Raw genomic sequence first — 54,600 nt, 5'->3', positions numbered from 1 at the left:
ACATTGCGCGACGCCGTTGCTGCCGCGCCTCGATGCGCTGCTCGATCGCGTGTAACGCTGTCACGCACGCCGCGCGCACACGCGGCCCGCGCGCCCGACGCTCCGCCAACGCAACCGCCGCGACGCCATCACGTCGATGATGCCGATGACACGCACCTGCATCTCATGCATTGCATGCGCCACGTGCGCGCAAAAATTGCCGCCGCCGCACGCGCATCAGGTACGCACTACCGGCCTGCGCGCGTGCCCATCGATTCGTCTTACCAACCGTTACACAAGCCACAGCACGGTTGCACCTGCTACCCGACCGCTCTCCTAGAATCAGTCGGGCCGGAAAACACTTCGAACGCCGCCGCGGCAGAGCGGCAGTCGAATCCGGCCCGGGCGCGCCCGGTCTCTCGCACAGCGACGGATCACACGATCCGTTTTTCAACCAGAGCCCCGATCGAAAGGAGGTCCCATGAACCGCTTTCCCCCCATTTCGCGCCTTGCCTTGTCTGCCGCCGGCCTGCTTCTCGTCGCCGTGACGGCGACCGCGCAAACCGCGCAACCGGCACCCGCGGCATCCGCCGCGCAGGCCGCGACCGCGACGCGCATCCACGAAGCCGACCAGACCTTCATCACGGACGGCACGAAGACCGTGTCGACCCAGCACGACGCCGCGCGCATCGCCGATTCGCGCACGTCGGACAGCCAGGTCAAGGCGTTCGCGCAACGCGTGTCGACCGACGACGCGAAGATCATCCAGGCGATGCGCGCGGCGAGCCCGCGCGGCGTCGACGTACCGGCCAACGACCCGGACACGACCGTGCTGAACAGCATCAAGAGCCTGCGCGGCGCCGAGTTCGACAAGGCGTACATCGAACAGGTCGCGCTCGCCGGCCAGCAGAAGACGATCTCGGCATTCCAGGCCGAAATCGCATCGGGCCGCGACACCAAGCTGAAGGAAGTCGCACGCCAGGCGCTGCCGATCCTGCAGGCGCACTACGCGGACGCGCAGAAGCTCGCGCAGCGTCACCACCTCGCATCGGCGCAGTAACGCGATGCAGCGCCGCGCCTCGCGCGCGGCGCACCGTTCCCCCGTCGTCGCGCTGCCGCCTCCCCTGCCGGTGGCGCGACGCACGTCCAACATTCAACGTTCAACGTCCCGCGTCACACGTTACGTCGCCAGCTTCGCCTCGAGTCGCGCACGCACGTCCGGCCATTCGTCGTCGATGATGCTGAAGCGCACCGAGTTGCGCTTGCGGCCATCCGGCATGATCCGTTCGTGACGCACGATGCCCTCCTGTTTCGCACCGAGCCGCAGAATCGCCGCGCGCGATTTCTCGTTCAGCTCGTCCGTCGTGAACTGCACGCGCACGCATCGCAGCGTGTCGAACGCATAAGCCAGCAGCAACCACTTCGCTTCGGTATTCGCGCGCGTACGCTGCGCCGATTCGCTCAGCCACGTATGACCGATCTCCAGCTTGCGATTCCCGCGATCGATCTTCCAGAAGCGCGTGCTGCCGATGGCGCGGCCCGACGCGCGATCGACGATCACGAACGGCATCACGGTGCCGGCCGCGCGCCCCTGCAACGCCGTATCGATGTACGCGTCGACCGTCTGCGCGCCCGGCACGACCGTGACCTTCAGGTTCCACAACTCGCCGTCGGCGGCAGCGTCCAGCAGCGCCTGCCGGTCGGATGCGGCGAGCGGGCGCAGAACGACACGTTCGCCGGTGAGGGTCGGTTGTTCGAGGAAAGACGATGCGTCGGTCATGACGGGATTTCCGGAAAATGACGGTGATGGCGGTGAAACACCCATCATACGGCGGCGCCGCTAGCCGAGGTGTGCGGCGAGCCGGCGGCGGATCGCCTTCGCTTCGCCGCGCAGCGCATCGGCGAACGCGTCGACGAGCAGGCTCTTCGGCCGGTGCTCGGGCACGATCACGCTGACCCGGTACGGAAACGACCGCGTCAGCGGCCGCACGTGCAGGCCGCGGCCGACGAAATCGAGCGCCGTGAGCGGATTGACGATCGCAGCCCCGAGCCCCTGCCGCACGAACGCGCACACCGAGACGGCCGACGGCGTGTCGACCACCGAGCGCGGCGCGACGCCGAGTTGCGCGAATGCCTCGTCGATCATGATGCGGTACGGATCGTTCAGCGACAGACTCACGAACGGGCGGTCGACGAGATCCAGCAGGTCGATCGCGTCCTGCGCGAGCAGCGGATGGCCGTCGGGCAGCACGCACACTTCATCGACTTCGAGCAGCGGCGTGAGCACCGTGCCGGCCGGCGCGACATCGTGCTCGGTCAGCCCGAGGTCGTAGCGTTGGGCGGTCAACCACTCCTCGAGCACCGGCGACTCCTGCGTCGCGACCGACACGCTGACGCCCGCATGCGCATCGTGAAAGCGCCGGCACGCACCGGGGAGGATCGCGTGCGAGAACGCCGGCAGCGCGATCACCGACAGTTGCCCGTCGCGAAACTCGCGCAGGCGTGCAGCCGTCGCCGCGACGCGTTCGAGCCCCACATACGCGAGCCGCACGTCGTCGAACAGCGTGAGCGCGGCCATCGTCGGGCGCAGTCGGCCGTGCGCGCGTTCGAACAGCGCAAAGCCGACGACCTGCTCCATCCGCGCCAGTTCGCGGCTGATGGTCGGCTGCGACGTGTACAGCATCTCGGCCGCGCGCGTCGTGCTGCCGGTGACCATCAGCGCGCGGAACACCTCGATATGACGGTGCGTCAGCATGATCGTATATATCAGAAATGAATCGAATGAAGATAAACAGGCATTTTACTGGATAACCAATCGGGCGCATCATCGCGCTATCCGTTCATTCGATCCGATTCATCCACCATGTCCCTCGATTCCCGCCAGCTCGCGGCCCTCGCGCAGCAATACGGCACCCCGCTGTGGGTGTACGACGCCGACGTCATCCGCGACCGCATTGCCCAACTTCGCCAGTTCGACGTGATCCGTTATGCGCAGAAGGCGAACTCGAACGTCCATATCCTGAAGCTGATGCGCGACGAAGGCGCGTGCGTCGACGCCGTGTCGCTCGGCGAGATCGAGCGCAGCCTCGCGGCCGGGTTCAGTCCCGCAGGCGAACCGGAAGGCGTCGTGTTCACGGCCGACCTGATCGACCGCCCGACACTCGCGGCGGTGCTCAAGCATGGCGTGACCGTGAACGCCGGTTCGCTCGACATGCTCGCGCGCATCGGCGAGCACGCGCCCGGCCACCGCGTGTGGCTGCGCGTCAACCCCGGGTTCGGCCACGGCCACAGCAACAAGACCAACACCGGCGGCCCGCAGAGCAAGCATGGCATCTGGATCGACGACGTCCCGCGCGCGATCGAGATCGTGCGCCAGTACGGGCTGAAGCTGGTCGGCATCCATATGCACATCGGTTCGGGCGTCGACTACGGCCACCTGTCGCAGGTATGCGATGCGATGGTCGACCTCGTCACGTCGCTCGGCCACGACATCGACGCGATTTCGGCCGGCGGCGGCCTGTCGATCCCGTATCGCGACGGCGAGCTGCGCGTCGACGTCGGTCACTACTTCAGCCAGTGGGACGCCGCGCGCAAGCGGATCGAACGGCATCTCGGCCACCCGGTGCGCATCGAGATCGAACCGGGCCGCTTCCTCGTCGCCGAAGCCGGCACGCTCGTCACCGAGGTGCAGGCCGTCAACCGTCGGCCGAAGCACGATTTCGTGCTGATCGACGCCGGCTTCAACGACCTGATGCGCCCGTCGATGTACGGCAGCTATCACGCGGTGTCGGTGCACGCGCACGATGGCGGGCTGCCCGCCGACCGGCCGCTCGTCGACCTCGCGATCGCCGGGCCGCTGTGCGAATCGGGCGACGTGTTCACGCAGGATGCCGGCGGCGTGGTCACGCACCGCAAGCTCGCGCAGCCGCAGATCGGCGATCTGCTGTTCCTGCACGACGCGGGCGCGTACGGCGCGTCGATGTCGTCGAACTACAACAGCCGGCCGCTCGCGCCGGAGGTGCTGGTCGATCGCGGCACGCCGCGGTTGATCCGCCGCCGGCAGACGATCGGCGAACTGCTCGCGCTCGAAACGTTCGAGTAACGCCCGCCCGGCGTGACGAACGCCAACGGCCAGGCTTGCCGCTACCGGCAGTCTGGCCGTTTTGCCTTGGGCCGCGTCATCGGGTGCAGGATCGAGCGCACGTCGCGATCACGCGTATCGGCGGCAACCGGCTTGCCGCCAGCCTCGCACCGGAGGGCGTCGGCCTGATACGCGACACACCGCTGCCCCTGCGTCACCCTGCGCGCTGCACGGGCGCCATCTTCGAGAAATACTTCGCGCCCGCCACGCAGCCGACCACCACGACCGTCACGACGACCATCGACGGCGGCACCGTCTCATGCAGCAGCCCGGCCGCGAGCAGGAAGCCGAAGAACGGCTGCAGCAGCTGCAACTGGCCAACGCCCGCGATTCCGCCGAGCGCCAGCCCGCGATACCAGAACACGAAGCCGATCAACATGCTGAACAGCGACACGTACGCGAGCCCCCACAGCGCGGCGGCGTCGACGCCGTCGAACGACGCGGGCCAGGTCAGCCATGTGAGCGGCAGCATCAGCGGCAGCGACAGCACGAGCGCCCACGAGATCACCTGCCAGCCGCCGAGCTGGCGCGACAGGCGCGCGCCTTCCGCATAACCGAGCCCGCATGCAACGATCGCGGCCAGCATCAGCGCATCGCCGACCACGGACGCCTGCCCGCCGTTGCGCAGCGCGAACGCGGCCACCGCGCCGCTGCCGACGATCGAGAAGATCCAGAACGGCAACCGCGGCCGTTCGCCGCCGCGCCACACGCCGAACAGTGCAGTCGCGAGCGGCAGCAGCCCGACGAACACGATCGCATGCGCCGACGTCACGTGCTTCAGCGCCAGCGCCGTCAACAACGGGAAACCGACCACCACACCGAGCGCGACGATGGCCAGCGACACGGCCTCGGCGCGCGACGGCCGCTTCTGCTTCAGCACGACGAGCAGCAACAGGCCGAGCGCGCCGGCGATCGTCGCGCGGGCGAACGTGAGGAACAGCGGGTCGAGCCCTTGCACCGCGACCCGCGTCGCGGGCAGCGAGCCACTGAAGATGATCACGCCCAGCAAGCCGCTGAGCCATCCGTCGGTCGTCTTTTGCACGGTCAATCCTGAATGGAAAGTGGATGACCGATGATCCGCCGCCGGCGAAACCGGCGTAAGCTACAGCCCAATACAATCCAGACAAACTGTACTGGACAACCCGCCGTACAGTTCATCGTTCGCCATGCGCCATTCCGCCCCGATTCCCGCCCCACCCGCGCCGTCGCGCACGCGCGTGGAAACCGTCATGGATACGTTGCGCGCGCGGATCGCGAGCCGCGCGCTGATGCCCGGCGCGCGCGTGCCGTCGATCCGGATGATGGCCGACGCGCTCGGCGTGTCGAAATCGACGGTCGTCGACGCGTACGAGCGGCTCGCGAGCGAAGGCGTGCTCGTCGCCCGGCGCGGTTCGGGCTTCTACGTGTCGGGCCACGCACCGCCGCTCGCGCTCGCCGAATTGGGCCCGCGCCTCGATCGCGAGCTCGATCCGCTGTGGCTGTCGCGCCAGTCGCTCGAAGCGGCGCCGACGTCGGTGAAGCCCGGCTGCGGATGGTTGCCGTCGTCGTGGCTGCCCGACGAAAGCCTGCGTCGCGCGCTGCGCGCCGTGTCGCGCGACGAAGCCGATGCGCTGACCGATTACGCGACGCCGCTCGGCCTGCCCGCGCTGCGCCAGCAGCTCGCGTGGCGACTCGCGCAGCACGGTGTCCACGCGGAACCCGCACAGATCATGCTGACCGACGGCGGCACGCACGCGCTCGACCTCGTGTGCCGCCTGCTGCTGGAGCCCGGCGATACCGTCGTGCTCGACGACCCTTGCTACTTCAACTTCCAGGCGCTGCTGCGCGCGCACCGTGCACGGATCGTCAGCGTACCGTTCACGCCGAACGGTCCCGATCTCGTGCGCTTCGAGCAAGTACTCGCCGAGCACCGGCCGCGCCTGTACATCACCAACGCCGCGCTGCACAACCCGACCGGCGCGACGCTCGCGCCGCCCGTCGCGCACCGGCTGCTGACGCTCGCGGCCGAGCATGGGCTGCTGATCGTCGAGGACGACATCTTCGCGGATTTCGAGAGCACGCCTGCGCCGCGCCTCGCGGCGTTCGACGGGCTGTCGCGCGTCGTGTCGATCGGCAGCTTCTCGAAGACGCTGTCGGCCGCGATCCGCTGCGGCTATATCGCCGCGCGCCCGGAATGGATCGACGCGCTCGTCGACCTGAAGCTCGCGACGTCGTTCGGCAATGCGCAGATCGGCGCGAACGTCGTGCATCGGCTGCTGATCGACGGCACGTACCGGCGCCATCTCGACAGCCTGCGCGCGCGTCTCGCCGATGCGATGGGCGAAACGATCCGGCGTCTCGCGCGGGCGGGGCTCGCGATCTGGACGGAGCCGCGCGGCGGGTTGTTCGTGTGGGCGGAGTTGCCGAACGGGCTCGACGCCGCACGCGTCGCACGCCATGCGCTGGACCACGACGTCGTGCTCGCCCCCGGCAATGTGTTCAGCGCGTCGCGCAGCGCGACGTCGTACCTGCGCTTCAACGTGTCGCGCTGCAAGGGGCCGGCGGTGTTCGATGCGCTGGCGCGGGCGATGGAGGCGACGCGGGTGGGGGAGCGCGGCGGTGCGCCGGCAGATGCCGGCAGCCCGCTGCTGACCGGCAAGTGAAGCGAGCCGGCTGCACAGCGGCGGGATGCCCCGCCGCCTGCGTCACACCTCCCCCGCATGCGCCCTCGCCCTGACCTCGGCGAACGACGTATCGACGAGCAGGCGCCCCGTGTCGAACACCGTCTCGAGCGCCTCGCCCCATTCGCCTTCCAGCGCACGATCGTCCCACGCAACCGGCAGCGTCACCGTCCGATACTCGCCGGTGCGCCAATTGCGCAGCAGCGTCAACCGCCCCTGCTTCGAACGCTTGCCCTGATCGGTGACCGGATTCTTGCGGACGTCGTGCCACAAGTCGCCGCGCCGGATCGCCGAACACTTCATCGCGAAGCGCTGCGTATCGCGGTTCACCCGCTGCAACAACGCACCACCCATGCCGAACACCACGTTGCCGGCCGCATAGCCCGCCTCGTCGAGCGCGACGAGGATCGCTTCGATCGACTGCTCGTCGACCCCGTCCCCCTGGATCACGCGCACACGATTCAATACGCGCCGCCCCTTGCCGTTCACCGTCGAACCGAACGACGCATCGAGCGCCCGCACGGTCTGCAGCACGATCGTCACCGGGTCGCCGGAATCGGGGCGCACGACGAGCGTCGCGCCCGAATCGATCACCGCCTGCCGGAGTTCGCCGCCCCACAGATCGAGCGCGGCGAACAGATCGTAGGAGTCCGACACGACCGATACGATCGCGCCCGGCAACCCGAAGCGTTTGATCATGTTGCGGTATGCATCGGCCTCGCCTTCGCGCCCCCACGACGTGATCGTGCTGTGCTCGGCCGCCGGCACCGAGTACGCGGCCATCGGCTCGCGATAGAAGCGGTTCGCGGCCAGCACGCCGAGCACCGTGTCCGAGCCCATGAAGCTCACGAGGTGCGCGGCGCCGCCGATCGCGGCCGATTCCGCGCTCGACACGCCGCGTGCGCCGAAGTCGTGCAGCTTGAACGGCAATTGCGCGAGATCGTCGTCGGTCCGTTCGAGGAAACGGCGAATCGTTTGACGAAGATGCCAGCTCCGGGTCGCTACCGTCACCGGATACCAAATGCGCAACAGCATCGTCTCGAGATACGACGCGAGCCAGAACACCTGCGGATCGTCGCATTCGACCGTCACCAGTACGTTGTGCACTGGCACGATCGAGCCTTCCGGCACCGCTCGGATCTTCACCGGCAGGTAGCCATCGTAGTGCTCGACGATATGACGCCATCCTGCTTCGTTGAACGGCTCGCCGTGCACGGTGAAGAAATCGCGCGCGTCGTCGATCATCGCGTGCGTCACGGGCTTGCACAGATACTCCTTCAGCAGCATCTGCAGGCCGAAGAACAGCGTGCGGTCGTAGCGGCCGCCGCGCGATTCGACGTACGAGAACATCGCCGATGCGTCCGGCGGATACTGCAGGAAGTGGGAAGCCTTGTACGAATCCGTGTTGAGAATCGGATTGGCGAGAACCGCGGCAAAGCCGCCGGGATCGTTTTGCATGGCTAGAGCTCCTCTAGGCCGTTGAAGTGCCGCCGCGTCTGTCGCGGCGGACCGGATGCGGGGAATCAGCGCGTCACAGCTTCCCCAGGAAGTGATACGCGATGTCGAAGTGATCCTCGAACATCACGTTGCGCATCTGCGCGAATTCGTTGAGCGGGACCCAGCGCGCCTTGTCGGCGTCGTCGCTGCCCTTCACGCGCGGCAACTCGCCGGTCGGGAAGTTGAACAGGCACGCATGCGTGATCGTGCGGCCGCGCAGCGAACGCGTCGGGTGATCGAACACCTGGCGATCCTTGATCGAGCCGCGCAGCACGGGCTCCGGCAGCTTGAGGCCGGTTTCCTCGCGCAGCTCGCGGATGCACGCCGCATCGAGCCGCTCGTCCTGGTTCACGAAGCCGCCCGGCAGCGCCCACAGGCCGCGGCCCGGTTCGCTGCGGCGGCGCACGAGCAGGATATGCCCCGAATGCACGACCACCGCGTCGACCGTCACGAACGTGACCGGATACGGCGCGGCCGCCCACGCCTTGCGATACGCGGCGATGAATTCGGCTTCCGACTTCAGTTGCGCGAATTCCGGCTGCGTGCGAAAACGCTCGAGCCAGCCGAACACGGGTTCCGGCACGGCCCACTGCACGAAGCTGTTGGTGCGTTCGGCGAAATACTGGTCGCGGATCTCGGTGGCGGAAATGTCTTCCGTCGCGTCGACGTCGACGAGCTCCCATTGCGGGAACATCCGCAGGTAATACGACGTGGCGTCCTTCTCGTGGCCGATCAACCCGACCTTGCGTTGCGCGACGTCGCCGAGCGCGACGGCCACCGCATCCTGCACCCAGCGCACCCAGTCGCCGTCGTTGTAGGTCGAATCCTGCAGCGGGGCGATCGTCACGCGATCGCGCTCGGACGCGTCCAGCAACGAAGCCAGCATCTGGCGGCGCTCGTCGAACGAGAACGGGTCCTTGATGGTGCGGGGCTTGTCGGTCGACCCGATCAGCACGCACACGCGTTCGGCCCGACTCAGTGCCGACTTCAGCACGTTCAGGTGACCACGATGCGGAGGCTGGAAACGACCAATGAAAACGAGCGCGTCGAAGCGCCGGTTCTGTTGCGTACTCATGAGGCTCCCTCAAGAGATTGAAACGCTCCGGGTCTGTCCCGAAGGGTTGGGATAAATCCTAGGGGAATTCCCGAGATGCGTCAATCGCGCTCGTTCGAGCGCATGCTCGACTTGACGAAGTCTGACGAAACACAGGTTATTGGCGCGGTACACTCGATTTCATGCCAATCCGCGCGCCCACCCTCATGAGGATCTCAGTCAGCCGGACCGTCGGCGTCGACCGCAGGCGCCTGTTCACGTGGTCGCAGGACTACGGACGGCGGCTCGTGTGGGACAACTTCCTCAGCGACGCCTATCTGCTCGACGGCACGACCGCCGATGTCGGCGTCGACGCGTTCTGCCGCAGCCAGTCGGGCGCGACGATGGTGTCGCGCTACATTTCATACCGTCCGCCGCAGGTCGCCGCCGTCGAAATGGTCGAAGGCCCGAAGGTGCTCCAACGCTTCAGCGGCAGCTGGAACTTCGTCGAGCACACGCCCGGGTCGACCGAGGTGAAGTTCACGTACCACTTTCGCGCGCAGCCGTCGTGGCTGCGCTGGCTGCTCGAACCGCTGATCGGCGCGTTCTATCTCGTGCAGACGCGCCGGCGTCTCGATTCGTTCAAGCGCTGGGCCGAAGCCGAAGCGCTGCCGCGCTGACCGGTATGCGCCGGCGGCCGCGCCGCCCGCTATTTGCCGGATTCACCGAGCCGGGGAAACGACCGGCGGCCGCCATCCCGACGACCCGCCGTGGCCGATGCACGGCACGCGGCATCCTGGCTCATGCCAGCGCACTGCCGCGCGCCACCTGCTGCCGAACCTGCGCATGCGTGCCGAGCGCCGCCGCGATCGCATCGACTGCATCGGCCGCGCGCGCCGCGCCGCACATGAACGCATCGACGGCCGCGAAGCGATGCTCGGGCCACGTATGGATCGTGATGTGCGACTCCGCCAGCAGTACGACACCCGTCACGCCATGCTCGCCGCCGAAATGATGGAAGTGCGCGCCGATCACGCGCGCGCCGGCCCGTTGCGCCGCATCGGTGAGGATCGCTTCGAGCCGCGCGGCGTCGCGCAGCAGCGCCGCATCGATGCCCGCCAGGTCGGCCAGCACGTGCGAGCCGAGCGTCGCGCACGGCGGCGCGATCCCGTCGCGCGCAGTCATTTGTGCGACCCGTACGACGAGTAACCGCTGCGCGCCGACGAGCTGCCCCACCCGCCGCCGCCCGAACCGCTGCCGCCGATCGATGCGCAGCTGAACAGCGTGACGACGATCAGGCCGTAGACGCCGTAGAGGATGTACCGGATCACGCGTTGCCCCCGTCCGACGCAAACCGCTTCCACAGCCATTCCGGCAGCCACAGCACCAGCAGGCCGACCAGCACGTAGACGGAGCGGCCGGTGAACGAGAACAGCGAACCGAGGTTGAAGATCACGAGCAGCGCGCTGAACATGAACGGCAGCGGCGCGAAACTGTGCGGCCCCTTGCTGCCGAACAGACCCATCGATTCGGTCGCGCCCGTGGCGGCCGTCGTGGCCGCGGCCAGCGCCGGCGTGCCGAAGCGTTCGGCGAGCGCGCCGCCCGACAGCGGTCGCGCACGCGACCAGACGATCTCCGCGTCACTGCGCTCGCGCGTCAGCTTGTCCTTCTGCCAGCCGTAGTCGATGATCGACGTGCGATCGCCCGCCTGCACGCGCCAGTTGAATGCCCCGACCACGTAGACGACCTCCGATTCGTATTCCTCACGCAGCCGGTAGGTCTTGCCGCCTTCGGTCACGTTGCCGGATTCGCTGCCGATCGTCGGCCAGTGGTCGAGCACCTGCACGCGTTCCCAGCGCCCTTCGCTCTGCACGAGCCACAGGAAACCGCGTTTCGGGTTCAGCAGCAGGTATTCGTCCCACGTCTCGTCGTCGCCCGGCACGCGGCAGCGCATCATGCCGATCACCGTGTACTTCACGCCGTCGAACGTGCCGATCGCGCCGAGTTCGAGCGCGCCCTTCACCGATTCGAGCTTGCGCCGGGCCGCGAACACGGTCTGCTGCTCGGCCGTGCACTGCACGCCCGCGTGGCAACTGCCGCACACGACGTAGTCGGCCACGTTCGGCGCATACGACAGCGGCGCGCCGCAGCTCGGGCACGCGAACGGCACCAGCTCCGCGCCGCGCTTCTCGCGCGTATCGTTTTCGATGTCGCGCAGCCCCGTGAACGCGAGCGCGTCGAATTCCAGCGCCTCGCCCGCGTAGACGGCCGGGCTGCCGCCGTTCGACCCGGCGTCGGAATAGTCGCAGGTCGCGAATGCATTGCCCGTGCGCAGGTCGGCGACGCGCGCCTCCCAGCCGGCATCGACGCGAAACGGCAGTTCGCCGTCACCGCCCGTGCAGCGCGCGGTACGCACGTCCGACACCAGATACGCGCGGCCGCCGTGGTCGATCCGCATGCCCGGTTCGAGCGTGTCGAATGCGGGCCACGCGCCGCCCGACGCATCGTCGGGTTCGCGCACCGTGATCGCGTACTGCCCCGACGCATCCGACAGCCAGCCGAACGCGCCGTCGTCGAACACGACGTACCACTCGCTCCACGCGCCGGCGTCGTAGGTCATCTGGATGCGGCCGAGCACCGTGAACGCGCGCTTGTCGTAGCGCCCGGCCGTGCCGATCTGGATCGGCGATGCATCGTCGAGCACCGTCGCCAGTTCGCCGATGCGCTCGACCTCGGTGCCGCGCTTGAGCAACGTACTACGGCAAAACGCGCAGACGGCCATCACCGCCGCGGCCGAGCGAAACTCGACCGGCGCGCCGCACTGGGGGCACGAGGTACGGAACATGCGTGCCGCTTACCGGGTGAGCTTCGCGAGGATCTCGGCCTTCGCGCGCGAATATTCGTCTTCGGTCACGAGGCCCTTGTCGAACAGTGCCTTCAGCTGCTCGAGCCGCTGCACGTAATCAGTGCTCTCGGCCGCTGCGGCGGCCACCGGCGCGGCAACGGGCGTGGGCGGTGCGGCCTGCGCCGGTTGCGCGGCGCCCGCGATCTGGCCAGCCATCGCCTGCCCGATCGCCGCACCCGCGGCGAGCCCCGCGCCGACCCCGGCGATGCCGCCCGGGTTCTGCGCGGCGAGCGGAATCGCCTGCGCGGTCTGGTATTGCGTGGCGCGCGCGAGATCGCCGGCCATCCCGGCACCGATCCGCAGGTCGAGCGCCTTTTGCAGCTTGGCCGGCAGCGACACGCTCTCGACCGCGAACGCGTCGAGCGCCAGCCCGTAACGCGTGAACACCGGCACCAATGCCTCGGCGACGCGCTGCGACAGCAGCGACTGGTTCGCGGCCATGTCGACGAACGGCACGTCGGCCGAGCCGAACGTCGTGCTCATCGCGGTGACGACCAGATTGCGCAGTTGCTGCTCGAGATCGTCGACCGTGTATGCCGCGCGCGTGCCGCTCACCTCGCGGTGGAACGCAGCCGCATCGACGATCCGATACGAATAGATACCGAACGCGCGCAGTTGCACGAAGCCGAATTCGCGGTCGCGGATCGTCACCGGCTGCGCGGTGCCCCAGCGCCGGCCCAGCTGCAGCCGCGTGCTGAAGAAATAGACGTCGGACTTGAAAGGCGACTGAAAGAATTTGTCCCAGTTCTTCAGGTTCGTGAGTACCGGCAGCGTGCGCGTTTCCAGCGTGTAGAGCCCCGGCTGGAACACGTCGGCGACCTTGCCCTCGTTGACGAAGATCGCGACCTGGGTTTCGCGCACGGTCAGCTTGCCGCCGTACTGGATTTCCTGGTCTTCCATCGGATAGCGCCAGGCCAGCACGCCGTCGGTGTCTTCCGTCCATTGCAGGACGTCGATGAACTGCTTGCGGATGAATGAACCCAGACTCATGTCGGTCTCCTCGAAACGCGTGGTGCGTCAGGTCAGGCAGGCGGCATTGATGATGCCGACGACGAGCGACGCGGTGCCCATCAGGCCGCCCATCGCGACGTTGCGATCCTCGATCGCATGATTCATGCCGGGCATCACGCGCGTCAGCACCGCATAGGTGATCAGTTGCACGATCATCGCGCCGACGGCCCAGATCACGACTTCGCCGAGCGTCGAGTTGTGCGCGATGCTGGATGCGAGCGTCAGGCAGAAACCGATCAATGCGCCGCCGAACGACAGCGTCGCGGCCGCGTTGCCGTCGCGGATCAGCGCCAGTTCGTCGAACGGGGTGACCTTCAGGTACACTGCCGCGAACACGAGAAGCAGCACGAACGCCGACAGTAAATGAACCGCATAAAGATAGGCACTATTCATTCTTTTCCTCGGATTTTGTGCTCGGTTCGCCGCCCCGTCGCCGGCCGGCCCGCACAGGGCCGCCAGACGAAAATCCGCGCCAGTATATCCACATTGCCGAACACTGCACAACGGATGCGCGATGCTGCATAAGCGTGCACTCGTCCTGTCGATTCTCGTGCTCGCGTCGTGCGGGCTCGGCTACGAACTGATCAGTAGCGCGCTGTCGAGCTATCTGCTCGGCGACTCGATCCTGCAGTTCTCGTCGGTGATCGGCTGCTACCTGTTCGCGATGGGAATCGGCTCGTGGCTCGCGAAGTTCGTCGAGGACGACGACGTGCTCGACCGCTTCGTCGACATCGAGCTGCTCGTCGGCCTGCTCGGCGGCGTGTCGGCAGCGCTCCTGTTCGTGGTGTTCGCATGGCTCGCCGCGCCGTTTCGCGCGGCGCTTTACGCACTGGTGCTCGCGCTCGGCCTGCTGATCGGGATGGAGATTCCGCTCGTGATGCGCGCGTTCCAGCAGCGGCGCCAGGCGTTCCGCCATACCGTCAGCGAGGTGCTGACCTTCGACTATCTCGGCTCGCTCGCCGTGTCGCTGATCTTCCCGCTGGTGCTCGCGCCGCGCCTCGGCCTGCTGCGTACGAGCTTCCTGTTCGGTCTCCTGAACGCATTCGTCGCATTGTGGACGACCCACCTGTTCCGCGACGAGATCCGCAACGTGCGCGGCAAGCTGATGCGTGCGTCGCTCGTGATCGGGCTGCTGGTCGCCGGGTTCGCGCTGTCGGATCGCATCACGCACTGGGCCGAACACGGCGTGTACGGCGACGAGACGATCTACTCGGAAACGACGCCGTACCAGCGCATCGTGCTCACGCAGTGGCACGACGACATGCGGCTGTACCTGAACGGCAACCTGCAATTCTCGTCGCGCGACGAGCACCGCTATCACGAGGCGCTGATCCATCCGGCGATCGAGGCGCTGCCGTGGGCGAAGCGCGTGCTCGTGCTCGGCGGCGGCGACGGCCTCGCGGTGCGCGAACTGCTCAAACACCGCAACCTCGAGCAGATCACGCTCGTCGATCTCGATCCGGCAATGACGAAGCTGTTCTCGACGTCGGCACCGCTCGTCAAGCTGAACCAGGGCGCGCTGAAGGACCCACGCGTGCACGTGATCAACGACGACGCGGTGCGCTGGCTCGAATCGAATGCCGACGTGTACGACGCGATCGTCGTCGATTTCCCCGATCCGACCAACTTCGGGCTCGGCCGCCTGTACTCAGTGCCGGTGTTCCGGCTGCTGGCGCGCCACCTGTCGGAGAACGGTTACACGGTGATCCAGTCGACATCGCCGTATTTCGCGCCGCACGCGTACTGGACCATCATCGCGACGCTGCACGAAGCCGGGCTCAACACGTGGCCGTACCACTGCTACGTGCCGTCGTTCGGCGACTGGGGCTTCGTGATCGCCGGCAAGCGCCGCGACTTCACGGTGCCGACGCATTACTCGGTGCCGACGCGCTGGCTCGATGCGCAAACGGCCGCCGAGATGTTCCACTTCCCGGCCGACATGCCGGCGCTGTCGATGTCGCCGAACGAACTCAACGACCAGCCGCTCGTGCGCCGCTTCGACGACGACTGGAAGCACGTGCTGCGCTGATGGATCGCCGCACGTTCCTCGTCGCGTCGGCAGCCGCGTCGCTCGCCGCATGCGGCCGCACCGGCTGGATCGAGACGACGCCGCAGGTCGGCTACCCCGGCATGCGCGAAGGCCATGCGCTGCGCGACCATGCCGCGCTGCCCGCGCCGTCCGGCACGATCGAGACGGATGTCGCGATCCTCGGCGCCGGCGCGGCCGGGCTGTCGTGCGCATGGCAGCTCGCGCGCGCGGGCCATACGCGCTTCACGGTGCTCGCCGGCCCCGAATTCGGCGGCAACGCGGCCGGCGGACGCTTCGGCGACCTCGGCTATCCGAAGGGCGCGCACTATCTGCCGCTGCCGTCGCTCGAATCCGCCCATCTGCGCGACATGCTCGCCGATCTCGGCGTGATCGAATCCGCACCGTTCTCGGTACGCCCCGTGTACGACGAGCGTGCACTCGTCCACGCACCGGACGAACGCCTGTTCATCGGCGGGCAGTGGCAGGACGGCATCGTGCCGACCACCGGCCTCGACGCCGACGCGCTCGCGCAGCAGGCGCGCTTCTTCGCGTACACGGACGGGCTGCGCACCGCGCGCGGCGCCGACGGCCGCAAGGTGTTCTGCATCCCGATCGCGGAATCGTCGCGCGACCCGCGCTGGCGCGCACTCGATCGGCGCTCGTTCCGCCAGTGGCTGCTCGACGAAGGCTATACCGCGAAAGCGCTGCACTGGTATCTGAACTACTGCTGCCGCGACGATTACGGCGCCGGTTACGAGCATGTCTCCGCCTGGGCCGGCCTGCACTACTTCTCGTCGCGCGGCGGCCATGCGGGCGATGCGAGTGACGGCGCGGTGCTGACCTGGCCCGACGGGCTGCACACGATGGTGACGAAGCTGAGCGATTCGATCACCGCGCGCACCGGCTCGAACGCGTGGTCGCGCGATGGCTTCGCGGTGCGCGCGACCGAACGCGCGGGCGGCGTCGACGTACTGTGCGCACGCGTCGGCCATGACGGTACGCTGTCGACGTTCATGCTGAAGGCGCGACGGGTCGTATGTGCGATGCCGCTGTTCGTCGCGGCGCGCGTGTTTCCGCAGCTTGCCGCGTACGGTTTCGAACCCGCGCGCGACTTGCCGCCGCGCGCGCCGTGGCTCGTATCCAACTTCCTGCTCGACGGCATGCCGGCCGAGGAAGCGGGCGTGCCGCTCGCGTGGGACAACGTCGTCTACGACGGCGCGGGGCTCGGCTACGTCGTGTCGACGCATCAGTTGATCCGGATGTCGCCGCCGACGCGCTCGGTGTTTTCCGCCTATCAGGCATTGAGCACGCAAACGCCGGACGATACGCGCCGCTGGCTCGCGCAGGCGAAGCCCGACGCATTGCGCGAGCAGGCGGCGCTCGACCTGCAGGCCGTGTACGGACGCGAGCTGTGGAAGCATGCGACCGCGCTCGAGATCACCGTGCGCGGCCATGCGATGGCCACGCCCGACGTCGGCTTCCTGAGCCGGCCGGGGCTGCTCGCACTGCGCGATGCCGATGGCCCCGTCGTATTCGCGCATGCCGACCTGTCCGGGTTGTCGCTGTTCGAGGAAGCGTCGTACTGGGGCATGCTGGCGGCGCATCGCGTGCTCGCCTGACAGCCGTCGCGCGTCATTGCGGCGTCGCCGCCACCCGCTATAATCGCGCGACATTCCGACTGCATTGAGCAGGCCGACGGTGGCGCGCCGTTCGACGCGCCGTACGCCCTTCTCGACAACAACAATGACGAACCGAACCCTCCGACGCCTTCCGCTCGTGCGCGCCGCCGCGCGCGTGCTCGCGTGCGCCCCGCTGCTCTGCGCGCCGCTGGCGCTGCACGCGGCCGACATCGCCACCACGACCGTTACCGAGCCCGCGTCCGGACGCTACATCGTCGTCGATACCGGCCATACACCCGCGCATCCGGGCTCCACCGGTGCGAGCGGCCGCGTCGAATACCTGTACAACCTCGACCTGTCCGGCGCGGTCGCCGACAAACTCGCCGCGCACAGCGACCGCGTGCTGCGCACATCGGCGGACGGCCGTGAGATCAAGCTCGATCAGCGCTCGACGCAGGCGCCCGACGCGAACCTGTTCGTGTCGATCCATCACGACTCGATGCAGCAGCAGTTCATCGACGCGGGCCGGCAACGCGAATTCCGCGGCTTCTCGGTGTTCGTGTCGGAGCGCAATCCGCACTATGCGGAGAGCCTGCGTTGCGCGAAGGCGATCGCCGAGCGGCTGGTCGCGGCCGGCGAACGGCCGTCGCTGTATCACGCGCAGCCGATCCGCGGCGAGAATCGCCCGCTGATCGACCCGCAACTCGGCATCCACCGCTTCGACGATCTCGTCGTGCTGCGCACCGCGCCGATTCCGGCCGTGCTGGTCGAAGCCGGCGTGATCGTCAATCCGGATGAAGAAGCGCGGCTCGCGCGGCGCGAGACGATCCAGCGCCTGTCCGCCGCGATCGCAAGCGGCATCGACGCGTGTACGACGCCCCAATAAACGACGGCATTTCCCGTCGGATTCAACGGTTTTCACCCAGCCAGGAGCCTCACCATGAAGAAAAAGAATCTGCTCGCATCCTGCGCGTTGCTCGCGCTCGCCGTTCCGTTCGCCGCGCATGCGGCCGGTTGCGCAAAGCCGCGCAGCGCGTTCGACCAGGTGTATTGCACGAGCACGCAGTTCTCGCAGTCCGATCGCGATCTCAACGACGAATACGGCCGGCTGCGCAAGCAACTGAGCGGCGACCAGCAGGCGACGCTGAAGGCCGGCCAGCTCGCATGGCTGAAACAACGCGACGCGCAGTGCAGCGAGACGCGCGGCAGCAGCTACCTCGTCGATATCCAGTGCGCGAACGACATGACGCAGTCGCGGCTGTCGTTCCTGCGCGAACGCGAGCGCGAATGCTCGAGCACCGGCTGCGTGACGTCGAAGCTCGGCGAGTAAGTCGCCACGCGTGCCGTGCCGCGAAGCATGTCACGGCACGGCACGCTGCTCGAAAGGAACGATGATGCGGCATGAATTCTCCGAAGTCCTCAACGATCTGATCGACTACTTTCTCGTCGGCGATCTTCTGCTGCTGAAGCGCTACAAGGACGAACACGGGCTGCCGGACGACGTCGCATCGGCGTTCACGACCGGCGACAGCGGCGACCACGCGGTGCTGGAAGGCATCGTCATTCCGCTGGCCGGCATCGAGAATCATCCGTACACGGTCATCTTCACGCTGGACGACGACACGCCCGAATTACTGAAAGCAGGCAGTCGTCTGCAGCATCGGCGCGGCGGATACGTATTGCGCGTCGAGCATCGTGCGGTGATGCTCTACACGTGGCGCATTCTCGAACGTTTCACCGACGACACGGTGAATGCGCTGCTTGCGCGCTATCGCGAACCGGGCCGGCCCGTCATTGAAGTCGACAACGGCTGGTACGACGTCGAGATCCTCGGCGGAGAAATCGCCCGCGACGGCTGGTTCGAACCCGCGTTCGAGTTCGTGCTGAAGAAAACCGATGCACCGGGCGACGCATCGCACGTGGACATCCACTACCGTTTCGCCATCGAAGGTAGTCTGGGTCCGGCAGCGTGAATCCGGCGGGCAGCAGCGCGGCATACGGCAACCGGCCACACGGGAGGCACATGGCACCGAACACGACGACGATCGACATCCGTGCAGCCACTTCTGCCGATGCACCGGCCATCGCCAGCATCCACGTCGCGTCGTGGCAAGCCACTTACACGGGCATCATGCCGGCGCAGTTCCTCGCCGACCTGTCGGTCGAAAAACGCACGGCCGCGTGGCGCGAGACGCTCGACGCGGGACGACCGCACGTCGCGCTCGCCTTCGCGAACCACGCACCGACCGGCTGGATCGCGTACGGGCCGACGCGCGACGCCGACAAGGACGGTGCGTGGGGCGAAATCGAAGCGATCTATCTGCACCCGTCGCATTGCGGGCAAGGGATCGGCGCGCGGCTGGTCGACCATGCATGCCGAGCGCTGCACGACGCGGGTCATGCGTCGGTGTCGCTGTGGGTGCTCGCCAAAAACCGTCGAGCGAGGATGTTCTACGAACGCGAAGGTTTCGTCGCCGAAGCCGACATCAAGACCTTCGAGATCGACGGTACGCCGATCGAGGAAGTGCGGTACTGGCGCGCCCTACCGAAGCGGTCTCGATGACGGCAGCGCCTCCTCCGTCGCCAATCGTTGCTGCATCAGCTGCAGCAACGCGCGAATCTTCGCGTTGACCGAATTCCGGCTCGCGTAAGCGGCATGCAGCTGCAGCGGCGCCGGCGCCATCTCCAGCGGCACGCGCACCAGCCGCCCTTCGGCAAGCTCCACCGCGCACGCGCGTTCGACCAGAATCGCGAAGCCGATCCCGTTCACCGCCGCGAGGCCCGCCATCTCGCCGCTATTGACGCGATATCGGCTCGCCACCGGAATCTTGTGAATCCGTCCGTCGCGATCGGCGAATTGCCACGGCTGCCCTTTCAGCGTGCTCAACGTCGTGATGCACGGCAACTGCTTGAGCTGCTCCGTCAGGCCTGGCATCCCGACCCGCGCGACCAGTGACGGCGCGGCCACGACGACGCTCGGCAAACTCACGAGCGGCCTGACGACGAACGCGCTGTCGTCCAGCTTGCCGCGATTGACGATGATCGACAGGTCGATATCGTCGCGCAGCGTCGACACGCCAGCGAGGCTGGTGTCGCAGTCGATCTCGACACGCGGATGGTGGCTCGCGAATTCCGCGACGATCGGCCCCAGCATGCGCGGCCCGATTTCGCCCGGGACGCAAAGCTTCAGCACGCCGCGCAATTCCGTTTGCTGCGACGTCAGCTCGCATTCGGCCTGCGTCAGCGCGTCGAGCATCGGCCGCGCACGCTCGTGCAGCAGCCGCCCGGCCTCGGTCATCCGCAGGTGGCGCGTGCTGCGCTCGAGCAAACGCACGCCGAGCCGCGACTCCAGTTGCGCCACATAACGGCTCACGTTGGAACCCGGCAGCGCGAGCACGCGCGCGGCGCCGGCAAAGCTGCCTTCATCGACGACCGTCACGAACACACGCACCGCATTCAGATCCAGCTTGCTACGCATCATTATCCCGTTCGAGGTATCAAAGCCTGCCGATTTCCATGGCTTATCCCGCCAGAGACCATAATTTACGATGCTCATCCCGTCAATGCGACGCCCGGGCACGCACCCGCGGCCAGCGTTCGCACGACACAGGCAAGGAGCGTCATGAACATTGCAATCCTGGGCGCCGGCGTGGCCGGCATGAGCACCGCACTCGCGCTCGCCGGGCGCGGCCACGAGATCCGGCTGTACGAACGCAGGCCGGCGGAATCGACGATGGGCGCAGGCGTGGTGCTGTGGCCGAATGCCGGCTTCGTCCTCACCCAGCTCGGCGTGCTGCCGGACATCGTCGAGGCCGGCGGCCGCCTGCATGCGATGCGGCGCATCGACCGGCACGGCACCCTGCTCAAGGCCACCGAGATCGGCGCGCTCGACCACCGGATGGGCTTCCCGACGGTGTCGATCCTGCGGCGCGACCTGCAGGCCGTGCTGACCCGGCACCTCGCCGCGCGCGGCATCGAGGTCCACTTCGGCCACGGCGCAACGGCCATCGATACCGGCGCGGACGGTCGCGCCGTCGTTCGCTTCGACAACGGCACGACGATCGCCCCCGATCTCGTGATCGGCGCGGACGGCCGCATGAACTCCGTCGCGCGACGTCATGTGGTCGGCGACAATACACCCGTCTATCAGGGCTTCGTCAACTGGATCGGCATCGCGCAAAGCAATGCGCCGCTGGTCGACGAAGTGTCGATATTCGATTACTGGGGCACGCGCGAACGCTTCGGCATCGTCGCACTGGACCGGCATCGCGTGTACTGGGCGGCGGCATGGCCGGAAGCCGACGGGTGCGATGCGGCGGAAGACGATCCGCACGGGATGCTGGAACGGCGCTTCGCGCCGTGGCCGGCGCCCATCACGGACGTGATACGTGCGACGCCAGCGGACACGCTCACGAAGATCCGCGTGCACGATCTGGACCCGGTCGACGTATGGCACCGCGGCAACGTACTGCTGATCGGCGACGCCGCGCACGCGCCGCTCCCGACCTCCGGACAAGGCGCCTGTCAGGCGCTCGAAGATGCGTGGCATCTTGCCCGGTGCCTCGACGAATACGATTCAGCCAACGGCGGCGCTCTCGATGCAGCGCTTGCGGCGTTCACGCTGCGGCGCAGCGGGAAAACCGCCTCGATCACCGAGCGTGCGCGTGAATTCGCGCACCTGTTATTCAGCGACGACGTGAGCGACAGCGCCCGACAACGGATCGATCCGGTCGCCGAAATCGAAGCGCTGACGAACGCGTGGGGCGCGCACCTGCCGATGGAACAGGCGCGCGGACGATAAGCCGTGCGGACGGCGGCATCGGCTCACAGAAACCACCGATACTCCCGCGCGCCGATCTCGTTGCGAAAATCCAGCTCCTCCTGCCGCTTGTTCTCGCAATACACCATCACGAATTCGCTGCCGAGCCCGTCGCGCACGGCCGGATGATCCTGCATCGCGGCGACCGCCGACAGCATCTCCTTCGGAAAATCGATGCCGCTGCCGCGATCGTCGTTGAGCGGCGCGATCGGTTCGCTCTTGGCATCGAGCCCGTGCTCCATCCCCGACAGAATTGCCGCGAGCACCAGGTACGGGTTCGCATCGGCGCTCGCGAGCCGGTGCTCGATCCGCAGGTTGCGCGCATCCGACTCGGGAATGCGGATGCACGCGTCGCGATCCTCGAAACCCCAGCTCGCGCGGCTCGCCGCGTTCACCATCGACCCGTAGCGGCGGAACGCATTGTGATTCGGCGCGAACACGGGCATGCAATGCGGCAGCAGCGCGAGGCAGCCGGCCACCGCATGCCGCAGCGGCCGCTGATCGTCCGCCGCAAGCAGGTTGTTCCCGGCATCGTCGTACAGGCTCACGTGCACGTGCATCCCGCTGCCCGGCGCATGCAGGTACGGCTTGCCCATGAAGCTCGCGCGATAGCCGTGCTGCAGCGCGACGCCGCGCGTGCTGCGGCAGAACATCGCCGACCAGTCGGCCGCGCGCAGCCCGTCGTCGCAATGGCCGAAATTGATCTCGAACTGGCCGGGCCCGAGCTCGGCCGTGATCACGGTCGCGTCGATCCCCTGCGCGCATGCGACGTCGACCATCTCGTGCAGCACGTCGGAGAAACGCGACAGCCGCTCGATATGCATGTTCGGCTGATCGTCGCGATCGTCGGACAGGCGGTCGCGCGGATACTTCGGCATCCCCTCCTCGAGCTGCGCGGCGAACAGGTAGAACTCGAGCTCGAACGCGACGACCGGCCGGATGCCGCGCCGCGCGAGCCGCTTCAGCACCCGCGCGAGCACCTCGCGCGGCTCGAACTCGACCGGTGAATCGGTGCCATCGGTCGTGATCAGCATCTGGCCGAGCGGCTGCTTCTCCCAGGTCACCGGCTTCAGCGTGCCGGGAATCAGCCGGCGCACGGCGTCCGGGTCGCCGTCGTTGAAACAGTAGTCGCCGATCTTGTAGAGGCCGCCCTGCGTGCCGAGCAGGATGCAGTTCTGCGGCAGCTTCAGCAGCGAACCCGCCGCGACCTTTTCGAGCGCATCGATCGGATAGCGCTTGCCGTAGAAGTGCCCGGGCAGGTCGAGGCAGATCAGGTCGACATAACGGATCTCGGGGTGCGCCTGCCGGAATGCGCGGACTTCACTGACCAGCGCGGGAACGACGTCAGCCATGTCTCATCCTTTCCATGTCTTGTATGGCGGTGCCGCGGCGCGGCGAACCGGATTCATGCGACGCACGGGGCAACGCATGCCGCATGTCGATCAGTAGTGCAAACAGGCTACGTGACGAGGCGACCAGCACTTCAGCCCGCCCCGCCGACCACTCAACTCAGGTGAATACCCAAATCACGCGCGTCGGCGCATCAGTCAGGTTCGCGTAACGGAAGCGCTTGTGCGCGGGAAGCTGGAATGCATCGTTCGGACCGAGCGTGACCGGCGTGTCGTCGCCGTCGATCCAGATCGTCAGTTCTCCTTCGAGCACGAAGCCGCCCTGCTCGTCGCTGTCGTCGACCGGCCGCTCTCCGCTGCTGGCGCCCGGCTCGAGATGGCTTTCGAGGATCGAGAAGCGCGCACGCATGTTCGGCGACACGAGGATGTCGGTAATGCCGGCCGCGTAATACACGGTGCGCCGCTCGTCGGGCCGCGTGACCCACCGCACGCTGCGCGGCTTGCTCAGGCTGTAGAAATACGTGGTCGGCACGCCGAGCGCCTCGCCGATCGCAGTGAGATCCGCGACCGTCGGGCGCGACAGCCCGCGCTCGACCTGCGACAGAAAGCCGACCGAGCGGCCGATCCGTTCGGCGAGATCGTTCAGCGTGATCTTGCGATGCTTGCGCAGGTCGCGGATTAGGATCGCCAGACTTTCTATCTCTTCCTGTTCATTCATGATGTGATGGATTCCGATGCAATCAGACGGTATCGCGCAGACGGTACCAGGCCTTGCCGATCGCTTCGAGCGGCGCGGCCAGCCGGTCGCCGCCGGGAAAGCGCGGGTTGCGGATGCGCTGGTACTGCGCGAGCAGGCGTGCGTCGCCGAGCACGGCGTCGGCCACCGCACGCGCGCCGGCGAGCGTCGGCAGCACGCCGTGCCCCGAAAAGCCCTGCAGCCAGAAGCGCTGTCCGTGGCGGCCGATGTCCGGCGTGCGGCGCATGCTGATGTCGATGTGACCGCCCCACGCGTACTCGAGCGGCACGCCGGCCAGTTGCGGAAACACGCGTTCGAGGTGCGGGCGCGTCGCCGCCGCGATATCGGCCGGGATGCCGCCGAGATACGTGCAGCCGCCGCCGAACAGCAGCCGGTTGTCGGGGCTCAGGCGGAAGTAGTCCGGCACGAACTGGTTGTCGATCACGCAACTGTTGCGCGGCAGCAGCGCACGCGCGACGCCGGCCGCGAGCGGCGCGGTTGCAACCTGATATGTGCCGACCGGCAGCAGCCGGCGCGCGAGGTCGCGGTCGAGCCGGTCGACGTACGCATTGCAGGCGAGCACCAGCACGTCCGCGCGCACTTCGCCACGCGCCGTGCGGGCGACGTAGCCGCTGGCCGTCTCGCGCCAGTCGAGCACGCGGCTCTGTTCGAAGATGCGGCCGCCCGCGCGCTCGATCGTCCGTGCGAGGCCGAGCGCGAGCTTCAGCGGGTTCAGGTGGCCGGCCTCCGGATCGTGAAGCGCCGCGAGATAGCGCGTGCCGCCGATCCATTCGGGCATCTCGCCGCGCTCGATCATGCGCAGCCGATCATAGCCCCAGCGTTCGGCCGCCTCGTCGCGCGCGTGCGCCAGCATCGCGACGCGCCGCGGCCGCACCGCGGCCCACAGGCTGCCGGGCCGGTAGTCGATGTCGAAACCGTGCCGCGCCGGCAGTTCGCGCACTTCGGCCGCCGCCCAGCGCATGCTGTCCCACAGCAGGCGCGCGCCGTCGCGGCCGAGCGCATCCTCGAGCGGCTGCATGTCGCACGACCAGCCGAGCAGCGCCTGCCCACCGTTGCGGCCCGATGCGGCCCACGCGACGCGGCTCGCCTCGAGCATGACGACGCGCTTGCCGGCCAGCGCAAGCCGCAGCGCCGTATGCAGCCCGCTGAAGCCCGCGCCGACGACCAGCACGTCGGCGTCGACGCGCTCGTCCAGCGTCGGCCGAAGCGGGATCGGCGCCGGGTAGGTGCCGGCGTAGTAGCTGGCGACGTGACGGTCGGACTGCATGAACATGCGGACTCCCGTGAAAATTGCGCCGAGAAATTTCATGAAAAACTAGCATGACAATTTCACGCGGGCAAGCGGGAGGATCGACGCCCGTGTCGTCATTGAAATGAAAGGCACGCCGATTGCACATGCAGCCCCGGGTCGCCCCGCCGCCGTCCGTGTCTTTTACCGTGTGCGGTCGCGGCCGATAATGAATCCGTGCACGTTCTCCCTCGCGGCCGGCTTCCCGGCGCGCACTGCCAAAGCTGCGAGGGCCGCCCCACCGCGCATCGACACAAGGAGGCACCGCGGCATGACCACGCCATTCAGGCTGGGCGACCACGTCCGCTGGAATTCCGAAGCCGGCTACGTGACCGGCACGATCATCGCGATCCACACCGCCGACTTCGACTACAAGGGGCATCGCCATCGCGCGTCGCCCGACGATCCGCAGTACGAGATCAAGAGCGACCGGACCGACCACGTCGCCGCGCATCGCGGCCGCGTACTCGAACGCATCGCCGGCAAGGACGACGCATGACGCTCCCGTTCTATACGATCGGCCATTCGAACCGCACGCTCGACGAATTCGTCGACCTGCTCGATGCGGTCGAGATCACGTTGCTCGCGGACATCCGCAAGATGACGCGTTCGCGCACCAACCCCCAATTCAACGAAGCGACGTTGCCCGATGCGCTCGCCGCCGCCGACATCGCGTACGAACACATCGCCGAACTCGGCGGCCTGCGCGGCAAGTCGCACGGCGTACCCGACGACGTCAACGATTTCTGGACGAACCGCAGCTTTCACCGCTACGCGGATTACGCGCTGTCGCCGGCGTTTCACGCGGGACTCGACCAACTGATCGCCCAGGGGCACGAGCAGCGCTGCGCGATCATGTGTTCGGAAGCCGTGTGGTGGCGCTGCCACCGGCGCATCGTGTCCGACTACCTGATCGCGCGCGGCGAAACGGTGCTGCACATCATGGGCCGCAACCGCGTGGAGCCCGCGCGGCTGACCGCCGGCGCGGTGGTCCGGGACGACGGCACGATCGTCTATCCGGATGCCGACGACGACCACGACGACGACGCACCGGCAAAAGGCGCCCAACCGGACGCGTGACGTCACGCACACGCCTGCGCCCCGGCTTCCGGCGGCCGCGATCCTGCATTACCATCGTGCGACCGTCATGCCCGCGCTCGTCCGGCAAGCGGGCCCCGCCACCTCTTCCGTTGCGCACCGATGCTCGCTCTCATCATCATCGCCGGCCTCTGGGCCGGCCTGCAGAACGCCCTCGCGGGCGGCGGTTCGTTCGTCACGCTGCCCGCGCTGATCGTGTCGGGGATGTCCCCGCTCGCGGCCAACATCACGTCGACGGTCGCCCTGTTCCCCGGCCAGGTGACGACGGGCTGGGCGAGCCGCAACATGGTGAGCGGCGTGGGCAGGCTGCCGTTTCGCGCCCTGTTCGCGATCAGCGTGGCCGGCGGCGCACTTGGCGGCCTGCTGCTGCTGAAAACGCCGTCGTCGATCTTTTCGCATCTGGTGCCGTGGCTCGTGCTGTTCGCGACGATCGTGTTCGCGTGGGGCAGTTTCTTCCGCAAGCCGGGCGCCGGCGCGCAACATCTCGGCCCCGTCGCGGCCGGGGTCTCCCAGTTCCTGATCGCGATCTACGGCGGCTACTTCGGCGGCGGCATCGGGTTCCTGATGATGGCCGCGCTGACGATGGCCGGCCTGCCGCCGCGTCACGCGATGTCGACCAAGAACGCGCTCGCGGGCGTGATGAACGCGTCGGCGGTCGTGCTGTTCGTCACCTCGCCGCACCTGCACTGGCGTGAGGCGATCGCGCTCGGCGGCGGCGCAATCGTCGGCGGCCTGCTCGGCGCGTGGGCGCTGCATCGCGTGAACGAACGCGTGCTGCGCATCGCGATCGTCTGCATCGGCGCGCTGCTGACCATCGGGTTGTTCGTCAAACCGATCTGAACCCACGCTCATCCTGCCGCAACCGCGGCAATTGATGAGCAAACCGCAAGACGTCTTTCGCATATCTCGTTTGCCGTCGCGGCCACGTCCGACCACAATCCGGGTTGTCGCGATCATCGCCCTCTCGCGGGCACCGACCGGCACACCGTGACCGCCATCACGATTCACCGCCGGCGGCCCGCACATCGCGTCACACACGCTCCCTCGACATCGGCGCCCCCGCAGCGGCGGAACGCCTGCCGCCGTGCCGCCCGATACGTTCCCGGCCAACAATAACTAGAGGTAGGAGATGCAGGACAACACGTTGAGGCAGAGCCTCAAGCAACGGCACATCACGATGATCGCGCTCGGCGGCGTGATCGGCGCGGGCCTGTTCGTCGGCTCCGGCGCGATCATCGCAACGGCCGGCCCCGCGGCAATCCTGTCGTACCTGATCGGCGGCGTGATCGTCACGCTGGTCATGTTCATGCTCGGCGAAATGGCGTCCCGCAATCCCGACAGCGGCTCGTTCTCCACGTATGCGAGCAGCTACCTCGGCGAATGGGCCGGCTTCGCGGTCGGCTGGCTGTACTGGTTCAAGTCGATGATGACGATCACCGTCGAAGCGATCCTGCTCGGCGCGATCCTCCACGATTTCCTGCCGTGGCTGCCGATCTGGGGCGGCGCGCTGTTCATGCTGGTCACGCTGATCGCGAGCAACGCGTACTCGGTGCGCTCGTTCGGCGAAGCCGAATACTGGCTGTCGTTCGCGAAGGTCGCGACGATCATCGTGTTCATGGCGCTCGGCGCGTCGATCCTGCTCGGCTTCCAGCCGCGCATTCCCGCACCGGGGCTCGTGAACCTGACCGATCACGGCGGTTTCATGCCGAACGGCATCTCGCCCGTGCTCGCCGGCGTGATGGTCGTGATCTTCTCGCTCGGCGGCAGCGAGATCGCGGCGGTGGCCGCGGGCGAATCGGAAAACCCGAGCAGGAACGTGATCCGCGCGATCAAGAGCGTGATCGTGCGCGTGATGGTGTTCTACGTCGGCTCGGTGTCGATCCTGATCCTGTGCATGCCGTGGACCGACAAGGCCAACCTGAAATCGCCGTACGTGTCGCTGTTCGGCATGGCGGGCTTCACGGGCGCCGCCGTCGCGATGAAGATCGTGCTGTTCGTGTCGTTCATGTCGGTGATGAACTCGTTCCTGTTCTCGAACTCGCGCATGCTGTTCTCGCTGAGCCAGCGCGGCCACGCGCCGGCGATGTTCGGCCGCACCAACGCGAAGGGCGTGCCGATGAACGCGCTCGTGCTGTGCCTCGCCATCTGCGTGTCGATCCTGGGCATTCACTTCGTGAGCGGCGGCGATCTGTTCCTGATGCTCGCGAAGAGCAGCGGCGCGTTCGTGATGATCGTGTGGATCTTCATCATCGTCGCGCACTTCGCGATGCGTCGGCAGACGAAGCACGAGCAACGCGACCCGACGGCGTTCCGCGCGTGGTTCTATCCGGTGTCGAACTGGGTCGCGCTGCTGGCGCTGGTGGCCGTGCTGGGGTCGCAGGCGTTCAACCCGGATTCGCGCTTCCAGTTCTGGTTCACGGTCCTGACGGCGCTCGCGATCGTCGCGGCGTACTTCCTGCGGCGCAGGCAACCGTCGTTCGGGCAGGCCGCCGGCGCGAAGAGTCGTTGACCGCCGGCAGGCCGACCGGCGTGCGCGTTCCGTTCAGCCGAACGGCCGCACGCCGATCAGCGGGCCGTGCAAGAACCGCGCGAACACGGCCCACGCGACGAGTCCAGCCACGACAGTCGCGACGTCGCCGGCCAGCCCGCCGGCCGGATAGCGGACACCGTCGCGGCGATCCCTCGCACGCGACACGACGAAATCGACGATCGACCACACGAAGAACGCGCCGAACAGCACGACCGCGTGCACGGTGCCGTTCACGAGCAGGTGCGCGACCGCCCAGACCATCGTGCCGGCCAGCATAGGATGCCCGACGAGCGTCTTGATCCGGTTGCGCGGCACATACGACGCGGCGATCAGCACGAACGCGACCGCGGTCAGCATGCCCGTCAGGTGGCGCACGCCGACCGGCGACACCCACAGCAGCGTCGCGCCCGCGCGGGCGATCCCGTACCCCCAGATGATCAGCACGAAGCCGACGATCGACGCGATCGCGTAACCGCCCTTCCAGCCCTTCTCGCCGATCCGCTCGATCGTCGCGGACCGCCAGCCGTCGGCGACGATCCGGATCGAGTGCACACCGAGGAAGATCGCTAAACCGAGAATCAGGACGAGCATCGGCTGTCTCCGTCTGGAATGATGAGTGGGGAAGCGTGCCGCGCGGCGTACGGTGCGCCGTTCGCGGGGCCGGCGACGAGGCCGGCGCGGGTCGCGCGAGGCACGGGCGCAACCCGCGCCGATCATAAACGCCGGCGGCGCGGTTGTGAAGCATGCAGGACGTGCGGGGCGTCAAGCTCGATGCGTTCGGGCGCCGGATCGTGCGCGCGAGTCGGCCGCGCAGCGTACGGGTCGGGAGCGACAGGCGAGTCGGAAAGTAAGGAAAGCGAAAATCGCGAGGTCGTCGCTCCTCGTGATGGGGACTACGTCTGCTTACGCTTCGCCACGCGTTTCGGTGCCGGTGCGGGCGATGATTTCGATGCCGGTTTCGGTTTCTGCGCCGACGCCGGTTTCGATGTGGATTTCGCCGCCTGCTTCGTTTTCTGGGCCGACGCGGGTTTCGTTGCCGGTTTTGTTGCAGGCTTCGTCGCCGGTTTCGATAGGGGTTTCGTTGCCGGTTTCGTTGCCGGGTTCGTTGACGATTTCGACGCCGGTTTCGGCGCAGCCTTCACTGCAGTTTTCGGCGCGGCTTTCGGCCCCGCCCCAGATACCGTCTTCGACGCCGCCCTCGCCTTGCGCTTCGGCGGCCCGGCCAGCAGCGCCGCGCGATACGCGCTGCGACACCAGTCGAACAGCGCACCCGCGTCCTCGAGCACGTCGGCCGGCGTTTCGTAATAGCCCTCGAGCGAGACGGTACGCGTGGGCCGCGCATACGAGAACGGCCCCATCCCGGCCGCGACGAACGCCGAGCGATTCACGTCGTCGACCCGCAGGAACAGCGACCCGCGCGACAGGAAACCGAACATCACGCCGTCGAGCCGCAAGGCCGCCCCGCTGAAGAACCGTGCAACGGCGACCGTACCGAGCGGCGCAAGCTGATACGCGATTTCCTCGCCGTGCGCCTTCTCCGCCTGCCAGCTCATGCGGATGCCTCGCAGCGCCGCGTCCACGCATCGAGTTCGGCCGCGTCGAAACCGACGGCCGTCGCGCTCTCGAGAATCTGCCGCCACGTCGCACGGTCGACCGGAATACCGGCCGTGCCGCGTGCGGCGCGGCTCGCTTCTTCAGGTTCGCCGGGCACTTGCACCGGCGTATCGCCGGCCTGCGGCGACGCCTTCGCCCACGCGACGAACGCATCGGCTTCGCGTTCTGCGTCGGCCGCGTCGAACGCTTTCGGATCGATCAGCACCGACAGCATCCCGTTAACGATCGCGCTCGTCTTCTGCAGCGTATCGCCGTACGTCGTATGCCCGCCCACCAGCGCGCCGCCGAAGATCTCGCACATCGCCGCAAGCGCATACCCCTTGTGCAACCCGAACGGCAGCAACGCGCCGAACGGCTGCTCGTGCATCACGGCCGGATCGTCGGTCGGCTCGCCGCGATGGTCGATCAGCGACCCGGCCGGCACGCGCTTGCCCTGGTTGTACGCGACCCGCGTCTTGCCGTACGCGATCGCGCTCGTCGCGAAATCGAGCAGCAGCGGCGGCTTGCCGGCCCGCGGATACGCGGCGCAGAACGGGTTCGTGCCGAAACGCGGATCGGTGCCGTGCAGCGGCGCGACCAGCAGGTCACCCGGCACGTTGACGAAATGGAACGACACGAGCCCCGCGTGCGCACACTGCTCGGCCCAGTGCCCGATGCGGCCGAGGTGATGGACGTCGCGCAGCCCGATCGCGCAGATCCCCATGCGCCGCGCGCGCTCGATCCCTTCGACCATCGCCTCGAACGCGATCACCTGGCCGAAGCCGCGCCCGCCGTCGATCGTCAGCACCGCGCCGCCATCGCGAACGATCGACGCGTGCCCGTTCAGTTGCAACTGCCCTTCCCGCCACGACGCGACGTAATTCGGGATCATCCCGATCCCGTGCGAATCGTGGCCCGCGAGATTCGCGCCGACCAGGTGATCGGCGACGAGCGTCGCTTCGCGCGGGTTACTGCCGGCCCGTTCCCAGAGTGCCGCGACGAACGCATGCAGCGGTTCGGCGCGCATGCGCAGCGGTGCGGTATCGGGCGTCGGCAGTGCGGTCATTGGCAACACTCCATCCAGTCGGTGCGGGTCGGGCAATCGGTCCGTCCGATGCTGCGACGCTCAGCGCGCGGTCGCGATCACGTCGGCCACGGCTGCGGTGAGCTTCTTCGCGTACGGCACGTGCAGGAACTCGTTCGGGCCGTGCGCGTTCGACTTCGGCCCGAGCACGCCGCACACCATGAATTGCGCGGCGGGAAAGCCTTCCTGCAGCACGTTCATCAGCGGGATCGTGCCGCCGAGGCCCATGTACGCGCAGTCGGCGCCGAAGTGGCGGCGCGATGCGGCGTCGAGCGACGACGCGAGCCACGGCGCGAGATCCGGCGCGCTCCAGCCCGTCGCGGCGCCGGCGTCCGGCTTGAACGTGACCTTCGCGTTGTACGGCGGATCGAGTTCGAGCAATTCCTTCAACTGCTGCACCGCCTGCGCGGCGTCGACGAGCGGCGGCAGCCGCAGCGACAGCTTGAACGCGGTGCGCGGACGCAGCACGTTGCCCGCATCGGCGAGCGCCGGCATGCCGGCCGCGCCCGTGACCGACAGCGACGGACGCCACGTCGAATTCAGCAGCGCCTCGCGCGGATCGGTCGTGGTCGGCAGCACGGGCTTGCCGTCCTGGCCGCACGCCCAGGGCAGCCCCTTCCATACCGTGTCGCCGAGGATCGCGGCGGCGGCCTCGGCTTCGCGCACGCGGCTCGACGGAATCTCGCAATGGAACGCGCCCGGCAGCAGGTTGCCGTTCTTCGCGTCCTCGAGGCGCTCGAACAACTGGCGCATCACGCGGAAGCTCGACGGCGCGATGCCGCCGTACACGCCCGAGTGGATACCTTCTTCCAGCACCTCGACCTGCAGGTCGCCGGACACGAGGCCGCGCAGCGACGTGGTGAGCCACATCTGGTCGTAGTTGCCGGCGCCCGAATCGAGGCACACGACGAGCGATACCTGGCCGAGCCGGTCGCGCAACGCGTCGACGTACGGCAGCAGGTCGTAGCTGCCCGACTCCTCGCAGGTCTCGATCAGGCCGACGCAGCGCGGCCGCTCGATGCCCTGCTCGTCGAGCGCGCCGAGCGCTGCGAGGCTCGCGTAGATCGCATAGCCGTCGTCCGCGCCGCCGCGGCCGTACAGCTTGCCGTTCTCGAACTTCGGCGTCCACGGGCCGAGGTCCGCGCGCCAGCCGTCGAATTCGGGCTGCTTGTCGAGGTGGCCGTACAGCAGGATCGTGTCGGTGCTGCCCGATCGCGTGGCCGGCGACTCGAAGAAGATCACCGGCGTACGGCCCGGCAAACGCACGATTTCGAGCTTCAGGCCTTTCACCGGCTGCCGTTCGGCCCACTGCGCGGCGTCGGTGACGACGCGTTCGAGATAGCCGCGCTTCGCCCAGTCGGGGTCGAATGCGGGGCTCTTCGCGGGGATCGCGATGTAGTCGGTCAGCGCGTGGAGGATTTCATCGTTCCACTTGCGCTCGATGAAGGTAACGAGCTTGTCATGGTCGAGGACGGGGGTAGTGTCGACGGAAGTCATGGTGGGGTGCCTGGATCGGGCTGACGAAAACCCAGATCATACGCCGATGCTCCCCTGCCGGCGCCCCTCCTGGCCGTTCAGCCAGCGTTCGGAAACGCGTCGCGCAGCCCGGCCGCGCAGGCGAGCGCGTCGCGCCACAGGCGTCGCGTGAGCTCACCCGCATCCTCTTCGCGCGCGAGCGCCGCGGCCTCGCCCGACCACAGCAGCGAGAAATCGTCGCGGCCCTGCCGCTCGAACGCGCCGCGCAGCGGATCGACCGCGGCCGTCGCGAGCGGAAACGTGGGCGCGAGCGCACTCATCGGCCCCTGTTCGCGCATGAAGCGCGTCAGCAGCCCGCGCGCGGGGCGGCCCGTATACAGGTTGGTGATGCGCGTGCCGTCGTCGCGGGCGGCGCGCACGGCCGCACGATGCTGGGCCGAACGACCGGCCTGGGGCGTCAGCAGATAGCCGGTGCCGATCTGCACCGCGCGAGCGCCGAGCGCGAACGCGGCCGCGATGCCGCGCCCGTCGGCGATCGCACCGGCCGCGATCACCGGCGCGCGTACGGCATCGACGATCTGCGGCAGCAACGCGAACAGGCCCGGCTGCGCGTGGATATCGTCGGTCAGGAACATCCCTCGATGGCCGCCGGCCTCCGCTCCCTGCGCGACGATCGCGTCGACGCCGCGCGCATCGAGCCAGCGCGCCTCCTCAACGGTCGTCGCGGACGACACCACCTGCGCGCCCGTGCGGCGCACGCGGTCGAGCAGCGTGTCGTCCGGCAGTCCGAAATGGAAGCTCACGACGGACGGCCGCAGTTCCTCGACGACCGCGCACATCGCATCGTCGAACGGCGCGCGGCCGGGGCCGCCTTTCACGTCGGCCGGGTCGAGCCCGGCTTCCGCGTAGTAGCCGGCGAGCGCCGCGCGCCAGCGCGCATCGACCTCGGCATCGGGTGCGGGCGGCGCGTGGCAGAAGAAATTCACGTTGAACGGCGCGGCCGTGCGCGCACGGATCGCCGCGATCTCGTCGCGCAACTGCTGCGGGCCGAGCGCCGCGCATGCGAGCGAACCGAGCCCGCCGGCTTCGCACACGGCGATCGCGAGCGGGCTCAGCGAGCCGACCATCGGGGCCTGGATCAACGGCAAACGGGAAGGCAGCATCGTCATCGGAATCCCTTTTAGTATGAGTGGCCCTCGCCACATGGGTGGTGTTTTTCATCGTCGCGCACGAGCGGCCGCACCGAGCGCGCCCGCTACGTGCCGCCGCGATCCATCCCGCGCCGGTACGCGGCCGGGCTCGTCGCCGCGACGCGCCGGAAATGCCGGCGCAGCGATTCCTCGGAACCGAACCCCGCGCGCGCCGCGACCTGCGCAAGCGGCAACGCGGGCTGCGCTTCGAGCATGTCCTTCGCGACGTTCACGCGTTCGCGGATCAGCCACGCGAGCGGCGACATCCCCGTCGCATCCGCGAACTGACGCTGCAGCGTGCGCGTGCTCATCGCGGCCTGCGCGGCGAGCGAGGCCAGCGTGTGCGGCTCGGCCGCATGCGCGCGCATCCAGTCGATCAGCTTCGCGAGCCGGTCGGTGCCGCCCGGTGCGACCGGACGCGGCACGAACTGCGCCTGCCCGCCGTCGCGATGCGGCGGCAGCACGAGGCGCTGCGCGACGCGGTTGGCGATCGCGCCGCCATGATCGCGGCGCACCAGATGCAGCAGCATGTCGAGCCCCGCCGCCGAGCCGGCCGACGTGACGATCTGCCCTTCGTCGACGTAGAGCGCATCGGGATTCACGCGCAGCGCCGGATAACGCGCCTGCAGACGTTCCGCATACCGCCAGTGCGTCGTCACGGTAAGGCCGTCGAGCACGCCGGCCGCCGCCAGCACGAACACGCCCGAACAGATCGAGCAGAGCCGCGCGCCGCGCCGGTGCGCGGCCCGCAGTTTCTTCAGCAACGGCTCGGGCGGCAGTTCGTCCGGATCGCGCCAGCCGGGAATCACGATGGTGTCCGCGCGATCGAGCGTCGCAAGCCGGTAAGGCGCGGCAACGGTAATGCCGCCCGCCGCGCGCGCGGGCCCCGGCTCGCTCGCGCAGACCGCGAAGCGATACCAGTCGACGCCGAGTTCAGGACGCTCGAGCGCGAACAGCTCGACCACGCAGCCGAATTCGAACGTGCAGAGGCGATCGTAGGCGAGCGCGACGACGAGATGATTGTGCATGGCGCGATGTTACCGGAACTTGTCGATCGCGCCACTGCCGCGAAACGCGCCGAACCGCGATACTGCCCTTCATTGCGGCGCGTTCCGTGCCCGCTCAACCAGGAGAGCCCGACCATGTCCCATGTCACCGACGTCCCCGCCGCCGACAGCCCCGCCGCCCTCGCGCATTTCGAGGCCTCGCTGCGTTTCGAGACCGATTGCTGGGACGTGCACGACGCCTTCGCGTCCGACACGCCCGATTTCGTGCTGCTCGACGTGCGCGGCCCCGACCAGTTCGCCGCCGGCCACGTGCCCGGCGCGCGCAACCTGCCGCACCGCAAGATCATCGAAAGCAAGCTCGCCGGTTACCCGGCCGACACGCTGTTCGTCGTCTACTGCGCGGGCCCGCACTGCAACGGCGCCGCGCGCGCGGCGATCCGGCTCGCGCGCCTCGACCGGCCGGTCAAGCTGATGATCGGCGGCGTGACGGGCTGGCTCGACGAAGGTTTCGCGCTGAGCAACGACGTGCAGCCGGCGGACGCCGAAGCCGCCTGATCGTCACCAAAAGCGCAACAATCAATTGCCGGCACACAAACGGAAAAAGCGCGACAATCAGCCTCATTGCAGTTCGGACGGAGCAGCACCATGCATGATGCAGTCCTGATTCAAGTGGCCGGTTCAGTCGCGGCGATCGCGCTCTATTTCCTGCCGGCCGTCATTGCCGACCGGCGCGGCCGGCACGACAAGCTGACGATCGCGATGTTCAACGCGCTGTTCGCGTGGACGGGCATCGGCTGGCTGATGACGCTGTACTGGGCGTGCCAGCCGAACCCGCGCACCGACGTCGCGCAAACGATCCTGGCAAAGCGCCGCGGCGTCAGCATGCGGACCTTCTCGACCGGCCTCGTCGAACGCGTGCAGCGCCGCGTCGCCGCCCAGGAGCAATGGGCGGAAAAGCAAGGCTGCCGTTAAGTTCCTCCTTCCCCTTCACCGATTCGCGTCGAACTTCGGCATCCTGACGTTGGTCGACGCGCGGTAATCCCACTTCAGTGCGTCGCGCGGCGGCCAGCCGCCCGCGCGCAACCGCGCCGCGAACGCCCCCGCCGTCACTGCCCGTGCGATCCGCTCGCCCGGACACCCATGCGGCCCCGTGCCGAAGCCGAAATTCAGCCCCGCCGGGCGGCCGGGCGTCAGCCGGTGCGGATCGCGATGCACGGCCGGATCGCGGTTCGCCGCGGCCAGCACGACGAGGATCGCGTCGCCGGCTTCGACACTCACGCCTTCGATCATCGTGCGTGCCGCGACGAAGCGGCGCGTGTTCTGCACCGGCGTATCGAAACGTCCAACTTCGGCGACGAATGCATCGAGCGCGGCCGCATCCGGCACCCCGCCTGAGTCGCCCACGTCGCCGTTCCATGCCACGAGCACATTGCCGAGCCATGCGGCGGTCGCCTCGCACGTCTGCGACAACAACCCGACCAGATTCGCAACCAGCGCGCCGCTCGCGTGCCAGCCCGACGCGCGGGCCGCCTGCTGCACCGCGGCGACCAGCGTGCCGTCGTGCGCACGCGACTGCGCGACACGTTCCGTCATCCGGTCGAGCAGATGCCGCGCAGCGTCGCTCGCGCGCGCCAGCGCCGCGGCATCCGACAGCGGCGACAGCGCGGCGACGAACTCGACGACGCGCGCCGCGATGTCGTCGAGCTGCGTTTCGTCGAAACCGAGCAGATCGGCCACCGCGCACACGGGCACGGTCAGGCACCACGCGTTCAGCGCGTCGGCATCGCCGGGCGCCGGCAACCGCCGCGCGGCGAGCGCCTCCGCGCGATCGCGCAATGCATCCGTATCGATCGGCGCGAACGCCGCGCGCAACGCCTGCTTCGGCACGTCGTGTCGCGACGCGCCATCGTTCATGCGCACCAGTTCGCCGAACAGCGCGCCGGCCGTCGTGCCACGCAACGCGGGCGGCACCGGCGCGTCGAGCGGGCGCACGCGGCAGGCCGGATCGCATAGCACGGCCGTCACGGCCGCCGCGCGGCTCGCGACCCACAGGCCGAGCGTGGCGTCGAACGCGAGCGGCGGCCCGTCGACGAGCGCGGCGTAATAGGGATAGGGATCGCGGTGCGTGACCGCGGCAATGGGATCGGTCGGGTTCATGCGCTCAGTATCGGCGCAGTGCGCCGCCGCATGTTTCGGGATTGCGTGAAATGTCGCTGCGCGGACGCCGCGCGTCGCGGCATCGCGGCGGCCAGCCGGCCGGCGTCAGGCCGCCGATCGATAGCGGTGCGACTGCATGCGCAACCGGACCCGCCCGGCCGAAATCGCGCGCGGCTCGGGCACTACCGTGTCGTGATGGAACATTTCCTGCCGGAACTCGCCGCTTTCGTCGAACCACTGGCAGATCAGCCAGTCGTCGTCGTCGAACACGACCGGCCCGGCATACGTGACGGTCATGCGCGGCCCGCCCGTTTTCAGCGTCACGACATCGCCCACGCGAAACCTGACGCGGTGATTTTCTCGGATCGTCATCGCTCTCTCAGCTTTTTATATATTGAATATATTGATATTCCCGGCGGCCCACTTACCGGTCATTGGAACGTGCCGAAGATTATCAATCAAAAAATCATCCGGCAACTCCCGCGCACGGAAACGCTCTGAACGAGAACCTGCAACAATGCGCGATATCGTCACGCATGACGGCCCGCCGGGCGTCAGATCTGGCGCGGCTGGCGCGCCGGCGGTAGCAGAACGGACGGAAATGCGGAGAATAGACGATGATTTTCGCGCCGTCATCGACGATTATTCGGACGCGAAATCGATTGATTATTGTCAATCAATGTTTCGGTGGAAACGATTTCTGATTTTATTAGAGATCATTCGTCTGACAAAATCGGCGAATTATCCGGCGCGGCAAACCAGCGGTTGATATCGCTTCCCGGCACGGCTGCCCGGGTAAAGGTGAACGTGCCGTCGCGCCGCATCTCCGTCGCCGCGCGCAGGAACGCGCCGAGCGCGGCCCGCGCCAGCGCGCCGCCGACGCTGACGCGCTTCACGCCGAGCGCCGCCAGCTCGTCGAGGCTCAGCAACCCGCCCTGCAGGCCCATGACGACATTGACGGGCGCGCCGACCGCCCGCGTCACCGCCGCGATCTCGTCGGCGTCGGTGATGCCGGGCGCGTACAGCACGTCGGCGCCGGCGTCGCGATAGGCGACGAGCCGCGCGATCGTGTCGTCGAGATCGCGGCGGCCGTGCAGGTAGTTTTCGCAGCGGGCGGTCAGCGTGAACGGAAACGGCAGCGCGCGCGCCGCGTCGACGGCCGCCGCGATGCGCTCGACCGACGCGTCGCGCGCATAGATCGGCGTATCGGCGCGGCCCGTCGCATCCTCGATCGAGCCGCCGACCGCGCCCGCCTCGGCCGCCAGCCGGATCGTCTCGGCCACCGTGTCGGGCGCGTCGCCGAAACCGTTCTCGAGATCGGCGCTCACCGGCAGGCCGCCCGCGGCGACGAGATCGGCGATGTGATCGAGCATCGCGTCGCGGTCGATCGCGTTATCGGGCCGCCCTTTCGAAAACGCGTAGCCGGCGCTCGTCGTGGCGAGCGCCTCGAAGCCGGCCATCGCGAGCAGTCGCGCGGTGCCGGCGTCCCACGGGTTCGGGATGATGAATGCGCCGGGGCGCGTGTGCAGCGCGCGGAAAGCTTCGGCGTGGCGGGCTTGCTGGTCGGAACGGGTCATCGTGAACTCCGGGAAGGTGTTGACGGTGAGCTTACGCCGGTCGTGCACGCGACGTTTCAGCGTTTGCCGAAATGTCGCCGCGCAACCCGCAAGAACGCGCGCCAAAGCCGAATGCAGGCCACCGCGCCGGGCCGCTCGCGTCAATTTACGTCGATGCAGACGCCCCGCCGTCGATGCCGAGCAACACGTCGGCGACGGCCTCGGAGAACCGCATCGCGCGACCGTCGATCAGCACGCCATCCGGATTCGACGGATCGCGCACCGCTTGCGGCACGCTGTGCGCGATCAGCACGCGCGCGCACGCTTCCCAGTCGGGATCGCCGACGCCCTCCGGTTCGTTGACGGACGCCCAGGACAGCGTACCGAGCGCGTCGCTGCCGAATCCGTGCAGCTCACGCCAGCTTGCGCCGCGCGCGAGCAGGAACGCCAGAAGTTCGGCATCGCCGCGGAACACCGCGTGATTCAGCGCGCTCGCGTCCCAGTCGCCGCCTCGCGCGGCGATCGGCCAGCCCAGCTCCACCATTACCTTCACCGCATCACGCGAGCCCCACGCGGCGGCGTCCGGCAGTAGCCGCAGCCGGTCGTCGGACAGCGCACCGGGCAGCTCGGGATGCTTCGCCTGAATGCGCCGTGCGTCGTCGGCATCGGCGCGCGCGCAGGCCGCCACGAACGCATCTTGTGCGTCGAGCGTCTCCTCGGCTCCGGCGGCGCGCAACAGCGCAGCGACGTCGGACAACCCGGCCTGCATCGCGAGCCGGTACGCGCTGACGCCCGCCGCGGTCCGCGCGCGGGGGTCGGCGCCGGCTTCCAGCAGCGCGGCGACATGGCGCGCCGGGCAACGCACGGCGATCGCGCGCAGCAACGGCGCGCCCCACGTCTTCGTCGGTCCTTCGCCGGCCGGTTCGTTGGGGTCACCGCCGTGCGCGAGCAGCAACTCGAGCGCGGCCGCGTCCGGTACGTCGAGCGCGCGCCGCAACGCATTCGTCCCGCCCACCCATGCGCCGTGCTCGAGCAGCAGACGCGTACACGCCGGATTCTCCACCGAGTGATACAACGATTCGCCGTCGTTCGGATCGGCGCCGGCTTCCAGCAGCATCGCGGTGAGCGCCGGATCGCGATTGACGCCGGCGGCGCCATACAGCGCCGACAACGGTTCCGACGCGTCGGGCTCGGCGAGCGAGGCCGGCGGATACCGGTTGCCGATCCGCTGGTTCGGATCGGCGCCCGCATCTAGCAGATGGCGCGCACACGCACGCAGCCTGACTGCGAATTCGGGAAGCTGCCCGAGCCGCGAATGCGTGACGGCGACGAGCGGCGGCAACTTCAGCGCACCGCCGGCGCGCGCGATCCAGCCGGGATCGGCGGCCAGCGCCGCCTTCACCGCGTCGAGATCGCCCGCCGCGCATGCAATCGCCGGGTCCGCCGACACGAGTTCGGGATGATCGCGCAGCAGTTGCGCGGCGACGCGCGGCCGGGCCGCGCCGAAGCCGCCGGTCACGTCGGCGCCGTAGGCGAGGTCGAGCCAGCGCCGGCTCAACAGCGCGCGCGGTTGCCGCGCGAGCGCATGCGTTTCGACGAACGCGCCGAGATCGGCCCATGAAGCAAAGCCGTACTCGCGTGCGATGCAGGACTGCGCGTCGTGCAGGCGGAGCCCGAGCGCGAGCGTTTCGTCATGCGTGCGATGCGCGGCGGCCGGCAGCGATGCGACGAAGCGCGCGACGGCACCGGCATCTCCCTGCCGGTACAGGCGCAACAATGCCTTGGCCTGCTTTTTCAGATGATCGGGATGAGCGTCGGGAGGCAGCTTTTTCATGCGAATCCTTGTGCATGGATGGCCGAAGGTCCGCAATACCGCCAGCACGAAGGATGGGGAAGACTGGATTTGCCGCGACAGGTGGGTTGAACCCTTTCCGCGGACCCGGAAGCGACCTGCATCGCTGCCCGGTATCGTAGGCGACGGCCGTCGGCATCGTCAACCGTGCCGCGCGGCGCCGCTCAGCCGGCGAGTTTCTTCGTCAGGAAGATGCGGGTGTGCCCGACCGGATAATCGGGCAGCTCGCCGAAGCGGACATAGCCGCGCTTCTCGTAGAAGGGCCGCGCCTGGAAGTCGAACGTGTCGAGCCACGCGCTGTGGCAGCCGCGCGCGACGGCCTCTCGTTCGGCCAGATCCATGATGCGCGTGCCGGCGCCCTGACCGCGCGCGGACTCGGGCACGACGAGCAGGTCGACATGCAGCCAGCCGAACGCCGTGCCGCCCCACAGGCCGCCGACCACCGCGCCGGCCGCGTCGGTCACGATCACGGCCAGCGGCCGGAAGTCGACCGGGCCGGCCTGGCTTTCGTTGAAGCGGACGAGCGGTGCGACGATCTGCTTGCGTACCTCCGCGTCCGCCGCGTCGGTCACTGCATAGGTCAACGTCATCGGTTACGTCGGGTAGTCAATGAAAGTGGGTCCAACAAGCCGCACGTGCCGCGCACGTCAAACGACGTACGCGCCCTTCGCGTGCAGTTCCGCTTCGGTCCGCTCGAGCGCCGCGATCGCGTCGCTGCCTTCGAGCGCCAGCAACTGCGCGACCAGCGTCTCGGCCATCGCATGCGCGGCCACCAGCGACGGAAAGAACGACGGGCTGTCGTGCGTGAAGATCAGTTGCGCGTCCGCGTGCAGCGCGATCGGCGATACCGCACTGTCGGTGATCGCGACGATCTTGCTGCCCTGCGCTTTCGCCGCCTGCGCGACACGCGTCGCCTCGGCCGAATACGGCGCGAAGCTGACGATCACGGTCACGCTCTGCTTCGCGATCGTGCGCAACTCCATTTCGAGCGAACCGGCGACGCCGTTGAGCAGCGACACGGTCGGACGAAACAGCCGGTAGCCGTAGACGAAACCGAACGCGACCGGATAGCACGAGCGAAACCCCGCCACGTGCACGTGCGATGCCTTGCGGATCAGCTTCGCGGCATCGGCGAGCGCGTGCTCGTTCTGCGCGGCGGTCGCCGACAGGTTGTGCTGCTGCGCGGCGAGCAGATCGTGCGCGAGCGACGCCTTCGCGTCGGGCCGTACGAGCGAGCGCGCGCGCTGCGTGAGCGGCTCGGGCCGCGTGCGCACACGCGCGACGCACAGGTCGCGCAGCTCGTTCCAGCCGGGAAAGCCGAATTGCTGCGCGAGCCGCACGAGCGACGCAGGCTGGACCTGCGCGCGCTGCGCGACCTTGCGCATCGACGACGTGGCGACTTCGTCGGGATGATCGAGCAGGAAGGCGGCGCCCGCCTGGAATTGCGGGCTCAGCTCGGAAAATTGCGCCCGGATCCGGGACGCGAGTTCGTCGAAATTGGCGGCCATCTTGGTGGGAACGGGAACCGGTCGTCCATGGTATCACCGGCTCCGCGCCCACCGGTCAGCGCAGCACTTCGACGTGATCGGCGTCGACCTTCACGCGGCCCGACCATTTGCGCTCGAATTCGCCGGTCAGCTTCACTTCGTTCTTGTCGCTGACGGGCTGGCCCGGCGCCCACAGCTTGTGGTCGATCTCGACGCGGATCGTGCCGGTGGCGTCGGCGAACTCGTAATCCTCGCCGCCGACGTGCTTGACGATGCGCCCCTGCAACTGCACGTGCTGGTCATCCTTGCCGTTGGCGAGCAGCTCCTTCACGGTGGTCGTGGTCAGCGCGGACGGCCCCGTGTATTGCGCATAGACGGCGGCAGGCAGCGCGACGAGCGCAACCGCCAGGATTCTGGCCAGGTGTTTCATGATCTCGGTCCTCTTCTTCGATGTGGCGCCGCGCTCCGTTGAACGCGACGGCGCCAGATTACGGACCGTAAGATTAAGCAAACCTGAAGGGCATGCCGAAGTGACACGGTGCCGCATTGGACGAGTACGAAAACCGCGCCGCGCACCGCGCGCATTTAAGCTTGGCCTAAGACGCGTACGCTTATCATGGGAATCCCGGGCGCCACGGCGCCCCCGTTGAAGAGACACGAACTCATGCGCGTACTGCTCGTCGAGGACGATCCGCTGATCGGCAGCGGGCTCGAACAGGGCCTCAAACAGGAAGGCTTCGCGGTCGACTGGGTGAAGGACGGCGACGCCGCGTCGCTGGCGTTGCGCGCGACCGGCTACGGGCTGCTGCTGCTCGATCTCGGGCTGCCGAACCGCGACGGTTTGTCCGTGCTCGCCGCGCTGCGCCGCCGCGACGAAAACCTCCCCGCGATCATCATCACCGCACGCGACGGCGTGCCCGACCGCATCGCCGGCCTCGACAGCGGCGCGGACGACTATCTCGTCAAGCCGTTCGAGCTCGACGAGCTGCTCGCCCGCATCCGCGCGGTCAACCGCCGCCATGCGGGCCGCGCGCAGACGACGCTCGCGATCGGCCCGCTGCGGCTCGATCCCGTCAAGCACCTCGTCTGGCTCGACGACGACGAAGTGCCGCTGTCGCCGAAGGAATTCGTGCTGCTGCACGAGCTGATGCGCGAACCGGGCGCGGTGATTTCGCGCGAACAGTTCGAGGAACGGCTGTACAGCTGGGGCGAGGAAATCGAGAGCAACGCGGTGCAGGTGCATATCCACAACCTGCGCAAGAAACTCGGTCACGACATGATCCGCACGGTGCGCGGCGTCGGCTACCGGATCGGTGACGGCACGTGACGCGCATGCAACGCGCGGTCGCGCGCTGGCGCAACGCGTCGCTGCGGCGGCGCCTGCTGACGTGGCTGCTGCCGGCCGCGTGCGTGATCGGCCTGGTCGCGAGCGCCGGCACCTACTGGGGCGCGCTGCGCGAACTCGACGACCTGCTCGACGACCAGATGCGCAGCATGTCCAAACAGATCGTGGTCGGCCCGAACGGCGAGCTATCGTTCAGCAACCACGCCAAAGGCAAGCACGGCTTCGAAGCGAGCGACCCCGATGCGGTGCTGCTGCAAGTGTGGCGCAACGGCACGCTCGTGTATTCGACCGACCGCGATTCGAAGCTGCCGGCGCCCGCGCAGCAGGGCATCGCGAGCGTCGACGTCGGCGGCCAGCCGTGGCGCACCTATGTGACCGAACGCGGCGGCACGACGATCCGGCTCGCGCAGGCGCGGCATGCGCGCTGGGAGGCGATCGCGGGCATCGCCGTCCATCTGCTCTGGCCCGTGTTCTCGATGCTGCCGCTGCTCGCGCTCGGCCTGTGGTTCGGCATCGGCGCGGGGCTGCGGCCGTTGCGGGCGATCGCGTCCGGCCTGAAACGCAGGAATGCGAACAACCTCGAACCGGTCGACGTCGCATCGATGCCGAACGAGGTCCGCCCGCTCGCCGAAGCGATCAACGACCTGCTCGCGCGCCTCGACCGCTCGTTCACGCTGCAGCGCCACTTCATCGCCGATGCCGCGCACGAGCTGCGTACGCCGATCATGGGGCTGTCGATCCAGTCGCAATTGCTGCGGCGCGCGGCGACGGCCGAGGAGCGCGAGCACATCCTCGCGCAGATCCATGCGGGCACGACGCGGCTCGGCCACCTCGCCGAACAATTGCTGACGCTCGCCCGCCTCGAACCCGATGCGCAGGCGGTCGTCTCCGCATCGGCGCCGGTCGATCTCGCCGCGCTGTGCCGCTCGGTGGTGTCGGACCGCGCGCGCGTCGCCGACGCGCACCGGATCGATCTCGGCGCGATCGTCGACGCACCCGTGATCGCCGCGGGCAATGCGGACACGCTGCGCGTGCTGCTGAACAACCTCGTCGACAACGCGATCCGCTATGCGGGCGAAGGCGCACGCGTCGACGTGTCGGCGCGCATCGACGGCACGACGCCCGTGCTCGAAGTCGCCGACGACGGCCCCGGCATTCCGGAAGCCGAACGCACCGACGTGTGGGAACGCTTCTATCGCGGCGAAGGCGCGCAGGCCGCCACGTCGTCGGGCAGCGGGCTCGGGCTGTCGATCGTCAAGCGGATCGCCGAACAGCATCGCGCGACCGTCTCGCTCGGCACCACGCGCGGCGGGCGCGGGCTGACCGTCACGGTGCGCTTCCCGCCGCCGGCCTGACGCGCGGGCGGCCCGAAGGCTTGTCCACAGATAATGTTGGCAAGCTTGTGGACAACCTTCCATTAACGGCACCAAGCCCTTGATCGGAAAGGGTTTGTCGTGCGTGCGCGGCAAATGCGCCAGCCACGGACAAGCAAGCACGCATGCGCGTCAGTTATCGCGAACGATCCGCCCGACCCAAGGCCCGGTCGAGGTCTCGCAGATGTTCGCGTGCTCTCCCACGCTGCGATACAGACACCCCTTTGTCTGTGGACGCTCGCCCGTCAATTTGACAACCAGTTGTCCATTACGTAAAATGGTTGTCAATTTACGATCCGAGCTGGACATGACGAAATCCGACAAGTTGACCGCCGTCGCGCTGTCCGTATTCCGGTTGAACGGCCTGCTGATCGAATGGGGCAACACTTTCGCCGGGCCGCACGGCTTGACCAGCGCGCGCTGGCAGGTGCTGGGCGCGATCTCGATGGCGCCGGACGCGCCGAACATCCCGCAGATCGCCAATGCGATGGGCATCACGCGGCAGGCCGTGCTGAAACAGATCAACGTGCTGACCGACGAAGGGCTGGTGCTGTCGTTGCCCAATCCGGCGCACAAGCGCTCGCCGCTGTATGCGCTGACGCCGCGCGGCGAAGCGGCCTATCAGGCCGTGGTCGAGCAGTGGCAGCGGCATGTCCGCGACATCGCCGGCGACTTCAGCTCGACCGACCTCGACGCGGCGCTGCGCGTGCTGTCGGCGATGTCCGGCGCGCACGGCCAGGACGGCCACGCGTAGCCGCCCGCTTGCCCTCTGCCTCACCAGGAGCCCCGATGCCCCAGTTCAAGCCGATGGATCCGGCCTTTCCGATCCAGCAACAGATTGCGATCGACGCCGACCCGGTCGTGCTCGTCAACGTGTTTACGCTCGCAGCCGCCGACGAAGCCGATTTTCTCGCCGTATGGCAAGACGATGCGGCATTCATGAAGCGACAGCCGGGATTCATCTCGACGCAGCTTCACCGCGCGCTCGGCGACAGCCCGACCTACCTGAACTACGCGATCTGGGAATCGACGGACGCGTTTCGCGCGGCCTTCACGCACCCGGAGTTCGTCGCGAAGCTGTCGGCCTATCCGTCGTCCGCCGTCGCCAGCCCGCACCTGTTCCAGAAGGTCGGCGTGGCCGGTATCTGTACCGCGTGAGCCCGCGTGCGAAGCGTGGCAGCGTGTGGCGTCGGCCAAATCGCGCACGCGGACTTCTCCACAGAAAATGTTGGCAAGCTTGTGGATATCCTGCGCACCGCGACGCTAAACCCTTGATCCGATGGACTTTGGCACGCGTGATGCAGACGCGGCGTGCGTCATGGCCGTCGCGCACACCGCTTCGCCGCACTTCGCATCACGACGCCACGATGATGTCGTCCCGATGCACGTCCGATGCTCGTCTAACCCCGCACGCATACCGGGCCGACGCTGCGCCACTTACCCACAGATTGTGTTGGCAAGCTTGTGGATATCCTGCGCAAGCCTGCGCTAACCCGTTGATCGGTCTACGGTTCGTGCCGCGTGTCACCGTTTCGGCAGCACGCGGTAGCGGCCCGCGCGAACACGGACGATTCAGTGCGATCGCAACGCGGCGCCGATGCCTTGACGCCCCCGCCCGTCACCCATCAAGATCACGCAAGCCGCACGCGGCCGCGCAGCGCCGGGGACGCGCGTCGGCGCCACGGGCCGGCCGTTCCGCCGGCACCGCATGACGACATTTCAATCCGAGGAAGACCATGGAACACTTCACCGCGTGGCAATTGCTCATTTCGCTCGTGCTCGTCGCCATCGTCGTCTATCCGTACGTCCGCATCGTCCGGCGCACCGGGCATTCGGGCTGGTGGATCCTGACGATGTTCGTCCCGGTGCTGAACTTCGTCATGCTGTGGGTGTTCGCGTTCGCGCGCTGGCCCGCCGTCGGCGATCGGCAGCCCTGAGCGTTGCCATCGCGGCAGCGCGCGGGCTTGTCCACAGATTGTGTTGGCAAGCATGTGGATAGCCTGCGCATACCGCGATCAAGCACTTGATCCGAAAGACTTTGTCCGCGCCGCCTCGAAAGCGGCACGCGGGCGGTCAATCGTCGGTTGCGTACCTTCTCGGCGCGTGACGCCCCGCCAGCCACCCCAGCCGCCATGCTTGTCCACAGATTGTGTTGGCAAGCGTGTGGATAGCCTGCGCATACCGCGGTCAAGCACTTGATCCGAAAGACTTTGTCCGCGCTGCTTCGAACGCGTCACGACGGCGCGCGTCGCGCCGGTCGCCGCTGCGCGCAGGCTTGTCCACAATTTTTGTTGGCAAGCATGTGGATATCCTGAGCATGCGCGATCTAAGTCGTTGATCGCACAACGTTTGATCGCGCGGGTCACGACCGCGGCACGGCGCGCCCGCGGCGCTCGCCACGCACGCCGTGCCGCGCCGCTCAACCGAACGTCTGCGCGACGATGCGCGCGACCGACGCGATCACGTCGTCCTTCGCCCGCGCATCGGCTCGCGTCTGCGTGTAGTACACGGCCAGCACGATCGGCGCGCGCGACGTCGGCCAGATGACGCCCGCGTCGTTCGTCGTCCCGTAGTCGCCGGTACCGGTCTTGTCGCCCACCACCCACCCGGCCGGCACGCCCGCGCGAATCCGCTTGTCGCCGACCTTGTTGCCGCGCAGCCACGCGACGAGCTGCGCACGCTGCGCGGCCGGCAATGCGTCGCCGAGCGTCAGCACGCGCAGGCTGGCGGCCATCGCGGCGGGCGTCGTCGTGTCGCGCGGGTCGCCCGGCAGCGCGGTGTTCAGTTCGGTCTCCCATCGATCGAGCCGGAACGTGTCGTCGCCGATCGAGCGCGCGTAGGCCGTTACCGCCGACGGGCCGCCGATCAGCTTCATCAGCAGGTTCGCGGCCGAATTGTCGCTGTACTGGATCGCGGCCTCGCACAGCGCGGCGACCGTCATGCCCGAGCCGACGTGCTTCTCCGACACCGGCGAATAGTTGACGAGGTCGGCCTTGGTATAAGTCACGCGCTGTTGCAGCAAGCCCGGCCGCTCGACGCTCTGCGCGAGCACGGCCGCACTCAGCATCGCCTTGAACGTACTGCAGAACGGGAAACGCTCGCCCGCGCGATGCTCGATGATGCGACCGCTGGCCGTGTCGATCGCGCATACGCCGAGACGGCCGCCCGCGTCGCGCTCGAGATCGGCAAGCGTCGTCGCCGCCGCGGCAGGCGCAATGGCGTCCGCGGCAGCCGCCGCTGCCCGCGTGGCTTCGTCCGGTGCAGCGCCCTGCCGCGACGCGCACGCGGTGACGGTGAGAACGAGCGGCGCCGTCGCGGCAGCCAGCAACAGGGTTCGACGTTTCGATGAGTAGGTCATGTCGGTTGTCTCGTGGTGGAATGACGGCGAAACGGCGTCGAGGGTTTGAAAACGGCCGGCCGCCGAGACCGCACTATCGAGACTTTACGGTTGCCTGACAAGCAACGATAATTGAGCGCTGACAAAAGAAATTCTTATGACGAAGCTCCGCCCTCATCTTCCGCTCAATGCGTTGCGCGCGTTCGAATCGTCGGCGCGCCACCTGAACTTCACGCGCGCCGGCCTCGAACTGAGCGTGACCCAGGCCGCCGTCAGCCAGCAGGTGCGCTCGCTCGAGGAGCGACTCGGCTGCACGCTGTTTACGCGTCTGCCGCGCGGCCTCGGGCTGACCGACGAGGGGCGCGCACTGCTGCCGGTGCTGAGCGACGCGTTCAGCCGCATCGAGACGGTGCTCAAGCAGTTCGACGGCGGGCGTTTCCACGAGGTGCTGACGCTCGGCGTCGTCGGCACCTTTGCCCTAGGCTGGCTAATGCCGCGGCTGAAGCAGTTCGGCGACACGCACCCGTTCGTCGAGCTGCGGCTGCGGACCAACAACAACGTCGTCGATCTCGCCGCCGAGGGCCTCGATTTCGCGATCCGCTTTGGCGTTGGCAACTGGCCGGCGACGCGCAACGAGCGGCTGCTCGATGCGCCGCTCACCGCGCTGTGCACGCCGGACATCGCACGGCGCCTCGCGCAGCCGGCCGATCTCGCGAACGAAACGTTGCTGCGCTCGTATCGCACCGACGAATGGCTCGGCTGGTTCGACGCCGCGCAGCTCGAACCGTGGGCCGTCAACGGGCCCGTGTTCGATTCGTCCCGGCTGATGGTCGAGGCCGCGATGCAGGGTGCGGGCATCGCGCTCGCCCCCGCCTGCATGTTCGCGCGCGAACTGCAGCTCGGCCTGCTCGCACGACCGCTCGACATCGACGTGCGCGCCGGCGGCTACTGGCTCACGTCGCTGAAGTCGAAACCGCTGACGCCCGCGATGACGCTCTTTCGCGACTGGATCGTGGCGGAAGCGGCGAGCGCCGCGCCCACCGAATAGCGCGGCCGCGCTTGTCCACAGAAAGTGTTGGCAAGGATGTGGATATCCTGGGTACCTGGCACCTAAGCCCTTGATCGCGCACGCATTCGCGCGCCGATGCACGGCGCGGGCAGCCTTTGCGCACGGGCTTCGCGGCCTGCGGCATTCCGGCCTGATCCTCAACCATTGCGACGCAATCGATTGCGAGTTGTCCACAGATTTTGTTGGCAAGCCTGTGGATATCCGTCAGATCAGACGCGTAACATCTTGATACACAAGGGGATTCGATCCACGGACCTTGACCGGTCAAGGGTGCGGCACCCGAACGATGGTCGAACCGCACACCGCGCACGCACGGCGCACCCGGCCGACGGCCGGGCGGTTCTCCACAGATTGTGTTGGCAAGCTTGTGGATATCCTGCGTATCGGGCACCTAACTGATTGAGCGCACGGGCTTTTGTGCTTCGTCTGCCGAATCGGGCAGCGCGTGCGCCGCCCGTCCGTCAATGGCGGTCGAGCCCGCCGCGCAATTCGCTCGCCTTGTCGCGCAGCGCTTCGTAGCCCGAACGCGCATGCTCGGGCAGGTCGGGATCGCCGATCAGCGCACCGAGCGTTTCGATCAGGCTGAACAGGATGCCCTTCGCCGCGCCGACCGCGATGCTCTGCGATTCGATCGACTTGTGCAGGTGGTCGACCGCCGCTTCCAGATGCTCGAGCTTGTGCTCGCCGTCGTCGGGCCGGTTGTCGGTCGTCATCGTCTACCTCCGCCATCGTTCAAGGGTCATGTCACGATTCTATGCCGCTGCGCGCGAACGTGGCGCGACATCGCGCAACGTTCGCGCAGCCGGCCGCTACAGCACCGCGACCACCTTCACGCGGCCCGGCTGCTCCGCCGCCGCGACGACCTGGCCATCGACGCGGCGAAACGTCAGCGACACGGTTTCGTCGCCGACGCGCAGCGCGTCGATCCGCAGCCAGTCGACGCCTTCCGGCAACGCCGGGCGCTCGACGCGCACCTCGTGGCGCGACGCGTCGATGCTCACGCCGAGGCACGCCTGCAGCATCATGAACGGCGCGCCGGCCGCCCACGCCTGCGGCAGGCAGGCCACCGGATACGCGGTCGGCGGTTCGCCGCGCCGGCGCGGGAACCCGCAGAACAGCTCCGGCAGGCGCATCTCGAAGCTCACCGCCGCCTCGAACAGCGCGCGCAGCAGATTCACCGCGGCCGTCTTGTCGCCGTAGCGCGCCAGCCCGCGCGCGATCAGCGCATTGTCGTGCGGCCACACCGAGCCGTTGTGGTACGCCATCGGGTTGAAACGCGGCTGGCCGGCCGCGAGCGTGCGGATACCCCAGCCCGTCTGGAACAGCGCGGAGCCGAGCACGCCGGCGACCGCCGCGCCGCGCTCGGCGTCGGGCAGCCCGAATGCGAGCAGGTGGCCCGCGTTCGACGCGAACACGCGGCACAGCTCGCCATGACCGTCGAGCGCGATCCCGTAGAAATCGCCTTCCGGCATCCAGAACAGCGCGTCGACCTGGTCGCGCAGCGTCTTCACGCGCAATGCGTAACGCGTCGCGTCGGCCGCATGGCCGCGCCGGTGCGAGCACGCCGACATCGCGTCGAGCGCCGCGCATGCATAGGCCTGCACTTCGACGAGCGCGATCGGGCCATCCGGAAAACGGCCGTCCGCATGAAACACCGAATCGTGGCTGTCCTTCCAGCCCTGGTTCGCGAGGCCGCGCTCCGACGTGCGCTGGTAATCGAGCAGTCCGTACGGATTGCGGTCGCACTTGTCGATCACCCATTGCGCGGCACGCTCGAGCGCGGGCCACAGCTCGTCGATCAGCGCATCGTCGCCGGTGCGTTCGACATAGGCGCCCGCGAGCACGATGAACAGCGGTGTCGTATCGACGCCGCCGTAGTACAGCGCGAACGGCACCTCGCCGGTCGCGGCCATCTCGCTGCGGCGGAACTCGTGCATGATCTTGCCGGGCTCCGCGTCGCGGAACGCGGAGGTCTCGCGCGCCTGGTGCTCGGCGAGAAAACGCAGCACGCCGCGCGCGAGCGAAGGCTGCAGCCACAACATCTGCAGCGACGTGATGATCGCGTCGCGGCCGAACGGCGTCGAGAACCACGGAATGCCCGCATACGGGTACGGCCCCGTGTCGAGCTGCGTCGTGAGCAGCCCGAGATCCGCGAGCGAACGATCGAGCCACGCGTCGAACAGCGGATTGCCGGTGTTCACGCGCGCCATCGACTCGCGCCGCGTCCGCATCTCGCGATGCACGCCGACGAGCGCGGTGCGCAACGCGACACGGCCGCAACCGGGCCCTTCGGCCTGCGCGGGCCCGAGCGTCGCATCGACGGTCAGGTAGATCGACACGCACGCCTGCGCGGGGATCGTCAGCGTGTAGTCGGCACGATCGACCGACAGCGCGTCCGGCGCCGGCGAGAAATGCACGGTCACGTTGCGCTCCACGCCGTCGAGGCCGTCGTAGCGCAGCCGCACCGCACCCGCGTCGACGCGCGGTGCGCCCACCGTGCCGCGCTTCGGCCGCTGCGTGCCGCGCACTTCGAACATGTCCTTGAAATCGGCCGCGAACGACAGCGACAGCGGCACCTCGGCTTCGCTCGCCCCGTAGTTCGTCAGCGTCAACGCTTCGTACAGCACGTCGCCCGCGAGCACGCGCAGCCGCTCGATGTGGATCACGCCCTCGGGCGTCTCGTGGCCGCCGAGCGGCGGCAGCGGGCGGTTCGTCAGGTGCGCGGTGAACGACGCGTTGTCGGCGCTCGTTGCGCCCGACAGCAGCGACGGCGCGCGGCCGCCGAACGTCAGGCGCCATTTCGACAGCACGCGCATGTCGTCGACGAACAGGCCGTCGTCATGCCCGCCGATGTCGCCGAGCGCGTCGCTGACCACGAACGCGTCGCCGGATTTCAGCACGTACTGGTTGTTGCGCGCGAGGACCTGCGGATCGGCTTCGGGCGCGATGAAAGCGGGACCCGACGCGGGGGTCGGGGGAACCGGCGCGACTTGCGGCGCCTGCGTCGTCGTGGCTTCGGCGTGATTCGGCATCGATGCTCCTGTGTCGAGGCGCAACGCGCGGCGCGCGTCGCGTGTTTCGCACAGGATAGGCCAGAACGGCGAACGTGCGCAGCGCCGAAACGGTCGCGGCGCGCTGCGACGTTGCTTCGTCGCAGCGCGCCGCGCACGGGCTCCTCAGTTACCGGTCAGAATTTCCACAGGATGTTGCCGAGGATCGCGTTGTCGCGCACGCCGCTGCCGTACTGGCCGCTGTACGTGAGGCCGAGCGTCAGGCGCTTCGTGATGTTCGCGTCGATGCCGGCTTCGAGCACCGCGCTGTCGCGCGCAATCGGCACGCCCGACACCTGGAACGACGTGCCGCCGTTCGCGAACGTGAACGCCGACGACGGCCGCACGTTGCCGAACGCATGCCGCCAGCCGACCGTCCCGCGCGCGGTGAACGTGCCGCTCGCGATCGAGCCGAGCTGCGACGCCGCGCGCAGGCCGAGCGTCGAGAAGCCGACGTGGGTCGTCTCGCCGCCGGCACGCAGCGCCGCCGCGCCGCCGCTTTCGGTATAGCCGTCGGTATGCAGGTTCACATACGCGAGGCCCGCGAACGGCTCGATCGCGACCGGCCCGACCGGCAGCGCGTAGCCGACTTCGCCGAACACCTGCGCCGAATTCGCGTTGTAGCCGGCCGAATCGTGATCCGAGAAGCCCGCGAAGCCCGGATAGCGGTCGCTGTTGATGCGATACCACGTGTACGACGCACCGCCGCGCACGCCGAGCGCGCCGTACTGCGCGCCGCCGTACAGCGACAGGTAGTAGCTGTTCACCGCTGCCGACGAACTCTGGTCGTTGTCGAGCGAGCTGTGCGTGACGCCCGCGGCCAGACCCGCGCGCCACTTGTCGTTGAGCGCCATGTCGGCGCCGGCGATGAAGCCCGTCATGCTGCGGTTGATCGACGACGCATTGCCGTCGCCGGCGAGCCGGCTGCGGCCGCCGAACGCCTGCCCCCAGACGACCGGCTGATAAGGCGTGCCGCCGTAGCACCCGTCGCGCGAACCGATCCGGCGTTCCGGCGGCAGCGTCGGGTCGACCACGCCGGCCGTGTTGTCGCCGCACAGCGCGGCGCCGCCCGACGACAGCGCCGCGAGCGGGCCCGACCCGGGCGCGAGGCCCTGACGGACGCGATCGGTCACCGCGTCGCGCACATAGCGGCTGTCGATCAGCAGCATGCTCTTCAGGCTCGCCTGCAGTTCGCCGCCGAGCAGCCCGTACGCACGGCGTGCGGTCGGCGCGTCGGTCGTCAGCACCGTGTCGTACAGCGGATTGCCGGCGCCGAGCGCGGCCACCGCGGTCGCGACCGAGCGCTGGTTCGGCGTGGTCGCGACGTCGGGCAGCGACGTGCCGTTCTGAACCAGCCGCAGATACACGTGGCCCGGATCGTAACTGAGGGTCGGCGTGAGGAACGCGTAGTTCGCGCTCACCTGGGTGAACGCGCCCTGCACGCCCGACGACGCGCTGAGGATCGTGTACGTCGTGCTCGGCTGATAGCCGCTCTGGTTCGCGAGCACCTGTACGGTGCCGCCGTTCAGCGTCGCCGTGCCGCTCGCCGCGAGACTGCCGCTTTGCTGCGGCGTGGCGGCGACCTGGAACGTCGAACCCGGCTGGAACGTGACGTTGCCGCCCACGTTCAGCGCCGCGCCCGGTTGCGTGGCGGCCGCCGTCGCGCCGCCCTGCACCACGAGACCGCCGATCGTGCCGGTACCCGTCAGCGTCGCGCCGTTCTGCACGGTGACGGTCGACTGGCCGAGCGAACCGTTGACGGCCAGCGTGCCCGCGCCGACCGTGGTCGGGCCGCTCAGCGTGCTCGTGCCGGTCAGGGTCAGTCGTCCGCTGCCGGCCTGGGTGAGGGAGCCGGTGCCGGACAGCACGCTCGCGATCGTCACGTTGCCCGATTGATTGACGATCAGCGCACCGTTGTCGACGACGTTGCCGGCCACGCTGCCCGACGTGCCGCCGTTGCCGAGTTGCAGCGTGCCGCCGGCCGCGATCGTGGTGCCGCCGGTGTACGTGTTGTCGCCGGTCAGCATCTGCGTGCCGCTCGCCACCGTCACCCCGCCCGCGCCACCGATCGTGCCGCCGAACGTACTGCTGCCGCTGCCGTTCAGCGCCAGTGCATTCGCACCGAGATTCACGTTCGTGCCGGCCGCGCCCGACAGCGCACCGACCGTTTGCGTGCCGGTGGCGCCGCTCACGTCGAACGTTGCTCCGGTGCCCGCGAGATTCACGGCGCCCGTCGAGGCGAGGCTGCCACCCGCGCCGAGTGCGAGTGTGCTGCCGCCGTTGATCGTCGTGCCGCCCGTGTATGTGTT

General features: G+C 68.2%; 56 protein-coding genes and 1 pseudogene (1 of these 57 only partly in view). 25 read left to right on the top strand and 32 right to left on the bottom strand.

The annotated features are described in order from the left end of the window. Positions 1-55 carry the 3' portion of an HAD hydrolase-like protein gene (locus JMF86_RS18085; RefSeq protein ID WP_006480833.1) on the top strand. Its footprint begins 569 nt before the window's first position, so 55 of the gene's 624 nt are visible here — the last part of the coding sequence; its start codon lies off the left edge, out of view; it ends in the stop codon at positions 53-55. A 405-nt stretch (positions 56-460) separates the two neighbouring features. Then, positions 461-1,039 carry a DUF4142 domain-containing protein gene (locus JMF86_RS18080; protein ID WP_012339672.1) on the top strand — a complete coding sequence of 193 codons (579 nt, stop codon included), beginning with the start codon at positions 461-463 and terminating at the stop codon, positions 1,037-1,039. A 120-nt stretch (positions 1,040-1,159) separates the two neighbouring features. Here JMF86_RS18080 and JMF86_RS18075 read toward each other — a convergent pair whose 3' ends face one another. Beyond that, positions 1,160-1,759 carry a GNAT family N-acetyltransferase gene (locus JMF86_RS18075; protein WP_012339671.1) on the bottom strand — a complete coding sequence of 200 codons (600 nt, stop codon included), beginning with the start codon at positions 1,757-1,759 and terminating at the stop codon, positions 1,160-1,162. 60 nt (positions 1,760-1,819) lie between these two features. After that, positions 1,820-2,734 (bottom strand): LysR family transcriptional regulator, encoded by a 915-nt coding sequence (locus JMF86_RS18070; RefSeq protein ID WP_011547270.1) that lies wholly within the window; start codon positions 2,732-2,734, stop codon positions 1,820-1,822. 108 nt (positions 2,735-2,842) lie between these two features. On the opposite strand from JMF86_RS18070, the gene lysA reads away from it, so the two are divergent. Beyond that, positions 2,843-4,081 (top strand): diaminopimelate decarboxylase, encoded by a 1,239-nt coding sequence (gene lysA, locus JMF86_RS18065; RefSeq protein ID WP_012339670.1) that lies wholly within the window; start codon positions 2,843-2,845, stop codon positions 4,079-4,081. A 193-nt stretch (positions 4,082-4,274) separates the two neighbouring features. Here lysA and JMF86_RS18060 read toward each other — a convergent pair whose 3' ends face one another. Next, positions 4,275-5,162 carry a DMT family transporter gene (locus tag JMF86_RS18060; RefSeq protein WP_012339669.1) on the bottom strand — a complete coding sequence of 296 codons (888 nt, stop codon included), beginning with the start codon at positions 5,160-5,162 and terminating at the stop codon, positions 4,275-4,277. Positions 5,163-5,286: 124 nt separating this feature from the next. Between JMF86_RS18060 and JMF86_RS18055 the strand changes: the two genes are divergently transcribed. Beyond that, positions 5,287-6,762 (top strand): PLP-dependent aminotransferase family protein, encoded by a 1,476-nt coding sequence (locus tag JMF86_RS18055; protein ID WP_041492174.1) that lies wholly within the window; start codon positions 5,287-5,289, stop codon positions 6,760-6,762. A gap of 42 nt (positions 6,763-6,804) precedes the next feature. On the opposite strand, the gene JMF86_RS18050 is transcribed toward JMF86_RS18055, so the two are convergent. Together JMF86_RS18050 and JMF86_RS18045 are read right to left on the bottom strand one after the other, a co-directional pair. Further along, positions 6,805-8,238: a nicotinate phosphoribosyltransferase gene (locus JMF86_RS18050; RefSeq protein ID WP_012339667.1), complete on the bottom strand. Its 1,434-nt coding sequence runs from the start codon at positions 8,236-8,238 to the stop codon at positions 6,805-6,807. A 73-nt stretch (positions 8,239-8,311) separates the two neighbouring features. Further along, on the bottom strand, positions 8,312-9,352 hold the full coding sequence (locus JMF86_RS18045; RefSeq protein WP_012339666.1) for a bifunctional nicotinamide-nucleotide adenylyltransferase/Nudix hydroxylase: 1,041 nt from the start codon (positions 9,350-9,352) through the stop codon (positions 8,312-8,314). A gap of 185 nt (positions 9,353-9,537) precedes the next feature. Here JMF86_RS18045 and JMF86_RS18040 point away from each other — a divergent pair, with 185 nt between their 5' ends. Then, positions 9,538-9,990 carry an SRPBCC family protein gene (locus JMF86_RS18040; RefSeq protein ID WP_012339665.1) on the top strand — a complete coding sequence of 151 codons (453 nt, stop codon included), beginning with the start codon at positions 9,538-9,540 and terminating at the stop codon, positions 9,988-9,990. Between the two features lie 121 nt (positions 9,991-10,111). Here JMF86_RS18040 and speD read toward each other — a convergent pair whose 3' ends face one another. The 5 genes from speD to JMF86_RS18015 are packed head-to-tail and all read right to left on the bottom strand — an operon-like array spanning position 10,112 to position 13,619. Then, on the bottom strand, positions 10,112-10,495 hold the full coding sequence (gene speD, locus JMF86_RS18035) for an adenosylmethionine decarboxylase (RefSeq protein WP_012339664.1): 384 nt from the start codon (positions 10,493-10,495) through the stop codon (positions 10,112-10,114). Next, the gene (locus JMF86_RS18030) at positions 10,492-10,641 is read right to left on the bottom strand and encodes a hypothetical protein (protein ID WP_153489189.1); all 150 of its coding nucleotides are present in this window, start codon (positions 10,639-10,641) and stop codon (positions 10,492-10,494) included. The genes speD and JMF86_RS18030 overlap by 4 nt, the downstream gene beginning before the upstream one ends. Then, positions 10,638-12,155, bottom strand: coding sequence for a DUF4178 domain-containing protein (locus tag JMF86_RS18025; protein WP_011547262.1), 1,518 nt, complete (start codon positions 12,153-12,155; stop codon positions 10,638-10,640). Before JMF86_RS18025 ends, JMF86_RS18030 begins: the two co-directional genes overlap by 4 nt. Before the next feature lie 9 nt (positions 12,156-12,164). Then, positions 12,165-13,205, bottom strand: coding sequence for an SPFH domain-containing protein (locus JMF86_RS18020; protein ID WP_011547261.1), 1,041 nt, complete (start codon positions 13,203-13,205; stop codon positions 12,165-12,167). 27 nt (positions 13,206-13,232) lie between these two features. Then, positions 13,233-13,619, bottom strand: coding sequence for a DUF350 domain-containing protein (locus JMF86_RS18015; protein ID WP_006480820.1), 387 nt, complete (start codon positions 13,617-13,619; stop codon positions 13,233-13,235). 121 nt (positions 13,620-13,740) lie between these two features. Here JMF86_RS18015 and JMF86_RS18010 point away from each other — a divergent pair, with 121 nt between their 5' ends. The 6 genes from JMF86_RS18010 (at position 13,741) to JMF86_RS17985 (ending at position 19,437) form a co-directional block, all read left to right on the top strand. Beyond that, a complete protein-coding gene (locus JMF86_RS18010; RefSeq protein ID WP_011547260.1) occupies positions 13,741-15,255 on the top strand; it encodes a polyamine aminopropyltransferase in 1,515 nt (504 codons plus the stop codon). After that, positions 15,255-16,874 (top strand): NAD(P)/FAD-dependent oxidoreductase, encoded by a 1,620-nt coding sequence (locus JMF86_RS18005; RefSeq protein WP_125381604.1) that lies wholly within the window; start codon positions 15,255-15,257, stop codon positions 16,872-16,874. The genes JMF86_RS18010 and JMF86_RS18005 overlap by 1 nt, the downstream gene beginning before the upstream one ends. A 124-nt stretch (positions 16,875-16,998) precedes the next feature. Then, positions 16,999-17,760, top strand: coding sequence for an N-acetylmuramoyl-L-alanine amidase (locus JMF86_RS18000; protein WP_012339661.1), 762 nt, complete (start codon positions 16,999-17,001; stop codon positions 17,758-17,760). A gap of 54 nt (positions 17,761-17,814) precedes the next feature. Continuing rightward, positions 17,815-18,204, top strand: coding sequence for a lysozyme inhibitor LprI family protein (locus JMF86_RS17995; protein WP_012339660.1), 390 nt, complete (start codon positions 17,815-17,817; stop codon positions 18,202-18,204). A 64-nt stretch (positions 18,205-18,268) separates the two neighbouring features. After that, positions 18,269-18,847, top strand: a complete 579-nt coding sequence (locus JMF86_RS17990) for a hypothetical protein (RefSeq protein WP_011547256.1) — start codon at positions 18,269-18,271, stop codon at positions 18,845-18,847. A gap of 50 nt (positions 18,848-18,897) precedes the next feature. Continuing rightward, entirely contained in the window at positions 18,898-19,437 is a 540-nt protein-coding gene (locus JMF86_RS17985; RefSeq protein WP_012339659.1) for a GNAT family N-acetyltransferase, read from the top strand. On the opposite strand, the gene JMF86_RS17980 is transcribed toward JMF86_RS17985, so the two are convergent. Continuing rightward, positions 19,417-20,352 carry a LysR family transcriptional regulator gene (locus JMF86_RS17980; protein ID WP_011547254.1) on the bottom strand — a complete coding sequence of 312 codons (936 nt, stop codon included), beginning with the start codon at positions 20,350-20,352 and terminating at the stop codon, positions 19,417-19,419. The two genes, JMF86_RS17985 and JMF86_RS17980, sit on opposite strands and share 21 nt — an antisense overlap. 144 nt (positions 20,353-20,496) lie before the next feature. On the opposite strand from JMF86_RS17980, the gene JMF86_RS17975 reads away from it, so the two are divergent. Then, the gene (locus JMF86_RS17975; RefSeq protein WP_011547253.1) at positions 20,497-21,675 is read left to right on the top strand and encodes an FAD-dependent oxidoreductase; all 1,179 of its coding nucleotides are present in this window, start codon (positions 20,497-20,499) and stop codon (positions 21,673-21,675) included. A 23-nt stretch (positions 21,676-21,698) separates the two neighbouring features. On the opposite strand, the gene JMF86_RS17970 is transcribed toward JMF86_RS17975, so the two are convergent. The 3 genes from JMF86_RS17970 to JMF86_RS17960 all read right to left on the bottom strand — a co-directional run bounded on the left by JMF86_RS17970 (position 21,699) and on the right by JMF86_RS17960 (position 25,072). Then, on the bottom strand, positions 21,699-23,045 hold the full coding sequence (locus JMF86_RS17970) for a glutamine synthetase family protein (protein ID WP_011547252.1): 1,347 nt from the start codon (positions 23,043-23,045) through the stop codon (positions 21,699-21,701). A gap of 157 nt (positions 23,046-23,202) precedes the next feature. Then, a complete protein-coding gene (locus JMF86_RS17965) occupies positions 23,203-23,760 on the bottom strand; it encodes a helix-turn-helix domain-containing protein (RefSeq protein ID WP_012339657.1) in 558 nt (185 codons plus the stop codon). 22 nt (positions 23,761-23,782) lie between these two features. Further along, a complete protein-coding gene (locus JMF86_RS17960) occupies positions 23,783-25,072 on the bottom strand; it encodes an FAD-binding oxidoreductase (RefSeq protein WP_012339656.1) in 1,290 nt (429 codons plus the stop codon). A 286-nt stretch (positions 25,073-25,358) separates the two neighbouring features. On the opposite strand from JMF86_RS17960, the gene JMF86_RS17955 reads away from it, so the two are divergent. From JMF86_RS17955 to JMF86_RS17940, 4 genes are all read left to right on the top strand, one after another. Then, positions 25,359-25,586, top strand: coding sequence for a DUF2945 domain-containing protein (locus JMF86_RS17955; protein WP_012339655.1), 228 nt, complete (start codon positions 25,359-25,361; stop codon positions 25,584-25,586). Beyond that, positions 25,583-26,167 (top strand): DUF488 family protein, encoded by a 585-nt coding sequence (locus JMF86_RS17950; RefSeq protein WP_078041572.1) that lies wholly within the window; start codon positions 25,583-25,585, stop codon positions 26,165-26,167. The genes JMF86_RS17955 and JMF86_RS17950 overlap by 4 nt, the downstream gene beginning before the upstream one ends. Before the next feature lie 120 nt (positions 26,168-26,287). Then, positions 26,288-27,025: a sulfite exporter TauE/SafE family protein gene (locus JMF86_RS17945; RefSeq protein ID WP_006480809.1), complete on the top strand. Its 738-nt coding sequence runs from the start codon at positions 26,288-26,290 to the stop codon at positions 27,023-27,025. 289 nt (positions 27,026-27,314) lie between these two features. Next, positions 27,315-28,694, top strand: a complete 1,380-nt coding sequence (locus tag JMF86_RS17940; protein WP_012339653.1) for an amino acid permease — start codon at positions 27,315-27,317, stop codon at positions 28,692-28,694. A 33-nt stretch (positions 28,695-28,727) separates the two neighbouring features. Here JMF86_RS17940 and JMF86_RS17935 read toward each other — a convergent pair whose 3' ends face one another. The 7 genes and pseudogenes from JMF86_RS17935 to ftrA all read right to left on the bottom strand — a co-directional run bounded on the left by JMF86_RS17935 (position 28,728) and on the right by ftrA (position 35,086). Beyond that, entirely contained in the window at positions 28,728-29,306 is a 579-nt protein-coding gene (locus JMF86_RS17935; RefSeq protein WP_011547246.1) for an NnrU family protein, read from the bottom strand. Between the two features lie 312 nt (positions 29,307-29,618). After that, positions 29,619-29,969, bottom strand: coding sequence for a hypothetical protein (locus tag JMF86_RS35080; protein ID WP_041489365.1), 351 nt, complete (start codon positions 29,967-29,969; stop codon positions 29,619-29,621). 35 nt (positions 29,970-30,004) lie between these two features. Next, a pseudogene (locus JMF86_RS35075) lies at positions 30,005-30,268 on the bottom strand (TfoX/Sxy family protein); the annotation flags it as partial. Beyond that, the gene (locus tag JMF86_RS17925; RefSeq protein WP_012339651.1) at positions 30,265-31,374 is read right to left on the bottom strand and encodes a malate/lactate/ureidoglycolate dehydrogenase; all 1,110 of its coding nucleotides are present in this window, start codon (positions 31,372-31,374) and stop codon (positions 30,265-30,267) included. The gene JMF86_RS17925 and the pseudogene JMF86_RS35075, both read right to left, overlap by 4 nt. A gap of 60 nt (positions 31,375-31,434) precedes the next feature. Beyond that, complete coding sequence (locus tag JMF86_RS17920; protein WP_006480804.1) at positions 31,435-32,889, bottom strand: M20 family metallopeptidase; 1,455 nt, start codon at positions 32,887-32,889, stop codon at positions 31,435-31,437. A 77-nt stretch (positions 32,890-32,966) separates the two neighbouring features. Beyond that, positions 32,967-34,037, bottom strand: a complete 1,071-nt coding sequence (locus JMF86_RS17915) for a nitronate monooxygenase family protein (RefSeq protein WP_078041573.1) — start codon at positions 34,035-34,037, stop codon at positions 32,967-32,969. Positions 34,038-34,123: 86 nt separating this feature from the next. Then, a complete protein-coding gene (gene ftrA / locus JMF86_RS17910; protein WP_078041574.1) occupies positions 34,124-35,086 on the bottom strand; it encodes a transcriptional regulator FtrA in 963 nt (320 codons plus the stop codon). A gap of 114 nt (positions 35,087-35,200) precedes the next feature. Between ftrA and JMF86_RS17905 the strand changes: the two genes are divergently transcribed. Then, positions 35,201-35,620: a rhodanese-like domain-containing protein gene (locus JMF86_RS17905; RefSeq protein ID WP_078041575.1), complete on the top strand. Its 420-nt coding sequence runs from the start codon at positions 35,201-35,203 to the stop codon at positions 35,618-35,620. Positions 35,621-35,710: 90 nt separating this feature from the next. Further along, a complete protein-coding gene (locus JMF86_RS17900; RefSeq protein WP_006480800.1) occupies positions 35,711-36,037 on the top strand; it encodes a superinfection immunity protein in 327 nt (108 codons plus the stop codon). Positions 36,038-36,052: 15 nt separating this feature from the next. On the opposite strand, the gene JMF86_RS17895 is transcribed toward JMF86_RS17900, so the two are convergent. Together JMF86_RS17895 and JMF86_RS17890 are read right to left on the bottom strand one after the other, a co-directional pair. After that, positions 36,053-37,222: a cytochrome P450 gene (locus tag JMF86_RS17895; RefSeq protein WP_078041576.1), complete on the bottom strand. Its 1,170-nt coding sequence runs from the start codon at positions 37,220-37,222 to the stop codon at positions 36,053-36,055. A gap of 105 nt (positions 37,223-37,327) precedes the next feature. Further along, positions 37,328-37,594 (bottom strand): YodC family protein, encoded by a 267-nt coding sequence (locus tag JMF86_RS17890; protein ID WP_006480798.1) that lies wholly within the window; start codon positions 37,592-37,594, stop codon positions 37,328-37,330. A gap of 145 nt (positions 37,595-37,739) precedes the next feature. Here JMF86_RS17890 and JMF86_RS17885 point away from each other — a divergent pair, with 145 nt between their 5' ends. Beyond that, on the top strand, positions 37,740-37,991 hold the full coding sequence (locus JMF86_RS17885) for a hypothetical protein (protein ID WP_125381606.1): 252 nt from the start codon (positions 37,740-37,742) through the stop codon (positions 37,989-37,991). Here the strand turns inward: JMF86_RS17885 and JMF86_RS17880 are convergent. The 5 genes from JMF86_RS17880 to JMF86_RS17860 form a co-directional block, all read right to left on the bottom strand. Next, complete coding sequence (locus tag JMF86_RS17880) at positions 37,939-38,799, bottom strand: oxaloacetate decarboxylase (RefSeq protein WP_012339646.1); 861 nt, start codon at positions 38,797-38,799, stop codon at positions 37,939-37,941. The genes JMF86_RS17885 and JMF86_RS17880 overlap by 53 nt on opposite strands. A 145-nt stretch (positions 38,800-38,944) precedes the next feature. Beyond that, positions 38,945-40,612, bottom strand: a complete 1,668-nt coding sequence (locus JMF86_RS17875; RefSeq protein WP_078041577.1) for an ankyrin repeat domain-containing protein — start codon at positions 40,610-40,612, stop codon at positions 38,945-38,947. 182 nt (positions 40,613-40,794) lie between these two features. After that, on the bottom strand, positions 40,795-41,220 hold the full coding sequence (locus JMF86_RS17870) for an N-acetyltransferase (RefSeq protein WP_012339644.1): 426 nt from the start codon (positions 41,218-41,220) through the stop codon (positions 40,795-40,797). Between the two features lie 57 nt (positions 41,221-41,277). After that, entirely contained in the window at positions 41,278-42,138 is an 861-nt protein-coding gene (locus tag JMF86_RS17865; protein ID WP_027812727.1) for a MurR/RpiR family transcriptional regulator, read from the bottom strand. A 55-nt stretch (positions 42,139-42,193) separates the two neighbouring features. Beyond that, positions 42,194-42,547, bottom strand: a complete 354-nt coding sequence (locus JMF86_RS17860) for a YgiW/YdeI family stress tolerance OB fold protein (protein WP_027808067.1) — start codon at positions 42,545-42,547, stop codon at positions 42,194-42,196. 234 nt (positions 42,548-42,781) lie between these two features. Here JMF86_RS17860 and JMF86_RS17855 point away from each other — a divergent pair, with 234 nt between their 5' ends. The 5 genes from JMF86_RS17855 (at position 42,782) to JMF86_RS17835 (ending at position 46,772) form a co-directional block, all read left to right on the top strand. After that, complete coding sequence (locus tag JMF86_RS17855) at positions 42,782-43,444, top strand: response regulator (protein ID WP_011547236.1); 663 nt, start codon at positions 42,782-42,784, stop codon at positions 43,442-43,444. Between the two features lie 5 nt (positions 43,445-43,449). Further along, the gene (locus JMF86_RS17850) at positions 43,450-44,817 is read left to right on the top strand and encodes an ATP-binding protein (protein ID WP_023476026.1); all 1,368 of its coding nucleotides are present in this window, start codon (positions 43,450-43,452) and stop codon (positions 44,815-44,817) included. Between the two features lie 325 nt (positions 44,818-45,142). Beyond that, positions 45,143-45,589 (top strand): MarR family winged helix-turn-helix transcriptional regulator, encoded by a 447-nt coding sequence (locus JMF86_RS17845; protein WP_041489645.1) that lies wholly within the window; start codon positions 45,143-45,145, stop codon positions 45,587-45,589. Positions 45,590-45,624: 35 nt separating this feature from the next. After that, positions 45,625-45,993, top strand: a complete 369-nt coding sequence (locus tag JMF86_RS17840) for an antibiotic biosynthesis monooxygenase (RefSeq protein ID WP_023476024.1) — start codon at positions 45,625-45,627, stop codon at positions 45,991-45,993. A gap of 578 nt (positions 45,994-46,571) precedes the next feature. Then, a complete protein-coding gene (locus tag JMF86_RS17835) occupies positions 46,572-46,772 on the top strand; it encodes a membrane protein (RefSeq protein WP_011547232.1) in 201 nt (66 codons plus the stop codon). Positions 46,773-47,254: 482 nt separating this feature from the next. On the opposite strand, the gene blaPEN-B is transcribed toward JMF86_RS17835, so the two are convergent. After that, on the bottom strand, positions 47,255-48,193 hold the full coding sequence (gene blaPEN-B, locus JMF86_RS17830; RefSeq protein WP_011694797.1) for a PEN-B family class A beta-lactamase: 939 nt from the start codon (positions 48,191-48,193) through the stop codon (positions 47,255-47,257). 136 nt (positions 48,194-48,329) lie between these two features. Here blaPEN-B and penR point away from each other — a divergent pair, with 136 nt between their 5' ends. Beyond that, complete coding sequence (penR, locus tag JMF86_RS17825; protein WP_011547230.1) at positions 48,330-49,220, top strand: beta-lactamase transcriptional regulator PenR; 891 nt, start codon at positions 48,330-48,332, stop codon at positions 49,218-49,220. A gap of 482 nt (positions 49,221-49,702) precedes the next feature. On the opposite strand, the gene JMF86_RS17820 is transcribed toward penR, so the two are convergent. The 3 genes from JMF86_RS17820 to JMF86_RS17810 form a co-directional block, all read right to left on the bottom strand. Next, positions 49,703-49,954 (bottom strand): hypothetical protein, encoded by a 252-nt coding sequence (locus tag JMF86_RS17820; protein ID WP_006480787.1) that lies wholly within the window; start codon positions 49,952-49,954, stop codon positions 49,703-49,705. Between the two features lie 96 nt (positions 49,955-50,050). After that, complete coding sequence (locus JMF86_RS17815; protein WP_011547229.1) at positions 50,051-52,273, bottom strand: amylo-alpha-1,6-glucosidase; 2,223 nt, start codon at positions 52,271-52,273, stop codon at positions 50,051-50,053. Between the two features lie 155 nt (positions 52,274-52,428). Then, the coding region (locus JMF86_RS17810) for an autotransporter domain-containing protein (protein WP_201317094.1) at positions 52,429-54,600 on the bottom strand (2,172 nt) is incomplete at its 5' end.

It is taken from the genome of Burkholderia sp. E168m15, assembly GCF_016586105.1.
Taxonomy (GTDB): Bacteria; Pseudomonadota; Gammaproteobacteria; order Burkholderiales; family Burkholderiaceae; genus Burkholderia; species Burkholderia orbicola.
The sequence above is the reverse complement of the archived record's forward strand: the minus strand, read 5'-3'. Positions and strand labels throughout refer to the sequence as shown.

What these genes read in the sequence shown, in the direction of transcription:
- JMF86_RS17920 (WP_006480804.1), bottom strand. Translation starts at nt 32,889, where the DNA reads ATGACTTCCGTCGACACTACCCCCGTCCTCGACCATGACAAGCTCGTT.
- JMF86_RS17885 (WP_125381606.1), top strand. Translation starts at nt 37,740, where the DNA reads ATGCGCGATATCGTCACGCATGACGGCCCGCCGGGCGTCAGATCTGGC.
- JMF86_RS18020 (WP_011547261.1), bottom strand. Translation starts at nt 13,205, where the DNA reads ATGAGTCTGGGTTCATTCATCCGCAAGCAGTTCATCGACGTCCTGCAA.
- JMF86_RS17990 (WP_011547256.1), top strand. Translation starts at nt 18,269, where the DNA reads ATGCGGCATGAATTCTCCGAAGTCCTCAACGATCTGATCGACTACTTT.
- JMF86_RS18080 (WP_012339672.1), top strand. Translation starts at nt 461, where the DNA reads ATGAACCGCTTTCCCCCCATTTCGCGCCTTGCCTTGTCTGCCGCCGGC.
- JMF86_RS17925 (WP_012339651.1), bottom strand. Translation starts at nt 31,374, where the DNA reads ATGACCGCACTGCCGACGCCCGATACCGCACCGCTGCGCATGCGCGCC.
- JMF86_RS18055 (WP_041492174.1), top strand. Translation starts at nt 5,287, where the DNA reads ATGCGCCATTCCGCCCCGATTCCCGCCCCACCCGCGCCGTCGCGCACG.
- JMF86_RS17915 (WP_078041573.1), bottom strand. Translation starts at nt 34,037, where the DNA reads ATGACGATGCTGCCTTCCCGTTTGCCGTTGATCCAGGCCCCGATGGTC.
- JMF86_RS17870 (WP_012339644.1), bottom strand. Translation starts at nt 41,220, where the DNA reads ATGACGTTGACCTATGCAGTGACCGACGCGGCGGACGCGGAGGTACGC.
- JMF86_RS17880 (WP_012339646.1), bottom strand. Translation starts at nt 38,799, where the DNA reads ATGACCCGTTCCGACCAGCAAGCCCGCCACGCCGAAGCTTTCCGCGCG.
- JMF86_RS17840 (WP_023476024.1), top strand. Translation starts at nt 45,625, where the DNA reads ATGCCCCAGTTCAAGCCGATGGATCCGGCCTTTCCGATCCAGCAACAG.
- JMF86_RS17815 (WP_011547229.1), bottom strand. Translation starts at nt 52,273, where the DNA reads ATGCCGAATCACGCCGAAGCCACGACGACGCAGGCGCCGCAAGTCGCG.
- JMF86_RS18005 (WP_125381604.1), top strand. Translation starts at nt 15,255, where the DNA reads ATGGATCGCCGCACGTTCCTCGTCGCGTCGGCAGCCGCGTCGCTCGCC.
- JMF86_RS17865 (WP_027812727.1), bottom strand. Translation starts at nt 42,138, where the DNA reads ATGGCCGCCAATTTCGACGAACTCGCGTCCCGGATCCGGGCGCAATTT.
- JMF86_RS17845 (WP_041489645.1), top strand. Translation starts at nt 45,143, where the DNA reads ATGACGAAATCCGACAAGTTGACCGCCGTCGCGCTGTCCGTATTCCGG.
- JMF86_RS17895 (WP_078041576.1), bottom strand. Translation starts at nt 37,222, where the DNA reads ATGAACCCGACCGATCCCATTGCCGCGGTCACGCACCGCGATCCCTAT.
- JMF86_RS18075 (WP_012339671.1), bottom strand. Translation starts at nt 1,759, where the DNA reads ATGACCGACGCATCGTCTTTCCTCGAACAACCGACCCTCACCGGCGAA.
- JMF86_RS17980 (WP_011547254.1), bottom strand. Translation starts at nt 20,352, where the DNA reads ATGCGTAGCAAGCTGGATCTGAATGCGGTGCGTGTGTTCGTGACGGTC.
- JMF86_RS18045 (WP_012339666.1), bottom strand. Translation starts at nt 9,352, where the DNA reads ATGAGTACGCAACAGAACCGGCGCTTCGACGCGCTCGTTTTCATTGGT.
- JMF86_RS17835 (WP_011547232.1), top strand. Translation starts at nt 46,572, where the DNA reads ATGGAACACTTCACCGCGTGGCAATTGCTCATTTCGCTCGTGCTCGTC.
- JMF86_RS17960 (WP_012339656.1), bottom strand. Translation starts at nt 25,072, where the DNA reads ATGTTCATGCAGTCCGACCGTCACGTCGCCAGCTACTACGCCGGCACC.
- JMF86_RS17905 (WP_078041575.1), top strand. Translation starts at nt 35,201, where the DNA reads ATGTCCCATGTCACCGACGTCCCCGCCGCCGACAGCCCCGCCGCCCTC.
- ftrA (WP_078041574.1), bottom strand. Translation starts at nt 35,086, where the DNA reads ATGCACAATCATCTCGTCGTCGCGCTCGCCTACGATCGCCTCTGCACG.
- penR (WP_011547230.1), top strand. Translation starts at nt 48,330, where the DNA reads ATGACGAAGCTCCGCCCTCATCTTCCGCTCAATGCGTTGCGCGCGTTC.
- JMF86_RS17950 (WP_078041572.1), top strand. Translation starts at nt 25,583, where the DNA reads ATGACGCTCCCGTTCTATACGATCGGCCATTCGAACCGCACGCTCGAC.
- JMF86_RS17900 (WP_006480800.1), top strand. Translation starts at nt 35,711, where the DNA reads ATGCATGATGCAGTCCTGATTCAAGTGGCCGGTTCAGTCGCGGCGATC.
- JMF86_RS17965 (WP_012339657.1), bottom strand. Translation starts at nt 23,760, where the DNA reads ATGAATGAACAGGAAGAGATAGAAAGTCTGGCGATCCTAATCCGCGAC.
- JMF86_RS18050 (WP_012339667.1), bottom strand. Translation starts at nt 8,238, where the DNA reads ATGCAAAACGATCCCGGCGGCTTTGCCGCGGTTCTCGCCAATCCGATT.
- JMF86_RS18070 (WP_011547270.1), bottom strand. Translation starts at nt 2,734, where the DNA reads ATGCTGACGCACCGTCATATCGAGGTGTTCCGCGCGCTGATGGTCACC.
- JMF86_RS17955 (WP_012339655.1), top strand. Translation starts at nt 25,359, where the DNA reads ATGACCACGCCATTCAGGCTGGGCGACCACGTCCGCTGGAATTCCGAA.
- JMF86_RS17985 (WP_012339659.1), top strand. Translation starts at nt 18,898, where the DNA reads ATGGCACCGAACACGACGACGATCGACATCCGTGCAGCCACTTCTGCC.
- JMF86_RS17995 (WP_012339660.1), top strand. Translation starts at nt 17,815, where the DNA reads ATGAAGAAAAAGAATCTGCTCGCATCCTGCGCGTTGCTCGCGCTCGCC.
- blaPEN-B (WP_011694797.1), bottom strand. Translation starts at nt 48,193, where the DNA reads ATGACCTACTCATCGAAACGTCGAACCCTGTTGCTGGCTGCCGCGACG.
- JMF86_RS18025 (WP_011547262.1), bottom strand. Translation starts at nt 12,155, where the DNA reads ATGTTCCGTACCTCGTGCCCCCAGTGCGGCGCGCCGGTCGAGTTTCGC.
- JMF86_RS17945 (WP_006480809.1), top strand. Translation starts at nt 26,288, where the DNA reads ATGCTCGCTCTCATCATCATCGCCGGCCTCTGGGCCGGCCTGCAGAAC.
- JMF86_RS17975 (WP_011547253.1), top strand. Translation starts at nt 20,497, where the DNA reads ATGAACATTGCAATCCTGGGCGCCGGCGTGGCCGGCATGAGCACCGCA.
- JMF86_RS17820 (WP_006480787.1), bottom strand. Translation starts at nt 49,954, where the DNA reads ATGACGACCGACAACCGGCCCGACGACGGCGAGCACAAGCTCGAGCAT.
- JMF86_RS17875 (WP_078041577.1), bottom strand. Translation starts at nt 40,612, where the DNA reads ATGAAAAAGCTGCCTCCCGACGCTCATCCCGATCATCTGAAAAAGCAG.
- JMF86_RS17890 (WP_006480798.1), bottom strand. Translation starts at nt 37,594, where the DNA reads ATGACGATCCGAGAAAATCACCGCGTCAGGTTTCGCGTGGGCGATGTC.
- lysA (WP_012339670.1), top strand. Translation starts at nt 2,843, where the DNA reads ATGTCCCTCGATTCCCGCCAGCTCGCGGCCCTCGCGCAGCAATACGGC.
- JMF86_RS17850 (WP_023476026.1), top strand. Translation starts at nt 43,450, where the DNA reads ATGCAACGCGCGGTCGCGCGCTGGCGCAACGCGTCGCTGCGGCGGCGC.
- JMF86_RS17860 (WP_027808067.1), bottom strand. Translation starts at nt 42,547, where the DNA reads ATGAAACACCTGGCCAGAATCCTGGCGGTTGCGCTCGTCGCGCTGCCT.
- speD (WP_012339664.1), bottom strand. Translation starts at nt 10,495, where the DNA reads ATGACTGCGCGCGACGGGATCGCGCCGCCGTGCGCGACGCTCGGCTCG.
- JMF86_RS17970 (WP_011547252.1), bottom strand. Translation starts at nt 23,045, where the DNA reads ATGGCTGACGTCGTTCCCGCGCTGGTCAGTGAAGTCCGCGCATTCCGG.
- JMF86_RS18010 (WP_011547260.1), top strand. Translation starts at nt 13,741, where the DNA reads ATGCTGCATAAGCGTGCACTCGTCCTGTCGATTCTCGTGCTCGCGTCG.
- JMF86_RS17935 (WP_011547246.1), bottom strand. Translation starts at nt 29,306, where the DNA reads ATGCTCGTCCTGATTCTCGGTTTAGCGATCTTCCTCGGTGTGCACTCG.
- JMF86_RS18040 (WP_012339665.1), top strand. Translation starts at nt 9,538, where the DNA reads ATGAGGATCTCAGTCAGCCGGACCGTCGGCGTCGACCGCAGGCGCCTG.
- JMF86_RS17855 (WP_011547236.1), top strand. Translation starts at nt 42,782, where the DNA reads ATGCGCGTACTGCTCGTCGAGGACGATCCGCTGATCGGCAGCGGGCTC.
- JMF86_RS18015 (WP_006480820.1), bottom strand. Translation starts at nt 13,619, where the DNA reads ATGAATAGTGCCTATCTTTATGCGGTTCATTTACTGTCGGCGTTCGTG.
- JMF86_RS17940 (WP_012339653.1), top strand. Translation starts at nt 27,315, where the DNA reads ATGCAGGACAACACGTTGAGGCAGAGCCTCAAGCAACGGCACATCACG.
- JMF86_RS18000 (WP_012339661.1), top strand. Translation starts at nt 16,999, where the DNA reads ATGACGAACCGAACCCTCCGACGCCTTCCGCTCGTGCGCGCCGCCGCG.